The organism is Gordonia sp. OPL2 (genome assembly GCF_003797825.1).
Lineage (GTDB): Bacteria > Actinomycetota > Actinomycetes > Mycobacteriales > Mycobacteriaceae > Gordonia.
This window is the reverse complement of record NZ_RKME01000004.1, coordinates 1-55,821: the sequence shown is the minus strand read 5'-3', so window position 1 is coordinate 55,821 and position 55,821 is coordinate 1. Positions and strand designations below refer to the sequence as shown.

The window sequence follows — 55,821 nt, the reverse complement described above, 5'->3', positions numbered from 1 at the left end:
CCGATCCGCGACCGCCGTTCGGCACCGCGACGCAGGAGAACATCCTGCAGATCGAGGGGCAGCGGATGGCGCAGTTCATCGTCGTCCCGTTCGAGGTCGACGAGGACCTCACCAAAGCCGGGATGCTGACGATGGTGATCACCGGCCCGACGAACGTGCGTGTTGTCCTCGACCGCAGCGCCGCCGACGTGCCCGCGAACAAGGCGATGGTCGGCGGATACGTCGCGACGGCGTCGACCCCCGTGGAGTCGCTGCGGGCGGGTACGAAGCGCGCGCTCAACAACATGGTGGTCCGCTACCTCACGCCTGCCGACGCGACGGCCGCGGCCAAGCAGATGGCCGACGCGACCGCTGCCAACGCGAAAGGTCGGATCGGCACCCTGCCCGGACTGCCGGGGACCATCACCGTCGCCCACGACAGCACCGACGGCAAGGTGCTGATGGCGTTCACCCCGCGCGGCAACTACGTCCTCTATCAGTGGTATGAGACGACCCCGGCGCAGCAGGACCGGCTGGAACCGACGATCCGCACGGCCATCGAGAAACAGTCGGCGCTGATCGACAAGTTCCCGGCCACCCCGACGAAGGCCGAGGCAGCGGCACGCGGGATCACCGGGCCGACGAGGCCGCAGATGGATCAGAACCACGTGCTCATCTACGCGCTGCCCTACTCCGAGGAAGAACTGAAGAACTCGCAGAGCGGGATTCCGCGCGGCAGCATCCAGGCGGTGTACGGGCCGCGCGGGATGGCGCACCAGAGTTCGGACCCGGTGACCGACTTCAACGTGCTCACCGAGGTCGGTTCCACCGCCAACGCCGTCGACAAGTCGACCGTCTACCGGGCCTCGACGCCCGAGGGCGCGACGAAGATCGTCGACACCTTCCTCGCGTCCAACCGGAACGCCGGGTGGACCGACGCGGCGAGCCCACCCGGACTGCCGTCCGCGAAGTGCCAGACGAACTCCACGGTGTTCTTCTGCATCGTGCAGAAGGGCCGGTATGTCGGCTCGATCAGCTCGCGCGACAAGAAGGACGCGTTCCAGCAGATCTCGGCGCAGTACGTGATCTTCACCAAGGCGGATCAGAACGCGAACTGATGGTGCACGGTGTTCGACAGCCGAGTCACACCGACCCCACTAGATAACAACCGCATCACGAGTCACTGAGTGTCGGCGCGCGGCGTCGTCGAAGAGTTCGCGAACCGGACACGATGGCTCACCATGCGCCGAGTTCGTCCGAATGCCGTCCCTCGGCGGTCGATGGTGCTCGCGTCTGTCGCTGCTGCGATCGTCGCGAGTCCCTTCGCCGTCGTCATCGCCGGGTCCGATCCACGCCCGACCGACACGTCGCGGGAAGTCCCGCCGACCGCGGTCGAGCAGGTCGGACTCACCGAACTGGCGACCGCTGTCGTCGACGTCGCCGAGTCGGGTCTCGCCGCGGCGGGTGTCCGGCTTCCGGAGATCGACCCGTCTGCGTTCGGCGGTGCGGGGCGTCCTGTGTCCACGCCTTCAGCGCGTCCGACACCCGCCGGCACCCCTGACGCCGACGAGGCACCGCGCATGGCCGACGGTCGCCCGGTCGGCGCGGCGGTGCACCACATCGTCCGCGACACCCCGCTGAAGATGGTGGCGTTCACCTGGGACCGCGCGATCTCCCAGAAGTCCGACGACACCTCGATGCTCCTGCGCGCCAGAGAGAAGGACGGGTCGTGGGGAGACTGGATCACGCTTGATCGCGTCGATGCCCAGCACGCGCCGTCCCCGGAGCAGCCGATGGGCACCGAGCCGGTGTGGGTCGGCGACGCCAAGGAGGTCCAGGTCGCGATGACCGACGGCGGGCTGGCGATCCCCGCCGCCGAACCGCAGGGCGGCGGTCTCGCCGAGTTGGGCATCGGCACGGCGAGCACCGTCATCAAGACCTTGCTGACGACTGCGCTGTCGGCGGTCAAGGCCACGCTGATCAGCCCGGAAAGCCTGCTGTCCCTGGGTTCGTCGCTATTGACCCCGTTGCTCGGGGGGCCGTCGGTGGTGGCCCGTGCCCAGTGGGGCGCCGACGAGGGGATGCGATGTTCGCAACCGGCCTTCTCACCCGCCATGCGCGGGGCGATCATCCACCACACCGCGGGCAGCAACGACTACACGCCCCAGCAGTCCGCCGAGATCGTCCGCGGCATCTACGCCTACCACGCGCGCACGCTGAACTGGTGCGACATCGGCTACAACGTCCTGGTCGACAAGTACGGCCAGGTGTTCGAAGGGGCGTTCGGCGGCCTGGACCGCAACGTCGAGGGCACCCACACCGGCGGCTTCAACAAGTCGACCGTGGGCGTGTCGATGATCGGCAACCTGGATCAGGTGGCGCCCAGCACGGCGATGGTCTCGGCCGTCTCCCGCTTCCTCCGGTGGCGACTCGGCAAGGCCGGTGTGAATCCGGCCAGTACCGCACAGCTGACCGCAGAGTCGTTCTCCGACAGCAAGTTCCCCGCGGGTGCGCAGACCAACCTCCCGGTGATCAGCGGGCATCGCGACTACAACAACACGAGCTGTCCCGGCGAACTCGGCTACGCGGCGCTCGCTCCGATCCGGGCGATGGTCGGCGGCACAGCGCCACCGGCCGAGCCGGCACCACCCGCGTCGCCCACGCCGCCACCCGCGACACCCGGCCCGTCGGCGCCGGCGTCTCCTCCCCCACCGGCCTGAGCCGAGGTTGCAGCCGCCCTCGCCATGTGCTCTACTGCACCCGGTATTCATGATCGCGCATCCAGTGGGGGGAGCCACATGACCGAGCAGAACGACGAGCCGGTGGACCGGGACGAGAGTGCGGGGGAACCCATCGCCGTCGAGGTCGGCACGCGGGTGGTGGTGCCGACCCATGACGGGGCACACGGCGTCGTCGTCGACGACTTCGGCGAGCAGCCGTCGGACGTGACGACCGCGCGTCTCGGCGACGAGACCATCGCCGGACCGAAGCAGTTCGCCGTGGTGCTCGACGACGGGAATCTGATCTTCGCGGATGGCGAGGATGTCAGGCCGGCCTGATCGCATTCCTCGATCACCCACGTCCGCCCCTCGATCGCCGTCGCAGCGCAAGTTGTCGTCGTGTGAGGTTCTTACCCTGTTCCACCCGGGATCGTCGTCCTAGCGTCTGACGGGTCACCGCCGCCCACCATCGTGGGCGTCTCACCGACCCGCGAGGACCACCATGACCGACACACTCGAATCACCCTCCGTCGCAAGCATCTCCCGATTGACCGTGCCCGAGGTCGACACGCTCCCCCAGGCGCTGCAGGATCAGATCGCCTCGCTCGAGCGGCAACTCGGATACGTGCCGAACTGGATCCGGGCATTCGCGCTCGGTGGTGCGCACACCGCGAGGTTCAACACCTATCTACTCGCGCTGCTGGACCCGAACTCCGGGGTGCTGCCCTATGTCGACCGCGAGATCCTGGCAACGGTGAGCTCCGCCGAGAACGGATGCTCCTACTGCCGCCTCAATCATGCGGGCAGCCTCGGTGACGCCATCGGCGACAACAAGATCGGGACGCGCGTCGCCGTCGACTACCGCGAGGTGCGGGAACTATCGGCGCGGCATCGCACGCTGGCCGACTTCGCCGCGAAGCTGTCCGCCGAACCGGGCGAGGTCGACGACGCCGACATCGACACCCTGCGCGCCCTCGGCCTGAACGATGAGGAGATCTTCGAGGCAGTCCACGTCGTGTCGGCGTTCGCGGCGGCGAATCGGTTCAGCATCTTCCTGCAGGTCACCCCCGACGACCAGTTCTTCAACTGAGCTGCGGGACAAGGGACTCACCTCATGACCGACACCACGATCACACGACCGACCCCACGATCGACCACGGAACCGCTGCGCATCTCCCGACTGCGCGTACCCACCGACGACGAGCTCTCCCCGTCGGTGAGCCGCTTCTTCGAGGCCACCGAGAAGCAGACGGGATTCGTCCCGAACTGGTTGCGGGGCTTCGCTCTCGACGAGGGGCATTTCGAACGGCTCAACGCGTACCTGTTCCCGCTGCTGCAAGGCGCACCCGATGTCGACACGTCGATCACGCGACGCGAACGCGAGATCCTCGCCACCGTCGTCTCGGTTCGCAACGGCTGCTCCTACTGTCACGCGCTGCACGTCCACGAACTCGGGCAGTTCCTCGATGACGGTTGGCTCGCGCACCGCATAGCGCTCGACCATCGGGAGGTACCCGAGCTGTCCGAGCGTGAGCACGCACTCATCGAACTCGCCTTCGCACTCACCGATCTGACCGGTGAGATCAGCGATGCGACGATCGAGCAGCTGCGTGACCTGGGCCTGTCCGATGTCGACATCTACGAGGCCGTCCAGATCGTCGCGGCACTGAACGCGACCAATCGGATCTCCCTCGCGCTCGGGCTGTTGCCCGACCCCGAGATCTTCGACGGCGACCACACGGGATGACCGATGTCCTGACCACGCGGGTACCCTCCGTCGACGACATCGTCGCCACCGCTCGCACGGGTTTCGATGCGCTCCGCTCCGCCGATGCGGGTACCCGCGCGGGATGGTTGGAGGCGGTGGCTCGCGAGATCGACACCGCCGCCGACTCGATCGCCGCAGACATCCACGCCGACACCGGCAAGCCACCGAAGTGGGCGGCGATCGAGGTCGAGCGCGCCGCATCGATCGTACGGCTGGCCGCACGCGAGGCGGTGGCGCTACATCCAGAGGCTCAACGGCTCGACGCGCAGCCGTCCGGCGTCGGACGGCTCGCACTCACGGTCCGGGTTCCGCGTGGGCCCGTACTCGCCCTGGCGCCGTTCAACTTTCCGCTGCATCTCACCGTGCACAAGGTGGCGCCCGCCATCGCGGCGGGCGCCTCGGTGGTCGTGGTCCCGAGTCCTCGCACACCGCGCACCGCCGCCGCGTTCGCCGGGGTTCTCGAGCGGGCCGGCCTGCCCGACGGCGCCGTCCACGTGGCGCCTGCCTCCCCCGACCACACCCTGACCTGGGAGCTGATCCGGGATCCTCGGCTACCGGTGGTCAGTGTCACGGGGTCCGATCCGGTCGGCTGGCGGATCGTCGACGCCGTGCCGCGCAAACAGGTCGTCGCCGAACTCGGTGGAAACGCCGCCGCGGTCATCGCCCCCGATCTCGTCGGCCTCGACGATCTGCGCCACGCAGCAAGCCGGATCGCCACATTCGCGTTCTACAACGCGGGGCAGGCCTGTACCTCACCACAGCGCGTGTACGTCCCGCGAGACCGCCTCGGTGAGTTCACCGACCTGCTCGTCACGCAAGCGCGCGCACAAGATCTGCACGCCGATGTCGGGCCGGTCATCGATGACGCCGGGGCCGACCGCATCCGTCGTTGGATCACCGACGCAGTCGCCGGCGGCGCACGGGTGGCGACCGGTGACGATGGGACGTCACATCCCGACGGAGATGCCCGATTCATCCGTCCGACCGTTCTGATCGAACCGCCCGAGGACGCACGGGTTCTCACCGAGGAGGTGTTCGGGCCGGTGGTGTCGGTGCTCGCCTATGAGGACATCGACGACGCGCTCCGTGCCGTCGACGACTCGCGCTACGGGCTGAGCGTCGGCATCTTCACCCACGATGTCCGTCTGGCGTTTCGAGCGGGCGCCGAGTTGGAGGTCGGTCAGGTAGTGATCGGCGACGTACCGACCTTCCGATCCGACGTGACACCGTTCGGTGGAGTGAAGGGCTCGGGCCGCGGACGTGAAGGAGTGCGGGCGACGATCGAGGACTACACCGTCACGCGGACTGTCGTGTTCGCCGAGGCCGGATGGTGACCGCCGTGCGGATCGCTCGACGCCGATCGGCGTCGGAGCTCCCGGCCGAGACGTCGCACCCGGTCGGTGGGCGCGGCGTCGGCGGCGACGATGAGCGCCAACGTGATCGGCGCATCGACGCCGACGAACTCGCGCCACACCACCGGATCGCGCTCGGCCACACTGAATCCGGGCAGCAGGCAGACGCCCACCCCGGCGGCGACGAGACGCACCGCGTCGGGTGTGGACTCCACGTGGGAGACCACCCGCACGTCGGTGACGTCGAGCAGTCCGGTTGCCACCCGATGCATCATGTAGCCCGCACGGAAGTTGACGACACGTTCGCCGGTCAGGTCGATGACGCGCACCTCCGGTTGCGCCGCGAGCCGGTGACCGGCCGGCACCACGACCCCCATCGGCGACAACAACAGCGTGTGCATCCGGACGCCGTCTACGGGATGCGCGCCGTGCTCGAGGGTGATCAGCCCGAGGTCGGCGCGCCCGGAACGGATCTGGTCGATCACATCACCCGAGCCACCGATCCGGACCTGGACCTCGACGCCGGGGTCCACGACGAGGTCATTGAGGCAGCCGGGCAGCACGGTGTTGATCGCGGCGGTGACCGCGGCCACCCGGATGAGTTCCGTCCCTCCCGCGGCGTACGCGCGCACGGTGGTGCGAAGGTCCTCGTCGGCGGCGCAGATCGCGCGCATCGCACGCAGTGCAGCGGTACCGGCCGGACTGAGGTGGGTGCCGTCGTGCGAACGCGTCAACAACGTGACGCCGAGTTCGTCTTCGAGGCGGCGCACGGTCGCGCTGAGTGCCGACTGACTCATGCCGAGCCGGATCGCGGCGGCACGGAACGACGCCGTCTCGGCGATCGCCAGCACCGCGCGTACCTGTTCGGTTCTCACCACCCCCATCGTCCGCGTCGACCACGCCGCGGACCACGAAAGGAATCAGCATGACCAAAACCAGGACGGCACGCTCCGGTGTGCAGCAGTCGGACGAGTACCTTCTTCCCGAGGACACCCTCGAGCGGTTCCGCGAACGTGCGGCCGGATACGACCGCGACAACGCGTTCTTCGCCGAGGATCTCGCCGAACTCCGCGACCTCGGCTACCTGCGCGCCGCCATCCCCACCGAGCACGGCGGTCTCGGGCTGTCCCTGCATCAGCTCAACCGGGAGCAGCGGCGGCTGGCGTCGTTCGCGCCGGCCACCGCGCTGGGCGTGAACATGCACCTCTACTGGACGGGACCGCTCGCCGATCAACTGAACGCCGGCAACACCGACCTGGCGTGGCTGGCCGAGGAGATCGTCGCCGGCAAGGTCATCGCGGCCGGTCACGGCGAACCCGGCAATGATCTGGTCATCGACGACTCCACGACATCCGCGACCCCCGTCGACGGTGGCTACCGGATCAGCGGACACAAGATCTTCACGTCCCTGTCACCGGCGTGGGACTGGCTCGGCGTGCACGCGCGCGACAACTCCGACCCTGATCACCCGAAGATCGTGCACACCTTCATCCGTCGCGACGAGGCCGGCGTGTCCACGGTCGAGACCTGGGACACGCTGGGCGTGCGGGCCACGGCCAGCCACGACACCCACCTCGAGGACGTGTTCGTCCCGGCCGACCGCACCGTCGGGATCGTCGATCTGGGCACGCCGCCCACCGGATACGTGGCCGGGATCTTCCCCTGGGTGCTGCCGTTGCTCGGCAACATCTATCTCGGGATCGGTCGCCGGGCAGTGGATCTCGCCATCGCATCGGCACAGGCCCGCAGCTCGCTCAGTCTCGCGGGGGAATCGGTCGCGCACAAGCCGTTCACGCAGTACCACGTCGCCGAGGCCGAACTCGCCCTCGAGGGCACCCGCGGTCAACTCGACGATCTGACGACCTCTCTCACCGCCGGTGAGGATCTCGGCGAGCGGACCCTGCTGCGACTGTTCGCGGCGAAGGAGAACGGAACGCGCACAGCGCGACTGGTCACCGACCTCGCACTCGAGATCGCTGGCGCCGGCTCGCTGCACAAGCGCAACGAACTCGAGCGACTCTACCGGGATGTCCGGGCCGGCGCATTCCACCCGCCGAACTCCGACACCGTCCGCGCGTTCGTCGGTACGTTCGCGCTCGGATTGCAGTAGATGTCGTTCACCACCGACACGCTGGCGGGCCGGGTCGTCATCGTCTCGGGCGCGGCACGGGGGATGGGTGCCGAGCACGCGCGGGCGATCGTCGCGGCAGGAGGTCGTGTAGTACTCGGTGACATCGACGTCGACGGTGTGACCGCGGTTGCCGAATCCCTCGGCGCCGCGGCCGGCGCGACCTCTCTCGACGTCACCGAACCCGCCGACTGGCAACGGATCACCGACCTCGCGGCCGGACTCGGCCCGGTACGCGGCCTGGTCAACAATGCCGGGGTGTTCGGCAGTGGCTCGGTGACCGACACGTCGATCGACGAGTTCCGGACGGTGCAGGCGGTCAACGTCGAGGGCAGTCTGCTGGGTATCGCGGCGGTGGCGCCCGCCCTGCGGGACAGTGGGGGCGGCAGCATCGTCAACATCTCGTCGGTGGCCGGGCTGCTCGGAATCCACGATCACGTCGCCTACGTGACCTCGAAGTGGGCGGTGCGCGGCCTCACGCGCTCGGCCGCACTGGATCTGGGCCCCTGGGGAATTCGCGTCAACTCCGTGCATCCCGGCCGTGTCGTCACGCCCTTCATCGACGGCCTCGACAGCACAGTCCTGCCGAACCAGGTGATCCGGGAGGCAGGGCTGCCGGAAGACATCAGCTCGTTGGTCGTCTTCCTGCTCTCCGAGCATTCACGGTTCTCCACGGGGTCGGAGTTCATCGCCGACGGTGGCCGCTATCTCGGGGAGTTCCGTCGGTGAGCCGCCCCGGCCTCGAACTGAGTCCGATCGACCGAGCCGTCCGCGCAGAGGAACAGGGTCATCGAACGGTGGTGGTCGGCGCGGACGGGTCGTCGGCAGTCGACCCGTTCGTGCTCGCCTCTGCCGTTGCCAGCGCGACGTCGAGCATCCAAATACTCATACGCGTACCGACCGACCAGTGGCATCCGTACCTCGTCGCCCGCCGCCTGGCGGCGCTCGACAAGATCTCCGGCGGCCGGATCGACTGGTGGCCGGACGATCCGGTCGACACCCGGCGGGACGAGGCCGTCCACATCGTCGCGGCGCTGCTCACGTCGTGGGCACCGGATGCCGTCGTCAACGATCGTGCGGCGGGGCTTCACGTCGATACCGACCGCGTCATGCCGGTGCATGTGCACGGCACCTGGTTCGCGGTGGACTCGCCGCTCGATGTGTGTGCCGGTCCCCAGGGAGTCGTTCCCGTCGTCGATCCCGGAGGTGTTCGTTGAGTCCGATCCCGTTGCTCTTCGCGGAGTTCCACCACAGTGGTGATCACGAGGGTGCGTGGCGACTTCCCGGATCGGCCGTCGACCGGCTGGCTGACCCGTCCTACTATGTCGAGCGCACCCGGCTCGCCCGGGACGGCGGTTTCGACGCGGTGTTCTTCGCCGATTTCGTCGGCTACGACCCGATCGTGCGCGACGTCGTCCGCTGGCCGTTCGAACCCACGACGCTGGCCGCACATCTGTTTGCGTCCGTTCCCGACATCGGTGTCGTCGTCACCGGGTCGACCGTCTTCGCGACGGTCGACCAGCTCTACCGCAGCTTCTCGACACTGTATGACCTGTCCGGCGGCAGGATCGGCTGGAACATCGTGACCACCGGCGCCCCCGCGACGGCACACGCGTTCGGCGGGGGCGTCGTCGAACAGCACGACGCGCGGTACGAGACGGCCGACACGGTGGTGGACGAGTTGTCGCGGCGCTGGGCGGAGCAGGGACGACGACCTCTTTTCGCGCAGGCCGGCGCGTCCGAACGCGGACGTGAGTTCGCGGCTCGCCATGCCGAGGTGATCTTCACTGCGACACCGCACAAGCAGGCCGCGGCAGCCTACCGCGCCGACATCCGACAACGCGCCATGATGATCGGCCGCGACCCGGACGAGATCCGCGTCCTGCCGGGCGTTCTGATAACCGTCGGCGAGACCGACGACGACGCCGTCGCCCTGCGCGAACATCTGAACTCGCTGGTGACCGTCGGCGCCGCGCGACACATGTTGTCGGCGTACGGGGTCTCGCTGCCGGCGGCAGGACTGGACTCGCCGCTGGATGCAGTCGCCTTCGATCCCGCGCACAACGGGATTCGCAGTCGGGCCGCAGTCCTCGCCGAGCTCGCGGAGTCCCTGGGACCGTCGGCGACGTGGCGAGGCCTCGTCGACCGCATCGCCGGCAGCCGTGGTCATCTCGCCCTCACCGGAACCGCGGACAAGGTCGCCGCCGTCATGAACGAGTGGATCGACGACGAGGCCTGCGATGGATTCGTGGTGAAGTTCTCCCACAATCCGGGCGGCGCCGAGGATGTCGTCCGCGCGGTCGCGCCCCGTCTGACCGCACGAGGGGTCGGACGGGGCGCGGGATGGCCCGGTCAGGCCGTGCGGTCGGGGGAACTGCGGTCGGAGGTGCGGTCGAGTAGCTCGGCGACAGCCGAGGCGATCGCGTCGGGGGCGTCCTCCTGGACGTAATGTGAACCGGCCCCGCCGGACTGGACGGTCAGGTTCGCGATGTTCCGCCGCGCCCAGTCGACGATCTCCGGGGTGAGCAGGAAGCCGGGTTCGAATGTCAACAGGGTCTTCGGCACCTCGGACTCGGCGAGCCACGACTCGTTGGCGGCGAGGAAGTCCACCGTCGACTGCGGCCGGGCGTCGACCGGGAGCGCACGGGGGAACACCAGAATCGGCTTGCGACTGTTCGCCGTCGGGAACGGCGCCGCGTACACCTCCTGGACCTCCGGAGTCAGTCCACCCAGCACAGCGCTCGGCAGGAGTTCGGTGATGAATTGGTTCTCCTCGAGGACGATCTGTTCGCCCACAACGTCTTTGAGGACCTCTCCGCGGAGGGCGACGAATTGCTCCGGCAGATCGGCGGAGGCTATCGGACGGATCACCGGCTCGGCGAGCACGACGGCTTTCACTCGGTCGGGATGTCGGCGCGCCCAGGTCAATCCGAAGGCCGCGCCGTAGTCCTGCAGCACCAGCGTGACGTCGGTGAGGTCGAGCGCGTCGAACCAGGCGTCGACGTACCCCTGGTGGTCGTCGAGGGTGTAGTCGATGTCGGGCTTTCCGGAGTCACCGAACCCGATGAGGTCGAGCGCGAGGAGCCGCCCCCGTCCGCGGAGGCCGGTGAACACACCGCGCCACAGGAACGAGCTCGTCGGGTTGCCGTGGAGGAAGACGATCGGTGACCCGGTGCCGTGCTCGACCCAGTGCAGGCTGGAGTCGAGCACGTCGATCGAGTTGCTGGTCGCGTCGGGGCCGAACTCTGATCGTGCGGTGGAGGTTCGGATGGAGGTGTCTGCTGCTGTCATGCACGCACGGTAGAACCTCGGGCGCGCCGGCGACATGGATGCGCCCAGTGAGATCGAATGGCTCATTCGGCGGAATCAGGTGTGTTGCCTTCTCTTTCTGCTCGTTCGCGTCGTCTGCGGTTGCGTTCGCGCTCCTGTTCGCGGCGGGCGTGTTTGTCGGCCAGGCGGGTGCGGCGACGGGCCGGTGGCGGCTGATCATCGGGCGCCGAGCCGCCCGCACCAGCACCTCGCGGCGGCGCTTCCTGTGGAGCAAAGCGGATCCTCCGCAACCCGGGAAACAGCATCTCCACGTTCTCGGGATCACCGCTCAGCACCAAACCCTCCGGCGTGATGAACTCCTGCCGTAGCCGGCCCCGTCGGTCGCGGTATTGGTCATCGACCCAGGAGCCGAAGGTCTTGAGGATGTGGAAGAACCGATCCTTGACGTTGAGATTCTCCGGCAGCGTCTGACCACCGGCGGAAGGGTCGGCGTGGTTGTACTCCCATACATGATCGACATCGCCCGCGAACGCTGATGTGGCATTGCCGGGCACCACACTGTGCCCATCCCGCACGCGGATGTAGGTGTCCAACGCGGCCGACGGTCGATACGGATTCGACGGTTGATGCGCGGGCAGCGTCCAGGTGCCGTCGGTGTTCTGTGGGGTGCCCGGCGGCACGATCGGCTTGATGACCGCGTCCGGGCGGGCCGCGAGATCACGCACATGCTCCCCGGAGATGACACCGTGCCCCGCGACGAACCCGGCGTTGTCGGCCTGCCCCGCGATCGTCCTCTCGTCGGCCACCACATGGATCAGGATCTTCGACGCCGACGCGGCGACCCCCGGTTCGGGAATCTCGGCAGGACAGTCTTCCTGACCACACAGGCATGCAAAGCTGGTTTGCGACATCAGGGCGAACGCGGCATCCGAACGGCGCTGGGCGATCGTGCGAGGATCATCCGGGCACGTCGACCCAGCCAGGGCGCCGATGTTCTCCCTCGATATTCGGGCGTTCTCCGCGCTCATCGTGGCCGCCACCTTCGCCACACCGTCCGCTTTGGCCTCGACCCAACTGTCGCGTGCATCCAACGCCCGACGGCGACGTTCACGCACCGCATCCGGATCATGCCGGTAGACGATCCGATCAACCATGTCCCGCAGCCGTTCCGCCGACCACGCACCATCATGCAGATCCAACTCCGCAGCGATCTGCGCATCCACCTCGCCCGCGCAGTCCGCACCATCGATCAAATCCGTACGCGCGATCACCGCGATCACCCGCTCCGGCGAGATCCGACCCTCCCGCAACCGCTGCGACACCTGCGGCAGCCGATCACGCAGGGCGACCGCCTGGGCGAGGAGCTGTTCAGCGGCGTACTGAGTGATCGCTAACGCCACCGCAATCCGGGCGGCGCAATCCGCCAGGCCATCCACCACAAGGAAGTCGTGTTCGTCGCTGTCACCGACCAAGCGACGATGCAACTCTGCAGCCAGTTGATAGTTGTGCCATGCGAGGTACGAACGGGCACGCTGGGTGGAGGCCATCGACCCCAGCAACTCGTTGACATGGGTACCGATCAGATCAGTCACGTCATCGGCGTGCACATCACCGGTATACAACGCCGGCAGATCCGGCCACGGCGAGCGGGCACGCCACCACCGCGACATCTCCCACCCAGCGACAGCAGCCACGGCAACACCTTCCAGAGATACGGATACGACCGCAGCACCACCGGTCTCACATACCTCTGGAAAGAAGCCGCCACCCGCTCACGGGCGTCCGCCTCGACAATCATCATCTCGGTCCTGCAGAAACCAACCTACGACACCCCACCGACAAGAACGGATCAGTGGATGCGCTCGAGCAGCTCGACTACAGCCGAGGCGATCGCGCCCCACCGATCCGTGGCAAGAGTCCGCGCATACCGCGGGCTATTGCCCTGGATCGCCGATTCAGCCGCGCGACTACCCGAACCACCGCTCGAGCACCCGGGCGACTCCGTGCTCGTTGTTGCCGACCGTGATCTCGTCGGCAGCCGCCAGCGCAGCCGGGTGCCCGTGTGACATCGCGACGCCGTGGCCCGCCCAGGTCAGCATCTCGACGTCGTTGGGCATGTCACCGAAAGCGACTGTCGCCGTGTCGGTCAGGCCGGCGAGGCCGACGAGGGTCTGCAGTCCGGACGCCTTGTGCGTATCGGGGAGCGAGAGTTCGATGAGGCCGTTGTCGGTGGAGAAGGTGATCTGGGCGAGGTCGCCGACCGCGTCCTTCAGGCGTGCCGCCATCTCGTCGCTGCGCATGTCCGGTTGCCGGACAAGCAGTTTCACCGCAGGCTTGGCGTACACATCGTCGTCCCCCACTTCGATGTGATCGGGGTTCAACCATGCGTGCCGGTAGCCCGAGGTCGCGACGAACGGCGGTGTCGCGGCGTCGTAGGCGGATTCGCCGACACGCTCCGCGGCGATACCGCAGCCCGGGATTCGTGCGTATGCCCGCTCGACGAGCTTCTCGAGAACGTCCGGTGCAAGCGTCGCGGCCGACAGGACCCGGTCATGCTCGACGTCGTACAGGATGGCGCCGTTCGCGCACACCGCATACCGCACGTGCGCGGATGTGTCGTCGAACTGATCGCTGATCTCGGCGATCCATCGTGGCGGGCGTCCCGTCGCGAGGACGAACTCGGAGCCTGCCCCGATGGCCGCTCCGATGACGTCGATGGTGCGCCGCGACACGCGGTTCTGGTCGTCGATCAGGGTGCCGTCGACGTCGGATGCGATGAGGGTCGGCGGACCGAATTCCATTGCGGCCGAATCGGACAGGGGCTCAGCGGGGGTCACCGGCCGTCCTGCTCTCTGGCTGCTCTATCTCCGGCTGCCTTCTCCCTGGCTGCCCGGGCCGCCGCCTTGCGGGCCGCCTCATCGTCCTCGATCACGTGCGCCTCCTCGGGCGTCGGGGCCGACCCGCCGAGTCGGGACGGGACCCAGAACTCTCCGGCGGGATGCGGTCCGTACTCGTCCTGCACCGTGTGCAGCAGGGTGGTCATGCTCTCTCGCAGGCGGGCGGTCGCCGCCTCCGGTGGCTCGTCGGCAGCGACGGTCAGCGGCGAGCCGTACCGCACCGCCACCGGCAGTCGACTCCGACCGATGTTTCGGGAGCCGGTCTCGGTCTTGGTCCATTGCCGCTGGGCACCCCAGACGATCGACGGCACGATCGGCACCCCTGCCTCGGCGGCCATGCGGACCGCGCCCGACTTGAACTCCTTGAGCTCGAAGCTCCGGCTGATCGTCGACTCCGGATACACCGCGACGATCTCACCGTCGATCAGTTCCTCGACCGCGAGGCGGTACGCGTCCGCGCCGGCGGACCGGTTCACCGGAACCGTCTTGGTGTGGTTGACCAGGAAGCGCATGATCGCGACGTCCATCACCTCGGACTTGATCATGTACCGGGTCCGACGACCGGCCCGGTACATGCCGAGCGCCGCGGGCAGGAAGTCGACGTAGCTGGTGTGGTTCACCGTCAGCACGGCCCCGCCGGTGCGCGGGATGTTCTCCAGCCCGGAGAAGCGCAGGTCGAGACCCTGGGCACGCACGAGACCGTGCGCGATGATCTCGAGGGTCCGGTAGACCGGTTCCATGGTTGTCAGGGTAGCGGGGGCGCCGATCAGGACACGTCGCCGCCGGCCTCGCGCTCGGCTCGTCGAGCAGCACGTTCCGCCTGTTCCTCGGCGTCGAGCCGGTTGGCCTCCTCCAGGGTCGGAGCCGACCCGCCGAGACGTGCCGGCACCCAGTACTCACCCTTCGGGTGCTCGCCGTAGGCGTCTTGGAGTTCCAGCAGCTTCTCGCCCATGACCTTGTGCAGGCGTGCGGTGATCTCGTTGGGCTCACCGACCGGCTCGACCGGCTCGGCCACGCCGATCAGGATCTTGACGTTGCTCCGCCCGAGATTCTTCGGGTGGCCCTTCGTCCAGACACGCTGCGCACCCCAGATCACGGTCGGGATGATCGGTGCGCCGGACTCCACGGCCATGCGGGCCGCACCCGACTTGAACTCCTTCAGCTCGAAACTGCGGCTGATGGTGGCCTCCGGGTAGACGCCGACGAGCTCGCCGCGCTTGAGGTAGTCGACGGCTGCGCGGTAGCTGTCCGCGCCGCTGGACCGGTCGACCGGGATGTGCTTGAGCGCTCGCATGATGGGTCCGGAGATCTTGTTGTCGAAGACCTCCTTCTTCGCCATGAAGCGCACCTTGCGACGCCCCTGCAGGAACGCCGGGATGCCGGCATAGGTGAAGTCCATGTATCCCGTGTGGTTGATCGCGACCACACCGGGACCGTCCTTCGGCACGTTCTCGACGCCGGACACCTCGAACTTCAGGCCCTCGGCCAGCCACAACAGGCGGGCAGTCGTGATCACGGTGTCGTAGACGGGTTCCATGGGACGAGCTTAGCCAGGGCCGCAATCCCCACGGGACCGAGCATGACGCCCGTCACGTGGCGGACCCGACGGACCTACGGCCCACGACACGACCGCGGCCCGGTCGTTAGATTGGTAGATCGAGAGCGTCACCTGCGCAGCCCAGCGCACTGCCCACGAAAGGCCCATCCGTGCAGATCACCAGCGTCGGACACGCCGGCTTCCACATCCAGACGAGCGCCGGTTCCATCCTCTGCGATCCCTGGGTGAACCCTGCGTACTTCGCCTCCTGGGTGCCGTTCCCGGACAACTCGGAACTGGACTGGAAAGCCCTCGGCGACTGCGACTACCTGTATGTCTCCCATCTGCACCGCGATCACTTCGACGAGCAGAACCTCCGGGAGAACATCAACAAGGACGCGACCGTCCTGCTCCCCGACTACCCGGTGCCCGACCTCAGGCGCGAACTCGAGCGACTCGGCTTCCACACCTTCGTGGAGACCGAGGACTCGGTGAAGACGACGGTCTCCGGCCCCAAGGGTTCGCTCGACGTGATGATCATCGCGTTGCGTGCCCCCGCCGACGGGCCCATCGGCGACAGCGGCCTCATCGTCTCCGACGGTGAGACGACCGTGTTCAACATGAACGACGCCCGCCCCATCGATCTGGACGTCGTCGACGAGGCGTTCGGTCACGTCGACGTCCACCTGCTCCAGTACTCGGGCGCGATCTGGTACCCGATGGTCTACGACATCCCGCGCAAGTCGAAGGCGAACTTCGCGGCGCAGAAGCGTCAGCGCGGAATGGATCGCGCGCGGTCCTACATCGAGCAGGTCGGCGCGACGTGGGTGGTCCCCTCGGCGGGGCCGCCGATGTTCCTCGACGACGACCTGTTCGGGCTCAACGACTTCGGCTCCGCAGAGAGCGCCGACGTCACCTCGATCTTCCCGGATCAGGAGACGTTCCTGGAGCAGATGCGCATCCACGGCACCGACGACGGGGAGAAGCATCGCGGTCTGATGATGGTGTCCGGGTCGGTCGCCGACTTCACCGGCCCGACCCTCAACGAGGTGTCTCACCCGTTTGCGCCGCACGAGGTGTTCGGCGAGAACAAGCGCGCCTACCTCGAGCGGATGAAGGAGAAGTTCGCGCCGGTCATCGCCGCCGACAAGGCCACCTGGGCCGCCGACGACGGCGAACCACTGCTCGAGCCGCTCCGTCAGGTGTTCGAGCCGATCATGGCGCAGTCCGATCTCATCTGCGACGGCATCGGCTACCCGGTCGGCCTGGTGATGGGTGACCAGACCGTCGTGCTCGACTTCCCCAACCGGATCGTGCGCGAACCGAAGGAGCGGGAAGGCAAGTACCGCTATGGTTTCCGCATCGCACCGGAGTTGGTGCGCACGGTGTTGCGCGACAACGAGCCGGACTGGGTGAACACGATCTTCCTGTCCACCCGATTCACCACGTGGCGGATCGGCGGTTACAACGAGTACCTCTACACGTTCTTCAAGTGCCTCACCGACGAACGGATCGCCTACGCCGATGGCTGGTTCTCCGAGGCACACGACGACTCGGCGTCGATCACCAAGGACGGCTGGGAGATCCAGCGTCGCTGCCCGCACCTCAAGGCCGACCTGTCGAAGTTCGGCGTCATCGAGGGCGAGAAGCTGACGTGCAATCTGCATGGCTGGCAATGGGATCTGCCGACCGGACGCTGCCTCACCTCCAAGGGGCACGAGTTGCGGGCCGAGCGACTCGAGTCCTGAGCGACGGCTTCACCGCCACCGCAGAACCCACAAGACGCACACACCTCCTAGAGACGCGAGACGCACAGTGGCGCAACGCTCTTACCGCGGCCAGTCGGTGGCCGAACGCAGCGCCGAACGGCGTGAGCGATTCATGACGGCGGCGCTGGAGGTGTTCGGCACGCTCGGCTACGCCGGCGGCACCGTCTCCGCGATCTGCTCGGGCGCCGGACTGTCCCGGCGACAGTTCTACGAATTGTTCGAGACCCGCGAGGATCTGCTGATCGCGGTCTACGACATGATCCATGCCGAGGCGCGGGCCGCAGTGTTGGCGGCATTCGCGTCGGTCGATCGGCCGAATCCGCCGTTGGAGGAGCGCGTCCGTCCCGCGGTGGCGGCCTTCTTCGACTCGGTGGCGGCCGATCCGCGCCGGATGCGCATCGCGTTCATCGAGGTCGGCGGGGTCAGCACCCGCGTGGAGGCACACCGGTTCGAGGCGCGCCGCGAGTGGATGACGTTCTTCTCGGCTGCCGCGGCCGAGTTCGCCGACCTGTCGGACTCGGAGTTCGGTTTCGACTACGAGGCCATGATCTTCATCGGCGCGCTGACCGAGGCCGGTCACCTATGGGCCAAGAGCGATCCACGCCCGGACCGCGACACCGTGGTCTCCATGCTCGTGGGAGTGATCCTGGCGCTGGCCGCAGCGCGGGCACCCACCTCTCACGCCTGACCGCGACGCATTCCTCGCACACGTGACTTAACACACGTCTGACCAGCAGCGTGTGCGTTGCTCGTGGCGAACCGTCGTGCTACCTTCTCCGCAATGTGGAACGGATTGTTCTCACATACCGGTAGTTGGGGGTCACCGGAGCGGTGTCGGCGACTCCCGGCGTCGTTCCGGTGGCAAGCCGGCTCGCCTCAGCCCTGCGGCACCGCGGGTGAAGACGCCACGATCACCGCACCGGCGACGGCCGCGATGAAGGCGATCACCGCCACCGGCATCCACCCCGATCGCGTCGCATCGCCGAGCAGCGCGATGCCGACGGCGCCGGGCACGACCGTCTCGCCGACGACGAGTGCCGCGGCGGCACCGTTCACCGAGCCGGTCTGCAATGCGACCGTGAACAGATAGAAGCCACCGACACCGCAGACCACGACGGCGTATGCCGCCGGGTCGGTGAGCAGCTCACCCGGCGAGAACGGGTCGAGGCCGTGCACGATCCGCACCGCCACCGCCATCACCCCGAACACGATGCCCGCCAGCAGACCCGCGACCACCGCCACCCGTGCACCGGGCAGCTGCAGCATGGCCAGTCCACCGCCGATCAGTGCGGCGCCGAGCACCAGCACCGTCCAGTGCAACCACGTGCCGTCGTGACCGTGCCCCTCGTCGGCCGACACCAACCCCAGCACCACCAGCGCGACGACGACCACCCCGATCGCGATCCGGTCGACCGTCCGCAGGCGGACGTGCAGGAAGAGCGCGGCCAGCACCGCGGTCACCACGAGGTTCGCGCTGACGATCGGTTGGGCGAGGAACAGGGGCAGCTCGCGCGCGGCGATCAGGTTTCCGACGAACCCGAAACCGTCGAGCGCCATGCCCGCCAGGAACGAGACCGTCAGCATCGCGGTGATGGTCGACCGCAGGGTCGGCGCGTGCGAGGCGCCCGGCCCGTCGTCCCCGGTGGTCGGCTCGGCGACGCTCTGGGCACCGTGCGCCTGCAGCACGGACGCGGTCCCGTAGGCCAGTGCCGCGACGACGGCCGCGATGATCCCGATGAGCATCGGTTCAGTATCGCGTGCCCGCTACGATTCGGGGCATGAAACCCACCGGCGGTGACGTCGACGCCCACCTCGCCGAGGTGTCGCCGGCCAAGCGGCAGCGCGATGCGGAGACACTGGTCGAGATACTGCGCGAGGTCTCCGGTCACGAGCCACAGCTCTGGGGCACGATCGTCGGCTTCGGTGCCTGCCACTACCGGTATCCGACCGGCACCGACGGGGATTCACCGATCATCGGGTTCGCCGCCCGCAAGTCGGCGACGACGGTCTACCTTCTCGACGGGATCGACGCCCACCTCGAGTCACTCGAGGTCCTCGGCCCGCACACCACCGGTCGCGGTTGCCTCTACCTGAAGGACGTCGAGGCGGTCGACCGAGAAGTGTTGCGCGACATCCTCGCCGCGTCGTACCGCCACGTCGTCGACGACGACATCGACGGTGCCGACATCACCGTGACCGGGTGACGTCCCGCGGCGGATGCCCGTAGCCGCGGGGCAGATTCGTGGCGTCGGCCGTCTCGACGGCGGTCACGGCTCCGGACGATGCCAGCGCCACCCCTCCGAGCACCGCCGCGACGAACGCGACGATGGCGACCGGACCCCACCCCGCCCGCGTCACGTCGCCGAGGAAGATGATGCCGACCGCACCGGGCAGCACCGTCTGCCCGACGACCAGTGCTGCGGCGGCACCGTTGACCGACCCGGTCTGCAACGCGACGGTGAAGAGATAGAAGCCGCCGATCCCGCTGATCAGCAACGCGTACAGGGCGGGGTCGGTGAACAGCGCGCCGGCGTCGAACGGGTCGAGCCCGTCGAGGATGCGGGAGGCGACCGCCATGACGCCGAACACCGCGCCGGCGATCAGCCCGGTGGCGGCGGCGAGATGCTTGTGGACGGTGCGCATCACGATCACGCCGACCCCGATGAGCGCCGGACCCGCGATGAGCACGGCCCACGCCATCCACGGGTCGTTCTCGACGCCCTCTCGTCCCGCCGACACCGCGAGCAGTACGAGCGAGGCCACCACGACTGTCCCCGCGATCCAGTCCCGCGGCTTCAGCGAGACGTGGAGGACCACCATCGCCAGCAGCGCGGTCGCGACCAGACGGGCCGAGATGATGGTCTGCGACAAGAACAACGGGATCAGCCGCGCCGACAGGATCGTCGACACGAATCCGACGATGTCGAAGACGAACCCGACCAGGAACGGCACGGTCAGCATGGTCGCGAGGGTCGACCGCAGCGACGGATGGGCTTTCGACGACCGGCGCCGCTCTTCGCGGACCGCCGCACGCTGTGCGACCTGATCGGCCCCGAGTGCCTGGAGTACTGCGGCGGCGGCGAACGCGAACGAGCCGATCACCGCGATGACGATTCCCGCGGTCATGGTCGGTGCGGGGTCACTTCGGCGTGAGGTGGTCGGTCCCCACGAACCGCGCGAGCTCGGGCGGCAGGATCACCGAACCGTCGGGCTGCTGATGGTTCTCGAGGATGGCGACGATCCACCGCGTCGTCGCGAGCGTCCCGTTCAGGGTCGCCGCGACCTGCGGTTTGCCCTGCTCGTCGCGATACCGGATGGACAGGCGCCGGGCCTGGAAGGTCGTGCAGTTCGACGTCGACGTCAGCTCCCGATAGGTGTTCTGCGTCGGGACCCAGGCCTCGCAGTCGTACTTGCGGGCCGCCGACGACCCGAGGTCGCCGCCCGCGACGTCGATGACCCGGTACGGCACGTCGATCGCGGCGAGCATCTCTCTCTCCCAGGCCAGCAGCTTCTGGTGTTCGTCGGCGGCGTCCTCGGGCTTGCAGTAGATGAAGCCCTCGACCTTGTCGAACTGGTGCACCCGGATAATGCCGCGCGTGTCCTTGCCGTAGCTGCCCGCCTCGCGCCGGAAGCAGCTCGACCAGCCGGCATAGCGTTTGGGTCCGTCGGCGAGATCGATGATCTCGTCGGAGTGATAGCCCGCGAGCGGCACCTCGGAGGTGCCGACGAGGTAGAGGTCGTCGTCGGCGAGGTGATAGATCTCGTCGGCGTGCGCGCCGAGGAATCCGGTGCCGCCCATGATCTCCGGGCGCACGAGCACCGGCGGGATCATCAGTGTGAAGCCGTTGGCGACCGCCTTCTGGGCCGCCATGTTCAGCAGACCGAGCTGCAGCAGCGCGCCCTGCCCGGTCAGGAAGTAGAAGCGCGAGCCGGACACCTTGGCGCCGCGCTCCATGTCGAGCAGACCCAGCGACTCGCCGAGTTCGAGATGGTCCTTGGGATCGGTGATCTCGCGCGGCGTGCCCACGTGCTCGAGCACGACGTAATCGTCCTCGCCGCCGGCCGGCGCACCGTCCTGCACCAGGTTCGAGATGGCCCGATGGGCGGCCGTGGCCGCCTCGTCGGCGGCGGATTGCCGTGCGACGGCCGCCTTCACCTGTTCGGCGAGTTCCTTGCCCTGCGCGAGGAGCGCGGTCTTCTCCTCGCCCTGCGCCTTGCCGACCTGCTTGCCGAGCGCTTTCTGCTCGGACCGGAGTGCATCGGCCTCGACGATGGCCGCCCGCCGGGCGGAGTCGGCATCGAGGAGGGCATCGACCAGCCCGGGATCCTCTCCCCGGGTCCGCTGCGATGTACGCACGAGGTCTGGGTTCTCACGCAGAATCTTGAGGTCGATCACGTCTGAAACCCTACTGGAGGTCGGGTTGCCAGAACCGCACGTAGTCGGCGCGACCGAACATCTGCGCCGCATCGTGCGCCGTCGGGGTGCCGGCATACGGGTCGGCCCCGCCATGCACGAGCGTCTCGACGACGTCGTCGAAGCCCTTGAACACCGCACCCGCCAACGGTGTCTGACCCTTGTCGTTGGCGAGGTCGACGTCGGCGCCGGCCTCGAGGAGCATCGCCACCGTCGGCGCGGAACCGTGATACGCGGCGAGCATCAGCAAGGTGTCGCCGGACTGATTGCGCAGGTCGGCGGGGACACCCGCGCCGAGGTAGGCGCGCAACGTCTCGACGTCGCCGGCACGGGCCATGTCGAACAGCCGGCCGGCGAGTTCGGCGATGTCGTCGGGGACGTCGGGCGATGGCGGTCCGTCGGTCACCGCCGCCAGTCTAGGCGGGCGGTTCTGCTGCCACGTCGGAGCAGGCATGATGGATCCCGATGAACGCCGACGACACTCCACACGGCAGGGCCGATCGCGGCGCGGACGGCCGTGACGACGACGACTGGGTGAGTCTGCCCGCCGACGACCCGATCGCAGATGACCCCAGCGCCCACGACACGGATCGCGACGTCGCAGCCGACGCGCAGGGCGGGAAGTCGCGGTGGCAGGGCTCACTGCTGGCCAACCCGGTCCGTCTGGTGCTCGCCGCCGTCGTCATCGGCGCGATCGTCGCGGGCGGTATCGCCCTCGCCCTGGGTGTGTTCAACGACAGCGGCAGCGTCGGCGGCACCGACATCGGCGAGAACGAGCGCCTCGCCCAGAACGACTTCACCCGGTCCGTTCGCGGCGACTGCCTCGACTGGCCCGCGGGCAACCCGGGCGAACCGGCCAAGGTGGCCTGCGACCAGAAGCATCGGTTCGAGGTCGCCGGCCCGCTGGACACCGCGCTGCTGCCGGGTTCGGAGTTCGGCGAGAGCGCGACATGGCCCGGCGTCGAGCGCTTCGCCGCGATCCGCGACGAACAGTGCCCGGTGATCGTCGACGCCTACCTCGACGGACGACTCGATCCGCAGGGCCGGTTCTCGGTCGGGATGATGTACCCCTCGCAAGTGCAGTGGGACAAGGGTGCCCGTGAACTCCGCTGCGGCCTGCAGCAGACCGGCAAGGACGGCACCGCCGACCAGTTCGTCGGCCGGGTGGCGGACCAGGATCAGTCCTTCCAGTGGCCCGCCGGCACCTGCATCGGGATCGACCCGGCCACCCGTAAACCGACCGGCTCGACCGTGAACTGCACCGAGGCACATGCCTTCCAGACGACCGGGACCGTCGTCCTCGCCCCGCGCTTCGGTGACCGGCTCTCGGGCAAGCCGTGGCCGGGCGTCGAGGCACAGAACGACTACCTGAAGTCGATCTGTCCGGTGCAGGCGACCCGATTCCTCGGCGGCAAGAACAAGCTCGACGCGACGACTCTGAACGTGCAGTGGTCGGTGTTGTCGGAGCCGAGTTGGCTGGCCGGCAGTCGCACCGCGGTCTGCTACCTCGGACTCCCGGACCGCGGCGGGTTCGCGACACTGGTCGGCGACGCGCGCTCGACGCTGCTGATCAACGGCAAACTCCCTGTCCCGCCGCCCGCGGCGCCGCCGGGCCGTGCGCTCCCGACTCCGGTGCCGCTGCCACCGGGGGTCGCGCCGAACCCCGAAGAAGTGCCGGCCCCGGCCGGGTGATGTGATGGCCGTCCGCATGTCCGACGACGAGTTCGACGGGCTGGTGTCCGACGCTCTCGACACCATCCCGTCGGATCTGACCGACAACATGTCCAATGTGGTGATCCTGGTGGAGCCGTATCACCCGGAGGAACCGTCCATCCTCGGGCTCTATCACGGTGTCGCGCTGACCATGCGCGACCATGAGTACGGCGGCTTCCTGCCCGACACCATCACGATCTACCGCGACCCGATCCTGGCGATGTGCCACGACAGGGCGGAGGTGGTGCACGAGGTCGCCGTCACCGTGATCCACGAGATCGCCCACCACTTCGGGATCGACGACGACTGGCTGCACGCCAACGGGTGGGGGTGAGGGGACTCGAATCCCTCAGACCGCTAGCCCATCGGGTCGGTGACGAGCGGCTCGTCGACCTCGGTACCGAACGGTCCGGTCACCGCTCCCCAGCGGTGCAGTCGCCACAGTCCGTCGACGAACTCCAGTTCGATCGAGCCGGTGTTCTGCAGGTGAGTGCTCGCCGCGAAGGTCGGGTCGACGCCGGCGAGTCGGGCCGCGATCAACCGGATCGCCGCGCCGTGGCTGACGACGTAGACGTCGCGACCGCCGCCCGGACCGGTCAGGTAACGCCCGGTGAGGTCCTCGACGACGGGCAGATACCGGTCGTAGACCATCGCCAGCGATTCGCCGCCGGGCAGTCGGGCATCGAGATCGCCGCGATGCCAGCGGTCGACGATGTCCTTGAACACGCCGTGCGCGTCGTCGTCGGAGCGGTCCTCGAGTTCCCCGACCTGGACCTCGTGGATGCCGTCGGCGACCTCGAGACCCACATCCCACACCGAGCCGATGAGCTCGGCGGTCTGTTGCGCGCGACGTGCCTGCGAGCTGACCAGGACCACCTCGTCCTGCTGCGGGTTGTCGAGCGCGAACCGGACACCTTGTCGCACACCGAAATCCGTGAGTGCCGCACCCGGCAGGGCGGTGTCGAGCCGCCGCATCACGTTCGACGTGGTCTCGCCGTGGCGGACCAGATGAAGCCGCGCCACTACTGCGCCTCCCCGATGCGGATGCCGTCGAACCAGGCGATGCTGTCGGAGGTGTCCGGTGGCGGCGCGCCCGTCGTGCGGTCGACCGGCCACGAACCGAGGAACACCACCCGCTCACACCGCCGGTACAGCGCACGCAGCGCCTCACCGACCGCGTCGTCGTCGATGTGGCCGACGGCATCGAGGTAGAAGCGGTGCGACCCGGGCACCTCGCGACGCGGCCTCGACTCGATGCGCGTCAGATCGATTCCCCGCGATGCGTACTCGTTCATCGCCGCCATCAGGCTGCCGGGCACGTTCGGGAGGTCGAGGATGACCGAGGTGCGGTCGGCACCAGTTCTCTCCGGCGTCGGGCCCGGCGGACCGATGAGCAGGAACCGGGTGTGGGCGTCGTCGGCGTCGGCGACACCGTCGGCCAGGACCGTCAGCCCGGCGATCTCCGCGGCCAGTGAGGTGGTGACGGCGACATCGGCGCGTCCGGCCGCGACGTCGGCGGCGGCGCCCGCGTTCGACGAGGCGTTGACGAATCCCGCCTGCGGATACAGCTTCTCGACCGACTCCCGGACCTGTGCGGCCGCCACGGGGTAGGCAGCGACGCTGCGGACCTCGCTCGCCGACATCGGTTCGCGAGCGGCGATGGTGAAGGCGACGTCGAGGATCACCTCGGCGAAGGCCTGCACGCGCCCCGCGGTCCCCGGACCGGGCGGTACCAGCGCGTCGGCGGTCGCCGGGACGGCACCCTCGACGGAACTCTCGATCGGCACGCACCCGAAGTCGGCGACGCCGCCGCGCACCATCTCGATGGTCGCCGCCGGGCTGTTCGCGGCGATCTTCTGGTTGTCGCCGGTCACGCGCGGCGTGGTCTGACGGGGCAGACGCTCGGACAGCAGTTTGTCGAGCGCGATCTCGGTGAAGGTCCCGGACGGGCCGAAGTAGGCGAACACGGACACGACAAGAGCCTAGTCGAGTGGGGCGCTCGTCCGACCCGGGTTTCCACGCGGCCCGGATTCAACGATTGACGAACAGCGACGACACACTTAGGTTAGGGTTACCTTCTTCGCCGTGGTGAGCATCGCCGTGGTGGAGCCGAGGGCCACGACAAGCCGAAAGCGAGGGAGCGCATGACCCACGCCGTCACCGACCGCCCGTCGGACGCCGAACTGATCCAGACCGCGTGCCGTCGGGTGTCCGCAGCGACCCTGGCCATCGAAGGCGCCGAGCCGACCCCGGTCAACGTCGTCCATCTCTTCGAGTCGCAGGCCTTCGTGCTGGTTCCCACCGACGGTGACGCCATGCTGCTGGCCGGCGAATCCGCCGACGGCGTGACCGCGATGGTCGAGATCACCGACTGCGCCCCGATCGACCTGCGCGAACGAGTCCGGTCGCTGATCTGGCTGAACGGCCACCTGCATCCGGTGCCCGCGAACCTCGAACGCGACCTCGCCCTCGAGATCGTGTCCGAGCACCCCGACGACGGCCTCCTCGACATCGGGCACGGCTACTCGATGCTGCGGCTGCAGATCGACAGCGCCGTGATCGCCACCGCGTCCGGCGCCGCATCCGTCCCCGCACCCGAACTCGCCGGGGCGCTTCCGGATCCGTTCTGGGAGTACGAGAGCGACTGGATCGCCCACCTCGACGCCGACCACGCCGACGTCATCGGCCAACTCGCCCGCAAGCTGCCGCGGCAACTGCGCAACGGACGCGTCCGTCCCCTCGGACTCGACCGGTTCGGCATCCGCTTCCGCATCGAGGGCCCGGGCGGGGATTCCGACGTCCGGCTGCCGTTCCCGCGTCCGGTCAATGACGTGTACGAGCTGTCCCAGGCGCTGCGTTCCCTCGCCGGATGTCCGTTCATCAACAGCCTGCCCGACTGATCTGTTTGCGCCCGTAGGCTGGGCGCCATGGGTGCCACGGACCGATCGGTGCTGACACAGGTGCTGCGTCCGTCGCGGCCCGCCGCGATCCCCGTCGTCACCGATCGCACCGAACGTCGCGCGATCGTCGTCGAACTGCTGATCGTCGGCGTTCTCACCTTCCTCTTCTCCGCCCTCGCTGCCGCCCTGTCGCTGATCGAGGCGCAGCTCTCCGGCGGGATCGGCAACACCACCGTGGCGCTCAATCCGGCCCGCTCCGATCTGGGCTGGATCGACTTCGCCCGCCAGCTGATGAGTGCGCTGCGGCTGTTCGCGATCGGCGGCCTCGGCATCTACCTGCTGTGGCGGAGTGGGATCGGACTGCAGCGCGTCGGCCTCGGCCGCTGGGCACCGAGCCGTGACGTCCCGGCGGGCCTGGGCCTCGCCGCCCTCATCGGGCTGCCGGGTCTGGCACTCGTCGCGATCGCCCGCGCACTCGGCATGAACGCACACCTCATTCCCAGCGAGGCCGACGGCGTGTGGTGGCGCTGGCCCATCCTGATCCTCATCGCGATCGGCAACGCCGCAGCCGAGGAGATCATCGTCGTCGCCTATTTCATCACCCGGCTGCGCCAGCTCGGGGCCGGCGAGAACACCTCACTCGCTGCGAGTTCCGTTCTCCGCGGCGGCTATCACCTGTATCAGGGGGTGGGGGCCGGCCTGGGGAACATCGTGATGGGGCTGGTCTTCGGACGGTTCTTCCAGATCACATCGCGGGTGTGGCCGTTGGTCATCGCCCACGCGGTGATCGACATCGTGGCCTTCGTCGGCTACGCGCTCCTGAAGGATCACCTGGGCTGGGTGGGGTAGCGCTCAGCGCTCCTCGACGAGTGCGAACTCCGCCGCCGCTCAGCGCTCAGACCGCCAGGTCCTCCAGCGGATAGGGCGGCTCACCGACGCCGACGACCCGTACCGCGCCCGACGGCGTGACCTCCGCGAGACGTGCGTCGACGGCGTCGTGACCGGAGACCGAGACCGACACCGTCGTGGCGCGGTCGTCCTTCCACCGGCGGACCTCATCGCCGAATGCCGTACCCGCCCAGTGGTATCTGCCGTCGAGGGGGTCGAGGGCGCCGGCGATCCGTATCCGCGCGACGATCTCGTCGTCGTCGGTCCGCAGCACGGCCTCACCGTCGAAGACGTCGTCGTCGATCGCGGGCACACCGATCCACGTGTAGTCGTCGGGCCGGAAGTGCCGCAGACGCTTCCGCCGCAGACGCCCGGAACCGACACTCCGCCATTCGTTCTCGAGAGGTGGGCGCACTCTCACCGACGTCGCCCCCGACGTCGCGAAGTGCTCGACCAGCGCGACAACGTAGTCGAGCGCCGCCTCGTCGTCGAGGAACACCTCGCCAGGACGGTCGGCTGTCGCGACACCGAGGTAGCTGCCGGACGGGGCGGACCCCTCGTGCACGGTGACGTCACCAGGCGACGGCTTGTCCACGACCTCGATGGGCAACGGCGAGAGCATGATCCGATTCCTCAGTCGGCGGGCCAGCGGTCCCGTGCCGAGCACCGCGACCGCCGCCGCGTCGGTCATCACAGGAATCCGCCGCGGCGCCATCCGTATCGCGACAGCCGGCTCATCAGGCCGGCTTCGGTGAGAAAGGCGGCGAGCGAGGCGAACCCACGGATCTGCGCATCGTGGAAGTGTGGGTTGGCCCGTGCTGCACGCGCGGCAGCGCGGCCGTCGAGTCCGGCCCGTCGGTACATCGCCGGATTCGTGAACAGATTGCGGAACAGTACGCCCGCGACGGCGTGCCCGTTGGCGGCGACGAAGGTCTCCCATCGGCCGCGGATCGGCTTGCGCCGCATGATGCCGTCCCGGGCGAAACCGATGTGGCGGGCCTCCTCCGCCACGTGCACCTGCATGAGGCGGGCCACCAGCGGCTGCAGTTGCGGATCGTCGAGCATCTCGCGTTGCAGCGCGTCGAAGATCTCCTCGCCGACGAGCGCGGCCACCCAGAGCAGGCTGCCACGCAGGGCCTGCGGCAACATCGCCATCGTCATCCGCTCCCACCGGCGCATCTGGAACGGGCGCGCTCCCGCCCACTCGATCGCCCGGCCGAACATCACCATGTGGCGACATTCGTCACCCATCTCGGTCAGCGCGTAGTGGGTGGTCGCCGACGCCGGGTCGGCGGTCATGAGCCGGGCGAGCAGCGTCCGGTTGAGCAGGTTCTCGAACCAGATCCCGACCGACAGGATGTTGGCCATCTCCTGCCGGGACAGCTCGATCCGTTGCTCCTCGTCCATCTGCTCCCAGAGGTCGGTGCCGACCAGCGACAGCACCGACGGCGGTAGGAAGTATCGATCGGGTTCCGGCTCCCGCTCCCATTCGAGGTCGACGACGGGGGCATACGAGCGTTTGACCGATCCCTTGATCAGCCGACGGGCGATCGCCTCACGGCCACCGCCACCTGTTCTCACCTGCGTCGTCACACTCATCGCGCATCTCCTCGCATCGGCGGCCTGTGACCCCTGACACTAGGAGCGACCTCGATATGTGTCAATACTCACTGTCACAATCATCAGTGGTCATTTTCTCGACCGGCCGTCGGACCAGCACCGTTGCGTACATTGGTTGGGATGAACGAGTCCGAGCCGCCGATGATGCGTCGGCGCGACGTCCCCCCGGGACCCGCGCCCCGCGCCGGCGACCCCACTCGCCGCGCGGTCCCACCGCCTCCCCGGCCCGGTGGTCCGCAACCACCCCGACAGCCCGCTCCACCTCCTCGCCAGGCCGGCCCACCGCGACACATGCCGCCCGCGCAGGCCGATCCCGGGGCCGCCGGTCGCGTGCCGCCACGACGCAATCCCGCCCCGCCGCCACCTCCCCCGACCCGCCGGCCACCGAGTGCGCCGGATCAGTACCGGCCCCCGCTGGCGTGGTCGGACTCGGCGACGGCACGGCCCCGGCCGGATGAACCCCGACACGATGGTCCCCGGCGCGATGGACGCGGCGGTGTCGGTTACGCACCCACCCAGAAGCCCGAGCCGGTGCCCGGTGACCGTCGGCGTGACCCGAATACCGACGGACCTCCGCCGCGCCGTCCCTCGTCGCGCGGATCGGCGGGAGCACCACCGAAGAAGCCGCGGTCCCGATCGTCGGCGCCCGCGGGGACGAAGCCGCCCCGCCGACGACGCCGCATGCGGGTCGGACGGATTCTCCTGGTCGTCCTGCTGCTGCTGGTCGTCGGATCCGTCGGACTGGTCTTCTATTACGACGGCAAGCTGCATCGCACCGACGCGCTGACGGCCTATGCGGGCCGGCCCGCGAACACGCCCGGCACGAACTGGCTGATCGTCGGCACCGACTCTCGCGCCGAACTGTCCGAACAGCAGCGCTCCCAGTTGTCGACGGGCGACAGCGACGGCTCGCGGACCGACACGATCATGATGGTGCACAAGCCGCCGAGTGGCCGGGCGATGATCATCAGCATCCCGCGCGACCTCTATGTCCCCATCCCCGGACAGGGTTCGCACAAGATCAACGCCGCCTTCAACTTCGGTGGACCCCAACTCCTCGTGCAGACCGTCGAGGGTCTCACCGGCGCCCGGATCGATCACTACGCCGAGATCGGTTTCGGCGGCTTCGATCACGTCGTCGACGCGGTGGGCGGGGTGACCATCTGCCTCGACCAACCACTCAACGACCCGAAGGCCGGTCTGCGGCTGCCGCGCGGCTGCCAGCAGCTCAACGGACGCGAGGCACTCGGACTCGTTCGGACCCGGGCGTTCCCGAACGCCGACCTCGAGCGTGTGGTCAATCAGCGCAAGTTCCTCAACGCGCTCATGGCGAAGGCGACCAGTCCATCGGTGTTGGCAAATCCGTTCCGTCTCATCCCCTTTGTCAACGGCGCCGTCAACGCGGTCACCGTCGACGACGGTGACCACATCTGGAATCTGCTCGGTCTGGCGTTCGCCCTGCGCGGCGACCCGATCACCACGACGACACCGACGGGCGGCAGCGAGTACACCGACGACGGTGATGCACTCGCCGTCGGCGACAACACCGAACAGTTCTTCACCTACATCCGCAAGGGCGCAGCGGTTCCCGAGGATCTGATCTCGGGACCGGGCGGGGTCATCGGCGGCTGATCGTCCCGTTCGGCGTGACGTGCGCCTCACCCCGGAGCCGAAATACGGTGAGGCTCAACTCAGTAAGGACCAACTCAGTAAGGTTCAACTGAGTGAATTCGCCGTTTTCCGCGTCCTTACGATGGGCCGCATGACAGCAATCAGTGACCACACGACCGACCATTCCGTCTTCCACAAGTTGCTGCTGGACCAGATCGGCAACGAGTTCGCCGCCTCGCAGCAGTACATCGCCGTGGCCTTCTACTACGACAGCCACGACATGCCTCAGCTCGCCAAGCACTTCTATGCGCAGGCGGTCGAGGAACGCAACCACGCGATGATGATCGTGCAGTACTTCCTCGATCGCGACATCGAGGTCGAGATCCCCGGCGTCGCGGCTCCCCGGACCGAGTTCGAGGACTATCGGGCGCCGATCGAGCTCGCCCTCGCGCAGGAGAAGACCGTCACCGAGCAGATCGTCGACCTGGCCCGCGCCGCCCGCGACGGCGGCGACTACCTCGGCGAGCAGTTCATGCAGTGGTTCCTGGCCGAGCAGGTCGAGGAAGTCGCGACGATGACCACCCTGCAGACGATCGCCGAGCGCGCACAGGGCAACCTGTTCGATCTGGAGAACTTCGTCGAGCGCGAGGTCAATGTGTCGAAGGCGGCAGCCGCGACGCCGCCGGCCGCCGCGGGTGGCAACCTGTAGCAGCGCGCCGGCTCGCCGACGGCGTCAGCGCAGGGTGACCTGCCTGCCGCGGATGCCGTCGCGCGAGCGACGTTCGCTGCTGGTCAGGTCGGCGGTCACCGACAGCGCCTCGGTGAGCCACTCGTCGAACTGATCGAGCCCGGGATACCACTCCTCGTGGTGCAACTCGTTGTCGAGATCGAACACCGGGACCAGCAGCCCGTGGGTACGGAACGACCCGGCGAATCGTGAACCCTCGCCGAGCGTCAGCCGTCCCGCGGCGTGCAGGCGGGCCAGGGCGGTCATCAGGCCGTCCTCGGATTCCGGTCGTACCCAACGCAAGTGGGCCCGCTCGCCCGCGTCGACCCACCAGGGGGCGCCCGTTCCGCTCTTCGGGGTCAGGCGTGCCGTCGGCATGATCGAGTCGTTCGCACGCGCCAGCATGTCCGCGATCTCCGGCGGCACATCGGATCCCGGCGGGAACCACCAGGCGAAGTCGTCGTGGACGACGAGGTCGAGATCGGCATCGGCGACGAGCACGTCGGTCAGTACCACCTCGGTGTCACCGGGCTCGTACTCGTCGCCGGACGCGGCGTGGGAGGCCCACCTGAGCGCGTCGGCGATCTCGCCGGCCGCATCGTCGGGGTCCGGATCCGTCTGCACCGCGACGACGCCCTCGGGGCCGTTCGCCGCATCTCGCACGATCGCGCGCACCGCACCCGGCAGGATCGTCGCGAGCACGATGTCATTGCGCGTTCCGTCCGCGCGTGCGGCCGCAGGCGCCGGTGTGTCACCGGGTACCGCGGAGGTGAGAGTCGGCTCGGCAGCGCCGGGCTCGATGAGAGCGGGTGTGGCCGTGGCCGACGCGACGAAGGCGCGCAACGCGACCAGATCGCATTCCGCGGCGAGGCCGGCGAACGGGCGAGGCGGCGGCGCCATTGCGGCGAGCTGACGCTCCTTGCGTGCCGCCACCCGCTCGGCCCGGTTGCTCCCCGGCCGCGGACCACTGCCTCGTTTGCTCTTCTTCGCCATGGGTCCACCCTCTCACGACGGTCTGTGCCGTCGGCCAGAGGTCGGGGCCGCAAGCGGGGCGGCAGCGAGAGGTCAGTCGACGGTGACGAGCCAATCCCGCACCTTGGCGGGACGGTTCGTCGCCAGCCATCGCACGCCCAGGTCGGCGCACAGCTGCACGTCCACGAGTTCGTCGACCGTCCAGCAGTAGGTCACCCGCCCCGCTGCGGCGGCCCGATCGACGAGGTCCGGGTAATGGCGGAGGGTGTCGATGGACGGACCGATACCGGTGGCCCCGACGGCGGTGGCAGCACTGCCGCCCAGGACACGTGCGGTGTCGCCCAGAAGGATCGTGGGCAGCATCGGCGCATGCCGCCGGATCCGCCACACTCCGGCCGACGAGAACGAGATCACCACGGCGCGACTGTGATCCGCCGACGGCGGGCTCGCGACACCGAACTCCTGCAACAGACCGAGGAGCTTCTGCTCCACCAGACTGCCGTAGCGCACAGGATGTTTCGTCTCGACGAAGAGCCGCACCGGGCGCCGCCAGTCGAGGGTCAGGGTCAGCAATTCGCGCAGCGTCAGCACTGATGCCGGTTTCCCGGACGGATGCCAGCTGCCGAAGTCCAGGTCGCGCAGCTCCGCCAACGACATCTCGCTGACGATCCCGGTGCCGTCGGAGGTCCGGTCGATGGTGCGGTCGTGGATGCAGACGAGTTCGTGATCGCTCGTCAGGCGCACATCGCATTCGAGCCCGTCGGCCCCGCCGGCCAACGCCAGCTCGTAGGCGCCGAGTGTGTGTTCCGGCATCTCCTCGGAGGCGCCGCGGTGGGCGACCACCGCCGGTTTGCCCGAGCGCGAGACGTCCTCGATCCCCGTCATGCCCCAGATCCCGTCATGCGACCGCCACCCATCGCCGTGACGGTACTGGCTCCTCGACGGCAGCACCGAAGGCTGCCGTGAGCCGTCCGGCCAGCCAGTACGCGAACACAGCGGAACACGCAGAGCTGATCACGACGGCCGCCAGCCCGTTGGCGCCGGTCTGGATGGAACCGGACATCGTGGCGACCAGTCGGGTCACCAGCGCGAGCACCGCGAGCACGTTGACGATCGCCCACGCCACCCACATCCGGGTGAGCCGACGACGCGTCCGAACCGGATCGAGGTCGTCGCGCTGCACCGCCGCCTCGTGCAGCAGGAGGGCGGCACCGACGACGTTGACCAACGGTGTCGCGGCCAGCAACGCGATCTGCCAGCGCGGCCGCGGATCCCGCAGGTGGTGACGCCCATAAGCGTCGGCGCGGGTGACGATGGTCCATCGCGTGACGATCACCGTCGTGTACACATAGGCACCGAGCGAGAGGAGCCCGGCGAACACGACCAGCACCCAGGTGAATCCGTCGAGCCATCCGGGCACGGGCGTCGATCGGTTCACCACCAGCAGGATGTAGCGCGCCAGGTGCGCAACCGCCGCGAATCCCAGCGCGCCGGCCAACAGATGCAGCGCCTGCGTCACGGCCGCCGCCAGGATCTCGCCGCGAGTGCGCTGGTCACCATCCGCCTCGACGGGGGCATCGCGCAGACCCCACTGCGGGATGTAGACGTATCGCGGGATCGGACGCGGTCCGCCGACGACGAACGGCCGACGGGCCGGGATGGCCTCGGGCGGACGGCGCGCGATCCAGCGGACGTGCCGGCTCCGATACAGCCGGGCGCTGCGCGGTCCACCGACCGGCGGTGTCGAGGGCCGTGCTTGCGTCGGACCCGGTTGCGTCGGCGTGGAGTGGGTGCGCGCGGGTCCAGAGGCGTGCGGATCCGCGGCGACCGACGGCCGGTCGGGCACGGTCGCCGGGTCCTGGCCCAACAGGTCGGAGTCCAGCACCCGCAGCGGTCCACCGCATCGCGGACACTGCTCGCGTCCTGCGCGATGTGGCGCCTGGATTCGACACCTCGGACAGAGGTCGATCATCAGGAGCCGGTACTCCCGGTCTCGACCGGCTTGCCCTGTTCGAGCCAGGCGAGCATCCCGCCGCGCACACAGCTGCCCTCGTAGCCGAGCTGATCGAGGTATTGCAGGACCCGCATCGAGCGTCCGCTCGAATGACAGACGACCAGGAGCTCGGCATCGAGGTCGAGCTCCTCGATCCGTGCCGGCACGTCCCCCAGCGGGATGTGCAGCGCTCCCCGCACGTGTCCGTTGGCCCACTCATCGTCCTCGCGGACGTCGAGCAGGACCCGACCCGTCTCCTCGGTGAAGTCGTCCGGAAGTTCCGTCACCGGTACCTGCCGAATGTCGCCCATGCTCACGAATCCATGGTGGCACAGGCCGGTGGGCGACGGCGCGCGCTGTGTACAACCCGCATGAGCAGAACTCGGGCCGCCGCCGAATTGACACCGCATCCGGACCCGATCGAGCACTATGACGACCTGCATATAACTATCCACATGGCGATTTGCCAACCGGACACCGGGTGTGCATTCTCCACCTCAAGCTGTGGATGAGACTGTGGATAATGTGGACAACTCCGCACGTCGCGGTATGTTTCCTGTGATGGCCCTCACAGGGCCTGTGACCAGCGTCACCGATCTGGTTGACCAGCGGCGCAGAGAATTCAGAACAGTGCAGATGCACCTCACAGACAAAGGATTTTCTCGATCCTCACAACGCCTGTGGAGAACTTGGGGAGAACTGTGCACACCTGCGTGCCGAGGCGACTGTCACCCGGTCGGATGACGTGTCACCGCAGGTGCGTGACCACTCCGCGATCGAGTGCGGAGACGACGCCACTCACCACACGCTCGACGATCCCCTCGATGCCGACCTGGGCGGTGGTGTGCGCACCCAGCGGACCACCGACGAGACGTGCGAGAAGCGGCTTCGGTGTGTCGATCATCGTGATCTCGGCGTCGGGATAGCGTTCGGCGACGACCGACCGCATGACCCCGATCGCGTCGACCAGGCCGACCTCGAGTGCTCGGTTCCCGACCCAGACGTCTCCGCTGAAGAGCTCGTCGTCGGGGGCGTTCAACTTCTTCCCGCGACGTTGGCGGACCCAGCCGATGAAGGCCTCGTGCAGATGCGACTGCAGCGTCTGCAGCCACTCGACATCCTCGGGCCGCTCGGGGGAGAACGTGTCGAGGCGGGCCTTGTTCGAGCCCGAGGTGTACAGGCGCCGTTCGACGCCGAACCGGGTCAGGACATCCGACAGGCCGAACCCCGACGACACCACCCCGATGGACCCGATCATCGAGGTGTGCGCGGCGAAGATCTCGTCCGCGGCACAGGCGATCCAGTAACCGCCCGACGCGGCGACGTCCTCGCAGAACGCGAGCACCGGGACACCCTTCTCGGCCGACAGCTGACGGATCCGCTCGGCGATGTACTCCGACTGCGCCGGCGAACCACCCGGTGAGTTGATGACGACGACCACGGCTTTCACGTGCTCGGTACCGAAGGCCCGTTTCAGGACGGGCTCCACGGAGTCGGTGGTGATACCCGGACGACCCATGCCGCTCATCCCGATCGGACCGTCGAGGCGGACCACGGCCACCCGATCCGCCCGCGACCGAGACACCCGCTCGGTCACCTTTGTCCACGGTCCACTTGTCATGGGACGAGTCTAGTGGCCGCATTCGCGACGCCCGGGACTCTAGACTTTGCGCGTGCGGATCCGATGGCTCACGGCGTTCCTGGATTTTCCCTCCGCCCAGTTTGGCGCCGAGGTGACGTTCTGGCGCGCGATCGCCGGCAGCACGGTCTCACCACCTCGCGGCGACCACCGTGAATTCGCTTCACTGGAGCCGTTCAACGGGGATCCGCATCTTCGGGTGCAACGCATCGAGGACGGCCCGGGTGGCATCCACATCGACCTCCACGTCGACGACCCGGGCGTCGCGGCGCGGGAGGCGATCTCGCTGGGCGCGAGGGTGGTCCGTGATGCCGCCGGGCCCGCCTACCTGACGCTGGAGTCGCCGTCGGGCTTCGTGTTCTGTCTCGTGGCCTGGGAAGGGGAATCGGAACGGTCGCGTCCGATCCGGTGGCCCGGTGACACGATCAGCATCATCGATCAGGTGTGCATCGATGTCCCGCACTCCCAGTTCGACCGCGAGGTCGCGTTCTGGACCCGGCTCACGGGGCGCCCGACCGAGGCGACCAGCCGGCCGGAGTTGCTGCGCATCGCCCGCGATCCGGCGCTCGCCATCGGAATCCTGCTGCAGCGCAACGACGAATCCGACCCGTCACCGGTCGCGCGCGGCCACCTGGATCTGGCGGCGACGGCCGTCGAGGACGAGGTCGTCCGGCACGAGGACTGGGGCGCGCGGGTCGTCGAGCGCCTGCCGAACTGGACCGTGATGGCCGACCCGGTGGGTCGCCGGTACTGCATCACCGACCGCAATCCCCGGACCGGCGGGTGACCGGCCCTCGGGGATCACTGTGCGGTGTCGCAGAAGGCTTGTAGCCGTTCGACTTCGGCCGCCAGTTCGGATCGTTGTCGACGTGGCGGGTCGATCATCAGGTCGGTGACCACCCGGCCGTCGTCGAGCCGCCAGCTCCCGGCGAGGCGGCCGTCGAGCAGCACGAAGCCCGGCGAGCGGCCGTTCGGTGTGGCCAGGCTCCGGTAGCGGTCGTCGTCGGCGATGCGACGTCGGTCGGCCTGTGCGACAAGCACGTTGTCGAACGGTGCGAGCAGCCGGACCGGTGCCGGGGTGTCCTCGTCGATGATGTCGAGGCCCTCGAGGTCGAAGAGCCGCTCACCGTCGGGTCCGGCGAGTTCGGCGAGCTCCCAGTCCGCTTCCATCTCCGCCACCAGCGACCCGAGCCGGGTGAGTCCGGCCCAACTCTGGATGCCTTTCACCGTGGCCGGCCCGAAACCCCTGAGGTAGAGGCGGATCAGCTCCTTGCGCGCCTCGTCGCCGACGACGGCCGGCTCACCTGGACCCACCCAGTCGTCGAAGAGCTGATAGGTCGGCGCGGCCGACCCCTGCCAGAGCCCCCGGGGTGGGATCTGGACGAGCGGCAGGCCGCACCGCGCGACGGAAACCATCGTCGACGGGTTGTCGTCGGGGTGGCGGGCCGCGAGCGCACGACCGAGATCTGCGCCGGACATCGCTGTGCCCGAGAGTAATTCGGCCGCATCGGCGAGAATGTCGGTGGCCGCGGTGCGCGTGAGTCGTCGTTCGTGGATGGCAACCTCGGTGTCCAGCAGGGGCTGGGCGATCGGTCGTATCCACCGTGCGTCCTCCGCGTCGATCAGGAAGATGGTCGAACGCAGCAGCGCCACCCGGACGACCTCGCGATCGATGAGCAGCGCGTCGAGCTCACCCGGGTCGAAATCGGCCACGCGCGAGGCCAGCCCGAAGAACGGGGCCTTCGGCTCCTGTGCCTGTAGTCCCACACAGCGATCGAGGACGTCGATGGCGTCCTCGTCGGCTCGTTCGAGCAGATGCTGGCGGTGCAGGAGGGTCCGGTTCCACTGGCCGGTGGTGAGCTGACGGCGGCTGGTCGGGGCGGCCACCGCTCAGGCGGCCGGATAGTGCAGACCGGTGGACGCGTGGCAGCGATAACCGTTCGGATTCTTGGCCAAGTACTGCTGGTGATAGTCCTCGGCATAGTAGAAACGACCCGCGCCAGCGTCGGCGAGCGGCGCGATCTCGGTGGTGATCGGTCCGAGCCCGGCGTCGGCGACCACACCACCGAACGTCTCCGCCGTTGCCCGCGCGCGGTCGGCATCGTCGGCGGTCAGCGTGTAGATCGCCGAGCGGTACTGCGTCCCCACGTCGTTGCCCTGACGCATCTCCTGCGTCGGATCGTGCGACTCCCAGAAGATCGTGAGGATGCCCTCGAGATCGATGACCGCCGGGTCGAAAACGACCAGCACGGACTCGGTGTGCCCGGTCCGTGCGGTGCAGACCTCCTCGTAGGACGGGTTCGGCGTGTGGCCGCCTGCGTAGCCGACCGCCGTCGTGTAGACGCCGGGCACCTGCCAGAAGATCTCCTCGACACCCCAGAAGCACCCGCCCGCCAGGACGACAGCCGACAGGTTCCCGTCGAACTCACCGATGCCGGTACCCGCCGGGTCGTCGGTCCAGGTCATCGGGTGATGCAGCAGAAGGTGTTCGGCCGCCACCGGCACGGCGGCATCGCGACCGGGGAGCGCCTGATCCGCGTCGACGAGTCGACGCTTGTGGGATTGCCCGGAAAGAAGCTGGTCAAGCCATGACATGGCACCGATCGTACGCTCGCTCCCCGACCTCCCCGGGGTTGATGGATCTCCGGGAGTCTGCCTATCATGTCCCCCACGTCGAGGTTGTGACGGTTGTCACTCACGAGAATCGTCACGACGCGGCACAGCCGGTCCAGCAGTCCAGCCCGCGGTCGTCACGACCGCACTCAGCGACGACGAAGGGTGTCCATGGCAACGCATGCGAGTTCCGATCTCCGTCGGACCCTCGGGCCTCGACCGAGTACGCCGCGTGCGACCTACGACGTCCGATCCGCCTGCCTCGGCACGGCCGCCAGCATCGTCGGCCTGATCGTTCTCCTCATCGTCCTGATGGTGATCTGACCAGCCGTTCCGGCGATCCCCGCAGCGGTCAATACTTCAACCGCACTTGAAGTGGATTGTGCCGCAGTGTTTGCAATCCCCCATGAGGTGGGTAAGGGTGGAAGTACTCGCGTGACCGGCGTCGGAACGCCGCGGTTGTGCGCGCAGAGTGAGTAACGAGTTACACCTCAGAGAGGAATATCGTGGCTGAATACACCTTGCCGGATCTCCCGTACGACTACGCGGCGCTCGAGCCGCACATCTCCGGCAGGATCATGGAGCTCCATCACGACAAGCACCACGCGACCTACGTCAAGGGCGCCAACGACACCCTCGAGAAGCTGGCTGCGGCCCGTGACGACGAGAGCATCGCGGGCAAGGTCTACGGACTGTCGGCGACCCTGTCGTTCCACCTCGGTGGCCACACCAACCACTCGATCTTCTGGAAGAACCTGTCGCCCAACGGTGGTGACAAGCCCGAAGGTGACCTCGCGGCCGCCCTCGACGATCAGTTCGGCAGCTTCGACAAGTTCAAGGCACACTTCACCGCGGCGGCGACCACGCTGCAGGGCAGTGGCTGGGCGATCCTGGGTTACGACACCATCGGTGGAAACCTGGTCATCCTGCAGCTGACCGACCAGAGCGGGAACATCCCCGCCGCGATCATCCCGGTCGTCATGCTCGACATGTGGGAGCACGCCTTCTACCTCGACTACCAGAACGTCAAGCCGGATTACGTCAAGGCTTGGTGGAACGTGGTCAACTGGGCGGACGCGGCCGAGCGCTTCGCGACCGCCAAGAGCCAGGGCGCCGGACTCGTCGTCCCCGCCTGACGCCACTTCGCGTACGGCCTGCCCCCGTCTCTCCCGCACTCCGGGAGAAACGGGGGCAGAACTGTTTTCGCGGACGCCATCGGTTGTCGCGACCCACGTGTTGCGAGGTCAGAGCACAAGGGTCAGCGTTATCGCTGCGGCGCAGGCGATCCCGATGACGATCAGCGCCACCGCATCCATCCGCCCCGGCCGTGACGGGTAGGCGGTCAGCCGCCCGGTGCCGCCGCGTGCCGTGATCGCCTCGGCCATCTCGGAACTGCGGCGCAACGCGCTCGACATCGCCGCGGTGATCATGTCGACGACCCCCATCTCCGCGGCCGGGTGTCCGCTGCGCGCCGGAGCCGACGGCCGCAGCCGGTGGGCGGCCCGCAGCAGTCGCATCTCCTCGATCAGCAGTGGCAGACCCCGCAGGCACAGTGCGATCGCGACCGCCCACTCGTCGACGGGCAGCCGGAAGATCCGCAGCGGTCGCATCAAAGTGGCGATCGCCGGGGCGATCTCGGCCATCGGGGTCGTCCAGATCACCAGGATCGAACTGGCGACGAGCACCAGGCCCAGCGTGACCGCCCGCAGGTAGACGATGAGGGCCGCCGGCCCGAAGACGACGTTGAGAACACCGCCGGCGATGATCAGCCCCCAGAACCACCAGGGCGGGCGCGGGATGGCACCGAGCGGGATTCCCGCGACGACTGCCGTCAGCAGGACGATCGCCGCGACGAGTCCCAGCGCGGGCCACGACGGCAGAACCCACGTCATCACGCCGAGGGCCAGCACGATGATCAGTTTGGTCCCGGCCCACAGCCGGTGGACGAACGAGTTGCCGGGCACCTGCCGCAGCGGGACGGACTGCATGCTCATTCCCCTGCCTCCGGCGAGATGATCGGTCGAAACTGGTGCACGTCAACAACTCTCGTCTCGTCGATCGGTGGCGGCGGTGGATTCTGTGCCGTCGCCTCCCGCGGTGGCGCGTCGTGCGGCGGGGCCACCGTCGTGAGGGTGCCGTCGACCAACTGGACGCGACGGTCGACGACGGCGTCGAGGTCGCCGAGATCGTGCGAGATGATGACGATCGTCAGGCCGTCGGCGCGCAATCGTGCCAGCAGTTCGATGATCTCGGCACGGGCATACGGGTCGACCCCGGCGAGCGGTTCGTCGAGGATGAGGACCGTGGGTCGCCGCGCCACCAGTCCGGCGAGAACCACCCGTCGCATCTGCCCGCCGCTGAGCGAGTCGATCTGACGTGCCGCCATGTCGCGCCCAAGCCCCACCGCCTCGAGGGCGCGGGCCACCTCGGCGGTGCCGACACCGAGTCCTCCGGCAGACATGATCTCGTCGCCGACGGTCTGCTTCTGCAGTTGCAGACGCGCGTGCTGGAACGCGAGGGCCACGTCGCCGACCTGGTCGGACACCGGTGAGCCGCTGAGGTTCGCCGTTCCCGCGCTCGGCGAGATGAGGCCGGCCATGATCCACGCGAGCGTGGTCTTGCCCGATCCGTTCCCGCCGACGATGAGGATGCCGTCGCCGCGATGCACCGTCATCGAGATGTCGCGCACGGCGTCGACGGCCCACGGGGAACCGGGCAAATACGTGTGCCCGACGTCGTCGAGGACGAGAAGTGGTTCGCCCGATCGTCGGGCGGGTGCATGGCCGGCCGGGAGATGCGGTGCGGGCTCGGCCACCGAACCCGGGCGGGGAATCCACTGCGGCGGATGTGCGATGACGCGACCGTGGTCGAGGTGGATGATGCGATCGGCGGCGGCCGCCTCCGCGCCGCGGTGGGTGATCAGGACGACGGTCATGTTCCGGCGCGCGGGCAGTGCGGCGAGCAGGGTGAGCAATTCGTCGCGTCCGGCCGGGTCGACCATCGAGGTGACCTCGTCGGCGATGAGCAGCGCGGGTTCGCGCGCCAGCGCGGCAGCAATGGCGAGGCGCTGCTGCTGCCCGCCGGAGAGGTCCGACGTCTCGCGGCCGCCGAGCCCGGCGAGACCGACTTCGGCGAGCAGGCGCTCGACGTCGACCTCGACGTGCGGCGGCAGACCCCAGACGACGTCGTCGGCGACCCGTGAACCCAACATCTGGGTCTCCGGTCGCTGCAGCACCATCGCCGTACCGCCGTGCCGCCCGAGCCCGGCGGCACCCGGACGGTGCACGGTGCCGGCGGTCGGCACCCGCCCGGCGAGGATCTTCGCCAGCGTCGACTTGCCGGACCCGTTCGCGCCGACGACGGCCACGAACTCACCGGCCGCCAACGACACGCTCACGTCGTCGAGGACGAGCGGGCCACCGTCGCGATAGCGGAATCCGATACCGGAGAGAGTGAGCGGCAGGGGGCCGACAGGCGTGTCGTCGGCGGTCAGATCGCCGGCGTCGAGGGTGTCCTCGCTCGGGACGTCGGCGAGCCGGGCGATGACCCCGCCGAGCAGCCACCACGCCACCGCCAGCGACACCGCGGTGCCCAGCGCACCCGACACCCACATCCAGATCCACCACTGGTCGACCATGCTGTTGCCGAGCGTCTCGACCGAGTCGGCCACGCCCGACAGTGCAGGAACGCTGTCGAGGATCTTCACCAGTCCGCCGACGGTGTTGCCGAGTGCCTCCAGGGCCAGGGTGCGCAACGGCACCAGGATCAGCAGCACGAGAACCGACAATCCGCCGATGATCGGTGCGGCGATGATGCCGGCGACGGTGATCGTCCCGATGCCTCGACCACGACGCTTCGTGTCGCCGACGATCCCTCCGACCAGCGCGGATCCCAGAACGGTCGCGGCGGCACCGGTGCCGGCCATCGCAAAGCTGACACCGGTGGCGGCAACGGAGGCGGCGATGAGCGCACGCGGCCGGGTCCGGGCGGCGATCAATGCGAGCGGGACCGGGGCCAGCAGCCCGACGGCGGTGGCCAGGGGGATGACCGAGGCCACCACGATGGCCGCGACGGTCAGTCCGCCGAAGATCGCGATCGACGCCATCTCCATCGGACGCAGGGGTGCAGAACTTCTCACCTGATCCAGTGTGCCTGGTGGTGGCGGCGTGCTCGTGTCCCCCGGATGGGCCACTCCGTGTAAAAGAACCGTCACAAGACCCGTGTTCGAGTTGTCTGCGAGGCCGGTGGGGTGGATTCTTCTCAGACGGGGTGTCGTACACCACGACATCTCCAACTCCGGCGAAAGCCCTGCCGCAGAGGGGGACCAGCGATGACGACCTCCATACCGATCGGCCTCACGCCGTTCCATTTCGACGGGCATCTCAACGGCATCCTCATCTCCGGCCGCTGGCCGGAGTCCACCCTCGAGTGGACGCAGACCCTGGTCGCGTCGGTCCGCATCGCGTGCCGACCGGGCTTCCTGCCGACGACGACGATCTTCGGGGTGGTCGAGGAACGACCCGACGACGCCGAGGCCGACGCCGTGGGCATGATGGTCGCCGTCGGCAACGTCGTCGACGACAGTTTCGTCGAGGCCGGGCGATTCCTCAGCAACCCGCCGGCGCTGGTGATGCTGCATCCGCCGTCGCAGACCCGGCCATCGCTGCCGGAATGCTCACAGGTCGCCTCGGGCTGTGTGCTGCTGCCGGGACTGCCCGAACTCGGGCTCGAGCACCGAGCCGGATGGGCCGAGGCGGAGGCGGATGGGACCGTCGTCACATTGCGTAACCAAGTCGGTATAGATCCCAACGCCGACCCGGATACCGCCGTCCTCGCGATGCTGCTGGCCGCCTGACCTGCGACAGGAGATTCAGGGTCCCCTAACTTTTAGTTTTGTGCCTCCTACCTGCGGAAATACGGGCATGCAATCTGTTGCACAGCCATCTGCGGGCACCCTAACCTGGCTTTCGTGATTGCTGCCCTGCTCCTGAGCTTCGGCGTGATCTTCGTCGCCGAACTCGGCGACAAGTCGCAGCTGATGGCCATGACCTACGCCCTCCGGTACCGGTGGTGGGTCGTCCTGCTCGCGATCACCGTGGCCACCACCGCCGTACACGCGGTGTCGGTGTTCTTCGGTCACTTCCTCGGACTCTCCATCCCCGCCGACCTCATGTCGATCCTCGCCGGGATCGCGATGCTGATCTTCGGCCTGTGGACCCTGCGCGGCGATCATCTCGACGACGACGAGTCGAGCAAGGCCGAACGGGTCGGCGCATCCGTCTTCTTCGCGGTGATGTCGTCGTTCTTCCTCGCCGAACTGGGCGACAAGACAATGCTCGCGACCATCACGCTGTCCACCAACAACGACTGGCTCGGCGTGTGGATCGGGTCGACCGTGGGCATGGTCGCCGCCGACGCGCTCGCCATCGCGGTCGGCGCACTGTTGGGCAAGCATTTGCCCGAGCGGATGATCGCCCGGGGCGCCGCGATCCTGTTCTTCGGCTTCGCCGCATGGCTGCTGTGGGAGGGTCTGGCCGACGCCGGAACCGTCACGGTGATCGCCACCCTCAGCGCTGTCGTCGTCCTGCTCGGCATCGGCGCGGTCTACCTCCGCCACCTGCGGCGCACCGCCCTGACCTCGGCCGACGACGACTCCGACGAGGAGTCCCGAACGATCGCTCGGTGATTTCGGGGGTTGCGGTCGGCCGCCAACCGCGTCCTGTTTAGGGTGATTCGGTGACACCGATCGCGGCCGCCCCTCCCCGGCGGCCGGTGTACCCCGAAAGGACTCCCCCATGGACGTTTCCGGCTCATCCGTACTGGTCACCGGCGCAGCATCCGGCCTCGGCGCAGCAACGGCAGCGCGCTTCGCCGCCGCCGGCGCCCAGGTGTTCGGGCTCGACCTGCAGCCGTCCATCGACAAGGCGACCCCGACCGGCGGGGTGACCCTCCTGCCGGCCGATGTCACCAACGAGGTCGAGGTGAAGGCCGCGATCGACACCATCAGCGACGGCGGCGCACCCCTGCGGGCCGCGGTGAACTGCGCCGGCGTCGGATGGGCCGCACGCATCCTGGGCAAAGACGGGCCGCACGACCTGTCGCTGTTCCAGAAGATCATCAACATCAATCTCGTCGGCACGTTCAACGTAATGCGCCTGGCCGCCGCGCAGATGGCCACCGAGTCGACGGTTGACGACGACGGACAGCGCGGCGTCGTCATCAACACCGCGTCGGTCGCGGCCTTCGAGGGTCAGATCGGTCAGATCGCCTACGCCGCGTCGAAGGGCGGTGTGCACGCGATGACGATCTCGGCGGCGCGCGACCTCGCCCGCGTCGGCGTGCGCGTGTGCACCATCGCACCGGGCACCATCAAGACGCCCATGCTCGCAGGCGTGACGCCCGAGTTCCAGCAGACGCTGGCCGAGGCGATCCCGTTCCCGCAGCGACTCGGTGAGCCGGAGGAGTACGCCCAGCTGGCCGAGTTCATCGTCACGCACAACTACCTCAACGGCGAGACGATCCGCATGGACGGCGCCATCCGCATGGCGCCGCGCTGATCAGGAACTGCTCTCCGACAACGACTGCCGGGCGACGGCCGCCGACAGACGCAGCAGCGGTGCCGCGTCCTCCTCGAGTTGCCGACCGCCCGGCAGTACCTCGCGCACCGCGCCGCGGGCCTGCCCGGCGAGGGCGTGGTCCTCGGCTGCGGCCCAGAGCATGTCGGCACGGGCGTCGTCGTCGACGATCTCGAAATCCTCGGTGAGATAGGGACTCAGCTGAGTCAGGGCGTCCCGGATCTCGACGACCCGCCGATGCAGGAGCAGCGACGGTGCGGACGTCCTGGACGCACCGGCGGGCACCTCGTCTGTGGTGGACTCCCCCAGGGGCAGAACCACTTCCGGCACCGCGCCCGTCACGAGCGCCCACAGTGGCACCAGTGCCTCGGCATCGCGCCGGTGTCGTCGGCCGGAGGTGATGGTGTGCCATCGCGCATGCAGCATCGGGTAACTGATCCCGAGCAGAAAGCCGACGACACCGATGATCGAACACACCCGCGCCGCACCCAGCAACCACGGCAAGCTGATCACCTCGGCCGCGGAGCCGATCACGAACAGGATCTGCAGCACCGAGCTGAGCGCGAGAAACGCCAGTCCGCCCAACAACATCCCGAGCGAGGTCCGCAGATAGCCGTCGGCCATGGCGAGGAACCGTCGGATGCTGCGCACACAGGCGACGAATCCATAGGTGAGGTAGCCGGAGGCGATGAGCACGAAGATCGCGTACGCGACATTGCGAGCGGTCCACTCCGAGAGGTTCTCGGTGCGCAGGTCGATCGGGATGACGAGCATCGACACCTGTAGACCGATCAGCGCGACGATCAGCGGAACGGCCTCGATGCCCGCACGCCGCTCCCGGGAGGTCGAGCGGCCGGGGAAGAAGAAGACCACGATCAGACCCGCTACACCGACGGCCAGCAGCGCGTAGAAGAGGACACGTGCGGCGCCGGTGAACGCGACCTCGTCGAGCGCATCGGTCACGTCGTGGCCGGAGACGACGAACGCGAGGGTGAGCGCGGCGATCGCCACCGTCATCGCCACCGCCTGGAGTCCGCCGCCCTCGCGGCGGATCTGTTCGAGGCGCCAGCACAGCGCGGCGGCGAAGACGACCGCCGCGATTGCGTTGACCACACCGATCGCGATCACGTCAGAGCCATCCCTTGTGACCGCCGAGGACGCGCTGGATGCCGCGCAGGTCGGCGTTCTCGGGTGTGGAGCCGACGGTGTCGCGGGCCTCGGCGGCCCAGCTGAGGATCATCGACGCGAGCATCTCCGCCTCCCACTCCCGCTCGTCGGAGTAGCAGGTCCGCTTCAGTGCGGCATCGGAGTCGTCGTCGGACGGCGCCGACAACGCCGAGGCCGACACCTCACCGAGCATCTGGTGCCCGGCGATGAGATGGCCGAACTCGTGGATGACGATCTGGTCCTGGTGCAGCTTCGACGTGTTCGCCTGGTAGAAGAAGTAATCCGCATCCTCGGCCGCCAGCCACACACCGTTCGGCATCCCGGCCGGCAACGGATGGGCGATCAGACGGATGGGACGTCCACGGCGTTCGCCGTAGCGCCCGCAGAGTTGTGACACGTCGAGCGGCAGATCGAGGTCGAGGCCCCGGAGGGTGTCACGACACAGTGCCCGGAGCGCCCGTTGACGTCGCATGGATGACAGGGAGCTCCGGACCGGAAGTCAGTCGTTGACGATCGGTCCGCCGACGACCCGCAGGCGCGCATCCTCGGAGATCCCCGCCGCGATGATGTCCGGCGGATCCTTCGGGAGGCCCTGCTGCTCGCGCAGCACCTTGATGAGCTCGTTCACGACGGTGACCGAGTCGCTGGACAGTCCGGCGAGCCGGAAGGCGGCGAGCTGCACGTTGGTGTCGGCCTGCAGACGCATCAGGTCGATCTCGTCACGCGTGCGCTGCGCGGCACGATCTTCCAGGAAGTAGTGGACGTCCACACCGAACGCCGCGGCGATCCCCTCCACGGTGCGGAACGACGGCGACTTCGCCTTGCCGGATCGCAGCTGACTCAGATACGACTCGCCGAGCCGGAATCCCCGCTCGGTGGACCTGGCCGCGATGGCCTTGGCGCTGTATGCCCGACCGTTGGGTCCCGGCACCGTCCGGAACAGTTCCTCCAGGCGTCGAGCAAAGAGGCCTGGGTCCACTGTTTCGTGTTGCATGGCATCGACCGACCTCGTGTCGGTTCGACGCCCGCCGTCAACAGCAGGCATTTCCGTACCTTGTGAAGTCATTATTCTCCCCGGCAAATCCAAAGCTTGAACTTGCAAACATTAAAGACCTGCGTGCATCGTCGTTGCAACGCTCGGTACGATCAGAACGTACCTGACGGCCACCGCCCATGCGTATCACCTGTGCCAATGATGTAACGATTACCCATTGTGGCATTGTTCACACTCGATCGTAAATATCCTGCAGCGGCGCAAATCCGAGTTTACCTGAGCGTGAACAGTGGGCGACGATGCACCACGACCGTTCTCCTGCCTGTAACCCGAACGAGGTCCGATGACACACCGCACCCCCGAGCAGCCGCCGTCGCGCCGCCGCATGGGTGCGCTCGCCGCGCTGATCGCTGTGCTCGCGGTCGCGATTCTCGGTATCGGCGCAGGTGTGGCACTGTCCGCCCCGGATTCCTCCGACTCGTCGGGCAGCGGTGCGCACTCGGAGAGTTCGGGTTCCGGGAGCGACTCCGACTCCTCCGAGGGCGACTCCCACGAGCACTCCGGCAGTTGGGGACATCACGGGCACGGCGGCGGATGGCACGGGTCACCCGGCGGCTCCGGCGACGATGATGATGACGACGGCACCGGAGCAGCGGGCGGACCGTCGGGGACCGAGCCTTCCGGGACGACCGAGCCTTCCGGGACCACCGAGCCGTCGGGAACCACGGGACCATCGGGAACCACCGAGCCCTCCGGGACGACGGAACCGTCGGGCAGCACCGGGCCGTCGGAACCGTCCGGCAGCACGGAGCCGACGGAGAGCACACCGACCACCGAGACGACCGACACCACGGACACGTCGGTGACGGTGCCTCCGGCCGCTGGTGGCGGCGGCTCCGGCGGCGGCGTGGCATTTCCGCCGCGACCGCCGGGATTCACCTCGACCCCGCAGACTGGTGGCGCGATGCCCGGTAGCAGCGGCGACAACCCCTCGGTCGGCGGTCCGTCCGGTGGTGCGGCGACTCCGAACGCCCCGGTGCCCACCGTGCCGACCGCGGCCGCACCCGGGACCGGTGGCGGTCCGGCGGACGGGTCGTCGGCGACCGGGCCGGCAGGCAACGGCCAGGCAGGCGGGCAGTCCGGCGGTGGCGGCGCGTCGACCGGCGGCGGCGAGTCGAACCGTGCCGAGTCCACCGGTGCCGAGTCGAACAGTGCCGAGTCGAACAGTGCTCGCGTGGCGCAGGCCGCACAATCCGCACCGGCGGCCGCCCCCGTCGCCGACGACACGAGCCTGGTCTCCTCCACCCGTCGCATCCTCGTCGGGCTGGCCCCGGGAGGACTGCTGCTCCTCGGCGCGGTCGCCCTGCTGGGCAGCGGATCGTTCCTCGAAGCACTGCGTTCGTCGCGGCCCTGATCGGGGACGGGATCGAGCGGGCGCGCACCGATGGGGTGCGGGTGAAACCAGGTTGCGATCAACCGGGGTTGCGAAACTCCAGCACCTGATCTTTATGCGGGACATCATGTTTCGCCGACCCGTCGATCCATTCGCGGAGGACCTTGGTCGCGCGCACGTCGTCCTCGTTGTACTCCAGCAGGCGTCGGCGCTGTGACAGGTCCATCGGGGTGTCCCCCAGGCCGACGGCCTCGCGGTACCAATCCATGGAGGCCTCGCCGCTCGCCTCGGCGTCGCGCCAGCTGAACCCGGCCACCGGGGCGACCCGCTTGAGGCCTTTCCCGTTCGGGCACACGAAGTTCCGGCCGACGGCCTCGTAGATGTCCACCCACTCGTCGGACGCAATGAAGGCCTCGACCGAGGCGAGCGACGGGACACCTGCGATCCCCGCGAACCGTTTCGCCGATCCCAGCAGCCACCGATTCTCCGCCTGCTGCGAATAGCAATATGCGGCAAAGCTTTTCCCGGCCTCACGAGCGGCTTCGCGCTCGGCGCTCAGCCACGTCCAGAACTCACCGAACGACCGTCCCTCGTCCCGGGTCGGGAGCGGCTCCCACGTCACGAACGCGCGGTAGACGACGGGGCGTGAGGGGTCGGTGTTGTCGGTGAGCAACGTCCCCCACATATAGGCGCCGTGCTCGCCGTAGCTCTCCATGTCCACGTCGACCTCGACGTCGGCCCGGGTCACCGTCGGTTGCTCGAGCCGACGGATGAGCGGGGTGTCGGTCAGCCAGGCGATGGCGGTCAGCACCGCGTCGTCGAACGGCGCATTTCCCGGCCAGTCCGCCGGAGGATCACCGCGGTAGTGGGCCAACTGGTCGATGGTGGTGATCCCGGCGTCGTCGAGCACCACGCTCTGATTGCCCCCGACGACCAGGCTGACGTCGCGGCGCTCCTCGAGCTCCGGCCCACAGCGCACCCACCAGGGGCAGCTGCGGCACTCGCCGATCCGGCGTGGAGTGGTGGCGACACGTTGTTCGGCGATCGCGGTCCGCCGTTCGAAGATCTCCGCGTAGTCGTCGAGCAGCGGGGCCATCTCGTACACCACGATGCAGTCCGCATCGAGTCCGATGACACCGCCGCGCAGGGCCTGCGGATCGTCGGAGGCAGCCAGCCCGAGGTCGCGCAGCATCGCCGTGAGCTGCGCCAGCCGTAGCTGGTCCCGACGCTGGTTGCGGCCGTTACGCGACGGGTCGGGCTGCGGCGCCCAGGTCCAGACAGGACTCGTGAGCGTCGACGACCCGTTGCCGAGCGAGCCGTTGGGCGCTCGGACGGGTTTCGCCGGGTAGCTCACCCGGTGGTTGACGACGATGACCGGGACGTAGCCGTCGCCGTCACGGATGAGGAGTTCCGCGTGTCCTCTACGTCCGTGTTCGCGGTCGGTCGGCAGCGTCGCGTTCCAGATCCAGGCCGCACCCTCACGGCACGCGGCGAGCGTCGCCGCGACCCGCGTGGCGTGATCGGTGTCCGGCTCGACCAGCACGACCGTGCCGGTCGGCTGATCGCTATGTAGCCCCCGGATCATCTCCCGCACGCGGGCGCGGTGATCGGCGGCCGCGTCCTTGCGACGCTGCGCCTCAGGTGTGTCGGGTCGATTGCGCGCCTGGTCGGGATGCGAGTGATCGAGGGACAGCCGATGTTCGCAGCCCGCGAGGTCTCGCGGGTGCAACACGACTCTCGACACTCGCCATCCTTTCGCCAGACGCTGATCGACGTGCTTCGCCGTCGGCACGACAGCGACCGGTCAGCGCGGACCGCCCCTGTCGAGCCTATGTAATGCTTGTACCGATGCACTCACCGGTCGCACGGCGTTTCACGTCCGTGACCGGACATGCCCGAGACACCGCACAGGAGGTAGGTCCTCAGATGGGATTGTTCTCGTCGAACGGCAAGACCCGCGCTCAGCGCCGGGCCGAGGCCAAGGCGTTGAAGACCAAGGCCAAGTTGGAGGCCAAGCTCGAGGCGAAGACCGCGCGGAAGGACGAGAAGTCGCGTCGCCGTGACGAGCGCAAGTACCGCAAGAAGGAACTCAAGCAGGAACGCAAGACGCTGAAGGTCGCCGGCAAGGCGCAGGCGAAGGCGTCGAAGGCGGAGGCCAAGGCGATCGAGGCTCAGGCCAAGGCCGATGCCGACGCCAAACGGTTCAGCCCGGCCAGTGTGCGTCGCTATCTGATGGTCGCACGCCTGCTGTCGCCGGTGGTGGTACCGATCGCCTATCGCGCGGCCGTCGCCGCCCGCGGTCAGGTGACCGCCTTCCAGGCCAACCGGGCCGGCGTCGCCCCCGATGTGCTGCGGCAGTACTCCGGCCACGGCGCCACGTTGTCGGCGCGTATCAGCACCACCCGTGCGGCGCTGCAGAAAGTCGCCACCAAGGACACGACCGACGAGGGGTCCGCCTTCGTGACCGCGATGACGACCCGACTCGACAACCTCGCCATCGCCGTCGACACCGCCGAGGCCATGCCTCCCGGCCAGCGCAAGACGGCGCACCAGGCGGTCGAATCCGAACTCGCCGCGATCGACGCGGACATCCTCGCCCGTCTGGGTGTGCAGGCGGGACACTGAGATGAACCGGACACCGCGCACCGATTCATCGCGCAAGGGAGCGTGACGAGATGACCGGACCCGATCCGAGCGACGTCCCGTCCGGTACGGGCGTACCAGAACCCGAGAAGTCCGACGCCGCAACGCCGGTGGAGCCGCCTGCGGCGGACGAGCCCGCAGCAGACGAGCCCGCCAAGAAGGCCACTGCGAAAAAGGCTCCCGCGAAGAAGACCCAGGCGAAGAAAGCCCCGGCAAAGAAGGCTCCGGCGAAGAAGGCCGCTGCGAAGAAGGCCGCTGCGCCAAAGGCACCCGCGAAGAAGGCCGCTGCGAAGAAGGCACCTGCCACGACGGCGGCCGAAGAGAAAGCCCCGGCGACGGAAGCTCCGGTCGCGAAGCCCGCGCCCGAGAAAGCAACTCGGGCACAACCCGATCCCCCGGTGTCGACTCCTGAGGCATCGCAACCGGTGTCACCGGAGTCGTCGGCGTCCACGCCGTCCGCGCCCAAACCTCCTGCGCCGAAACCTCCTGCGCCCAAACCTCCTGCGCCGAAACCTTCTGCGCCGAAACCTGCCGCATCCACACCCTCCGCGCCCCGGTCGGCATCCTCGAAGCCTCCGGTGAAGAAGAAGGCGTCGACCGGGCCCTCCGGCCCGGCGTCGACCGCGCCGAGCGCGCCGCCGTCGCGTCCGTCCCCGGCCATCGTCGACGTGGTTGCCGAATCAGACGCTCAGCGAGCGACGTTCGCGCAATTACGGGCGGGCGCACCAACCGAGCTGCCGACGGCGAACCGCACGCTACCGCTCGCGGCCGCGGGTGCACTCGGAATCCTGGTGCTGCTCATCGCGATCCTGCGTCGTCGGCGACGCTGATCGGGCCGGCCTCACCGCTCAGGCGTTGACCCGGTCCAGGATCGCCGACGCGACGTCGGCGGGACGGCTCTCCGGCAACCAGTGGTCGGCGTCGCGGAGGATGCGGAACTCGTAGGGCGCGTCGACGTATCGCGACGTCATCTTCGCCGCCGCCCGGCCGAGCGCGAAATCGCCGTCGCTCCACACGTATGTGGTGGGCACGGTAATGTGTCCGACCTGATCGTCCCGGGTCCAGAACGGCATCCCGCGATACCAGTTCAACGCCCCCGGCAACGCACCGGAGGCGACGATGTCGTCGTGCAGGCGGCCGGCGAACGGTTCGGGCAGGCCCATCCGCTCGCCGCCCGTGGACGTCCGAAAGAACCTGGACAGGAACAACTCCGGGAGCTTGGGCAGATTGAAGACGAACATGTACCAGGACCGCAGGACCTGACCGCGCGGCATGGCCTTGATGAACGCGGCCGGGTGCGGCACCGAGAATGTGGTCAGCGTGCGGACCCGATCGGGATGCTTCGCGGCGACGGCCCACGCCGCGATGCCACCCCAGTCGTGACCCACGAGGTCGACCGAGTCCACGCCGAGCTCGTCGATCAGGGCGACCACGTCGTCGGCGATCAGACCGATCCGGTAGTCCCGTCGCGCTGCGGGACGGGCACGCGGCGAGTACCCGCGCATGTCGGGTGCGAGTGTGCGGCGGCCGTTCTCGTGCAACAGCGGTGTCACGAGGTCCCACGCCGTCGCACGTTGCGGGAAGCCGTGGAGGAGGATCGTCGGCGGGCCGTCGAGCGGGCCGCCGTCGACGACGTCGAAGACAAGCGGTCCATGACTGAATTCGGAGATGCGTCCGGTCATGAGGGGAATCTTGTCAGAGATCGGAAACAACCCGCGATTCCACGGGGTCGCGGCGATAGGATTCCCCGCATGACCGGTGAACGACTCCGCCTGACCGTGGTTCTGGAGAAGCGCGGCCCGGCGGCGGCCATCGTGCTGACCGATGATCAGGTCGCGGCCCTCGGCGCTCCGACCAAGACACCCCCGGTCCGCTTCACGATCGGCTCTCAGACCGTTGCGGGCCGGATCGGACGTATGGGTGGCGAGAACCTCCTGGGACTGAACAAGAGCGTTCGCGGGCAACTCGGCGTCGAGGCCGGCGATACCGTCGACGTCATCATCGAAGCCGATCTTGCACCGCGGGAGGTCACGCTGCCACCCGAGCTCGCACGCGTTCTCGACGCTGATCCGAGCCTGCGTGCCGCGTTCGACGCCCTGGCCCCGTCCCGCCGTAAGGAGCACGCGCGCTCGGTCGCCGATGCCAAGCAGGAGAAGACGCGCGAACGACGGGTCGCCTCGATTGTCGATTCACTGAAGGCCGGCTGATCGCCGAATTCTGCGCGACCCATCGATCGCGTCGAGAGGCACCCGACGACGAGAGCCGTCCGCCCCGATGGGGTGGACGGCTCTCGCGGTCGGCGCCACGTGTCAGCTCAGCTTGTAGACCGTGGTCCCCCCGACGGTGGTTGGGGTGTAGTTCTGCGCGACCCAGGTGGCGATCTCGGAGTTGCCGCCGGGACCTCCCTGGCCGCCGCCGATGTAGTAGGCGATCTTGCCTGCCTTCACGTAGTCGATGAACTGCTGCAGCGTCGGGGCGGGGTCGCCGCTCCAACCGCCGATGGCCATCACCGCGGTGCCGGTGGCGATCTCGATCCCGGCCGCCGACTGCGACCCGTTGGTGGCCGCCGACCACGTGGTCGTCGTCGACGACAGCAGGTTCACCAGTTCGGTGTTCGACGAGATGTCACCCATGCCGCCCGGACCTCCGCCACCGCGTCGGCCGTCCTGCTGGGTCTGGCCCTGCGGGGTCTGGCCTTGCTGCGTCTGGCCCTGGCTCGTCGTCGACGATGACCCCGAACCTGCCGAACCGGTCGTGTTTCCACCGGGTCCACCTGTGCCGCCGGGCATTCCACCGCCGGGACCACCCATACCGCCACTCTCCATGGAGGTCTGGACCGCGGTCGGGATGGACCCGCTGTGCGGTGTCGCGGCCGTGGCGATGGCGAACCCGACGCTGCCTCCGGCGCCGGCGAGCGCGCCGATGATGACCGCACCGGCCACCGCCTTACGCCACGCCATCACGCTGCCGACCAGCAGGACCAGTACGCTCACCACCGTCGCCGCACCGATGAGCCAGCGGCACCACTGCGGACCGAAGTCGTTGCGGCTCAGGAGCACCACGGACCACCATCCGGCGAGTGCGATCATCCCCGACAAGGCGAGCCGCCCGTCCCAGTGATCGCGACGTCGCCATGCGAACACTCCGCCCATGCCGACCAGTGCGCCGATCGCCGGCGCCAGCGCGACCGTGTAGTACGGGTGGATGGTGCCGCTCATGTAGCTGAAGATCAGTCCGGTGACGACCAGCCAACCACCCCATGCGACGACTGCACCGCCCTCGACGCGGGAGAGTCCGTTGCTGAAGCGGAAGATCGGGAAACTGCGCAGTCCGAGGTAGACGGCGAAGACCAGCGCGAGGAGCGCGACGGGGAGGAGCCACGAGATCCCGTTGCCCATCTCCGAGCCGAACAGACGGTTGAGTCCGGTCGAGCCGCCGAACGATCCGCCGGCCTGACCACCACCCGGGCCGCCTCCGCCGCCGGATCCGTTGCCACCGCTGATGCGTCCGACACCGTTGTATCCCCACACGAGATCCATGAAGGTGTTGTTCGTCGATCCACCGATGTAGGGACGCGCGGACGCCGGGGTCAGGATGGTCGCGACGACGAACCAGCCGGCCGAGACGATCAACGCGACCGTCGCACCGATGAGGTGGCCGATGCGCTTGAGCCAGCCGTTGTCGGCGAAGAGCAGGTAGGCCAGGCCGAATGCCGGCAGCACCAGCAGACCCTGCAGCATCTTGGTGAGGAATGCGAATCCGAGTGCGACGCCGACGAGGGCTAGCCACCGTCCGGAGTTCGTCCCGATCGCGCGGATCAGCGCATAACCGGCCGCGACCATCAACAGCACCAGCAGCGCGTCCGGGTTGTTGAACCGGAACATCAGCGCGGCGGCCGGGGTGAACGCGAGGACGGCGCCCGCGATCAGACCGGCGGCGGTGCCGTGCCGCGGGTCGGCGAAGGTGCGGCGCATCGCGCAGTACAGCAGGGCCACCGCCGCGACGCCCATCAGCGCCTGCGGAACGAGGACCGCCCAGCTGTTCATGCCGAACAGACGCACCGACAGGCCGGTCACCCACAGCGACGCCGGCGGCTTGTCGACGGTGATGAAGTTCGACGAGTCGAGCGCACCGAAGAACCAGGCCTTCCAACTCTGCGACCCGGCCTGCGCTGCCGCGGCGTAGAAGGTGTTCGCGTACCCGCTCGACGACAGATTCCACAGATAGAGCACCGCCGTCGTCGCGAGCAGGCCCGCGAGGGCGAACGGACTCCACCGCGCGGATCGGTGGGGGGTCGGTCGGTCGGCACCGCGCCGGCCACGGCGACCGGTCGGTGGCGGCGGCTCGCCGGGCACGTGTGCGTCCCGGTGGTCCAGCACTGCGGTCATGGGTCCTCCTGTATCGGATGTGATGACCCCACAGTGCTGTGGTGGGCTCCTGCGCGGCTGGACACCGGCTGGGAGAACCCTGTGAGCGGTGGCGCGCGGCGCCTATCCGGGGATCACACCAGGGCCAGCACCCGCGCGGGCCCGCCCGTCC

At 68.4% G+C, this 55,821-nt stretch carries 60 protein-coding genes (1 of these 60 only partly in view); 29 read left to right on the top strand and 31 right to left on the bottom strand.

From position 1 onward, the window contains the following. From EEB19_RS06015 to EEB19_RS05990, 6 genes are all read left to right on the top strand, one after another. Window positions 1-1,097: the 3' portion of a hypothetical protein gene (locus tag EEB19_RS06015; protein ID WP_262365471.1), read on the top strand. It extends 148 nt beyond the left edge of the window; only the last 1,097 of its 1,245 coding nucleotides appear in the window; the start codon falls outside the window, past its left edge; it ends in the stop codon at window positions 1,095-1,097. 123 nt (window positions 1,098-1,220) lie between these two features. Continuing rightward, window positions 1,221-2,699: a peptidoglycan recognition protein gene (locus tag EEB19_RS06010; RefSeq protein ID WP_187584170.1), complete on the top strand. Its 1,479-nt coding sequence runs from the start codon at window positions 1,221-1,223 to the stop codon at window positions 2,697-2,699. 78 nt (window positions 2,700-2,777) lie between these two features. Then, window positions 2,778-3,038, top strand: a complete 261-nt coding sequence (locus EEB19_RS06005) for a hypothetical protein (protein ID WP_187584168.1) — start codon at window positions 2,778-2,780, stop codon at window positions 3,036-3,038. A gap of 163 nt (window positions 3,039-3,201) precedes the next feature. Next, window positions 3,202-3,789, top strand: a complete 588-nt coding sequence (locus EEB19_RS06000) for a peroxidase-related enzyme (protein WP_187584166.1) — start codon at window positions 3,202-3,204, stop codon at window positions 3,787-3,789. 24 nt (window positions 3,790-3,813) lie between these two features. Continuing rightward, window positions 3,814-4,446, top strand: coding sequence for a peroxidase-related enzyme (locus EEB19_RS05995; protein ID WP_187584164.1), 633 nt, complete (start codon window positions 3,814-3,816; stop codon window positions 4,444-4,446). After that, on the top strand, window positions 4,443-5,801 hold the full coding sequence (locus EEB19_RS05990) for an aldehyde dehydrogenase family protein (RefSeq protein WP_187584162.1): 1,359 nt from the start codon (window positions 4,443-4,445) through the stop codon (window positions 5,799-5,801). The genes EEB19_RS05995 and EEB19_RS05990 overlap by 4 nt, the downstream gene beginning before the upstream one ends. On the opposite strand, the gene EEB19_RS05985 is transcribed toward EEB19_RS05990, so the two are convergent. Continuing rightward, on the bottom strand, window positions 5,756-6,694 hold the full coding sequence (locus tag EEB19_RS05985; RefSeq protein ID WP_187584160.1) for a LysR family transcriptional regulator: 939 nt from the start codon (window positions 6,692-6,694) through the stop codon (window positions 5,756-5,758). The two genes, EEB19_RS05990 and EEB19_RS05985, sit on opposite strands and share 46 nt — an antisense overlap. A 50-nt stretch (window positions 6,695-6,744) precedes the next feature. Here EEB19_RS05985 and EEB19_RS05980 point away from each other — a divergent pair, with 50 nt between their 5' ends. Genes EEB19_RS05980 through EEB19_RS05965 form a run of 4 tightly spaced genes read left to right on the top strand, consistent with a single transcriptional unit; the run spans window position 6,745 to window position 10,396 of the window. Next, window positions 6,745-7,929, top strand: a complete 1,185-nt coding sequence (locus tag EEB19_RS05980; RefSeq protein WP_187584158.1) for an acyl-CoA dehydrogenase family protein — start codon at window positions 6,745-6,747, stop codon at window positions 7,927-7,929. Continuing rightward, window positions 7,930-8,676, top strand: a complete 747-nt coding sequence (locus EEB19_RS05975; RefSeq protein WP_187584156.1) for an SDR family oxidoreductase — start codon at window positions 7,930-7,932, stop codon at window positions 8,674-8,676. It abuts the gene before it with no gap. Next, window positions 8,673-9,164 (top strand): LLM class flavin-dependent oxidoreductase, encoded by a 492-nt coding sequence (locus EEB19_RS05970; RefSeq protein WP_187584154.1) that lies wholly within the window; start codon window positions 8,673-8,675, stop codon window positions 9,162-9,164. Before EEB19_RS05975 ends, EEB19_RS05970 begins: the two co-directional genes overlap by 4 nt. Then, window positions 9,161-10,396: an LLM class flavin-dependent oxidoreductase gene (locus tag EEB19_RS05965; protein WP_187584152.1), complete on the top strand. Its 1,236-nt coding sequence runs from the start codon at window positions 9,161-9,163 to the stop codon at window positions 10,394-10,396. Before EEB19_RS05970 ends, EEB19_RS05965 begins: the two co-directional genes overlap by 4 nt. Here EEB19_RS05965 and EEB19_RS05960 read toward each other — a convergent pair. From EEB19_RS05960 to EEB19_RS05940, 5 genes are all read right to left on the bottom strand, one after another. Continuing rightward, on the bottom strand, window positions 10,300-11,238 hold the full coding sequence (locus tag EEB19_RS05960; protein WP_187584150.1) for a haloalkane dehalogenase: 939 nt from the start codon (window positions 11,236-11,238) through the stop codon (window positions 10,300-10,302). The two genes, EEB19_RS05965 and EEB19_RS05960, sit on opposite strands and share 97 nt — an antisense overlap. 62 nt (window positions 11,239-11,300) lie before the next feature. Continuing rightward, window positions 11,301-12,911, bottom strand: coding sequence for a 13E12 repeat family protein (locus EEB19_RS05955; protein WP_262365470.1), 1,611 nt, complete (start codon window positions 12,909-12,911; stop codon window positions 11,301-11,303). A gap of 273 nt (window positions 12,912-13,184) precedes the next feature. After that, the gene (locus EEB19_RS05950; protein WP_187584510.1) at window positions 13,185-14,018 is read right to left on the bottom strand and encodes an HAD family hydrolase; all 834 of its coding nucleotides are present in this window, start codon (window positions 14,016-14,018) and stop codon (window positions 13,185-13,187) included. 32 nt (window positions 14,019-14,050) lie between these two features. Continuing rightward, complete coding sequence (locus EEB19_RS05945; RefSeq protein ID WP_187584148.1) at window positions 14,051-14,854, bottom strand: 1-acyl-sn-glycerol-3-phosphate acyltransferase; 804 nt, start codon at window positions 14,852-14,854, stop codon at window positions 14,051-14,053. A gap of 26 nt (window positions 14,855-14,880) precedes the next feature. After that, a complete protein-coding gene (locus EEB19_RS05940) occupies window positions 14,881-15,651 on the bottom strand; it encodes a 1-acyl-sn-glycerol-3-phosphate acyltransferase (RefSeq protein WP_187584146.1) in 771 nt (256 codons plus the stop codon). A 170-nt stretch (window positions 15,652-15,821) separates the two neighbouring features. Between EEB19_RS05940 and EEB19_RS05935 the strand changes: the two genes are divergently transcribed. Beyond that, the gene (locus EEB19_RS05935; RefSeq protein WP_187584144.1) at window positions 15,822-17,399 is read left to right on the top strand and encodes a Rieske 2Fe-2S domain-containing protein; all 1,578 of its coding nucleotides are present in this window, start codon (window positions 15,822-15,824) and stop codon (window positions 17,397-17,399) included. Window positions 17,400-17,466: 67 nt separating this feature from the next. Beyond that, window positions 17,467-18,108 (top strand): TetR/AcrR family transcriptional regulator, encoded by a 642-nt coding sequence (locus tag EEB19_RS05930; RefSeq protein ID WP_262365469.1) that lies wholly within the window; start codon window positions 17,467-17,469, stop codon window positions 18,106-18,108. A 188-nt stretch (window positions 18,109-18,296) separates the two neighbouring features. Here EEB19_RS05930 and EEB19_RS05925 read toward each other — a convergent pair whose 3' ends face one another. After that, the gene (locus EEB19_RS05925; RefSeq protein WP_187584141.1) at window positions 18,297-19,163 is read right to left on the bottom strand and encodes a hypothetical protein; all 867 of its coding nucleotides are present in this window, start codon (window positions 19,161-19,163) and stop codon (window positions 18,297-18,299) included. A 35-nt stretch (window positions 19,164-19,198) separates the two neighbouring features. On the opposite strand from EEB19_RS05925, the gene EEB19_RS05920 reads away from it, so the two are divergent. After that, on the top strand, window positions 19,199-19,624 hold the full coding sequence (locus EEB19_RS05920; protein WP_187584139.1) for a DUF1801 domain-containing protein: 426 nt from the start codon (window positions 19,199-19,201) through the stop codon (window positions 19,622-19,624). On the opposite strand, the gene EEB19_RS05915 is transcribed toward EEB19_RS05920, so the two are convergent. The 3 genes from EEB19_RS05915 to EEB19_RS05905 are packed head-to-tail and all read right to left on the bottom strand — an operon-like array spanning window position 19,608 to window position 22,171. Next, window positions 19,608-20,546 carry an EamA/RhaT family transporter gene (locus EEB19_RS05915; RefSeq protein WP_187584137.1) on the bottom strand — a complete coding sequence of 313 codons (939 nt, stop codon included), beginning with the start codon at window positions 20,544-20,546 and terminating at the stop codon, window positions 19,608-19,610. The two genes, EEB19_RS05920 and EEB19_RS05915, sit on opposite strands and share 17 nt — an antisense overlap. 13 nt (window positions 20,547-20,559) lie before the next feature. Then, window positions 20,560-21,816, bottom strand: a complete 1,257-nt coding sequence (gene serS, locus EEB19_RS05910; protein WP_187584135.1) for a serine--tRNA ligase — start codon at window positions 21,814-21,816, stop codon at window positions 20,560-20,562. 10 nt (window positions 21,817-21,826) lie between these two features. Continuing rightward, window positions 21,827-22,171, bottom strand: coding sequence for an ankyrin repeat domain-containing protein (locus EEB19_RS05905; protein WP_262365490.1), 345 nt, complete (start codon window positions 22,169-22,171; stop codon window positions 21,827-21,829). A 128-nt stretch (window positions 22,172-22,299) separates the two neighbouring features. Between EEB19_RS05905 and EEB19_RS05900 the strand changes: the two genes are divergently transcribed. Both EEB19_RS05900 and EEB19_RS05895 read left to right on the top strand, forming a co-directional pair. After that, a complete protein-coding gene (locus tag EEB19_RS05900; protein ID WP_262365468.1) occupies window positions 22,300-23,526 on the top strand; it encodes a septum formation family protein in 1,227 nt (408 codons plus the stop codon). A 4-nt stretch (window positions 23,527-23,530) separates the two neighbouring features. Further along, window positions 23,531-23,881 (top strand): metallopeptidase family protein, encoded by a 351-nt coding sequence (locus EEB19_RS05895; RefSeq protein ID WP_187584131.1) that lies wholly within the window; start codon window positions 23,531-23,533, stop codon window positions 23,879-23,881. Window positions 23,882-23,904: 23 nt separating this feature from the next. On the opposite strand, the gene EEB19_RS05890 is transcribed toward EEB19_RS05895, so the two are convergent. Next, entirely contained in the window at window positions 23,905-24,570 is a 666-nt protein-coding gene (locus EEB19_RS05890; RefSeq protein WP_187584129.1) for a histidine phosphatase family protein, read from the bottom strand. Beyond that, a complete protein-coding gene (gene pheA / locus EEB19_RS05885; protein ID WP_187584127.1) occupies window positions 24,570-25,520 on the bottom strand; it encodes a prephenate dehydratase in 951 nt (316 codons plus the stop codon). Before pheA ends, EEB19_RS05890 begins: the two co-directional genes overlap by 1 nt. Before the next feature lie 171 nt (window positions 25,521-25,691). On the opposite strand from pheA, the gene EEB19_RS05880 reads away from it, so the two are divergent. Together EEB19_RS05880 and EEB19_RS05875 are read left to right on the top strand one after the other, a co-directional pair. After that, window positions 25,692-26,447 (top strand): DUF2470 domain-containing protein, encoded by a 756-nt coding sequence (locus EEB19_RS05880; protein WP_187584125.1) that lies wholly within the window; start codon window positions 25,692-25,694, stop codon window positions 26,445-26,447. A 27-nt stretch (window positions 26,448-26,474) separates the two neighbouring features. Then, window positions 26,475-27,296 (top strand): CPBP family intramembrane glutamic endopeptidase, encoded by an 822-nt coding sequence (locus tag EEB19_RS05875; RefSeq protein ID WP_187584123.1) that lies wholly within the window; start codon window positions 26,475-26,477, stop codon window positions 27,294-27,296. Between the two features lie 46 nt (window positions 27,297-27,342). On the opposite strand, the gene EEB19_RS05870 is transcribed toward EEB19_RS05875, so the two are convergent. From EEB19_RS05870 to EEB19_RS26835, 3 genes are all read right to left on the bottom strand, one after another. Further along, entirely contained in the window at window positions 27,343-28,026 is a 684-nt protein-coding gene (locus tag EEB19_RS05870) for a DUF4873 domain-containing protein (RefSeq protein ID WP_187584121.1), read from the bottom strand. Then, complete coding sequence (locus EEB19_RS05865; protein WP_187584119.1) at window positions 28,026-28,934, bottom strand: diiron oxygenase; 909 nt, start codon at window positions 28,932-28,934, stop codon at window positions 28,026-28,028. Before EEB19_RS05865 ends, EEB19_RS05870 begins: the two co-directional genes overlap by 1 nt. A 524-nt stretch (window positions 28,935-29,458) precedes the next feature. Further along, window positions 29,459-29,638 (bottom strand): hypothetical protein, encoded by a 180-nt coding sequence (locus tag EEB19_RS26835; RefSeq protein WP_262365467.1) that lies wholly within the window; start codon window positions 29,636-29,638, stop codon window positions 29,459-29,461. On the opposite strand from EEB19_RS26835, the gene EEB19_RS05860 reads away from it, so the two are divergent. Further along, on the top strand, window positions 29,637-30,587 hold the full coding sequence (locus EEB19_RS05860) for an LCP family protein (protein WP_262365466.1): 951 nt from the start codon (window positions 29,637-29,639) through the stop codon (window positions 30,585-30,587). The two genes, EEB19_RS26835 and EEB19_RS05860, sit on opposite strands and share 2 nt — an antisense overlap. Window positions 30,588-30,717: 130 nt before the next feature. Beyond that, entirely contained in the window at window positions 30,718-31,275 is a 558-nt protein-coding gene (locus tag EEB19_RS05855; RefSeq protein ID WP_316245462.1) for a ferritin, read from the top strand. Between the two features lie 24 nt (window positions 31,276-31,299). Here the strand turns inward: EEB19_RS05855 and EEB19_RS05850 are convergent, their stop codons facing one another. From EEB19_RS05850 to EEB19_RS05830, 5 genes are all read right to left on the bottom strand, one after another. Continuing rightward, entirely contained in the window at window positions 31,300-32,286 is a 987-nt protein-coding gene (locus EEB19_RS05850) for a DUF5926 family protein (protein ID WP_187584117.1), read from the bottom strand. A 72-nt stretch (window positions 32,287-32,358) separates the two neighbouring features. Next, entirely contained in the window at window positions 32,359-33,150 is a 792-nt protein-coding gene (locus EEB19_RS05845; protein WP_187584115.1) for a glycerophosphodiester phosphodiesterase family protein, read from the bottom strand. Window positions 33,151-33,163: 13 nt separating this feature from the next. Further along, complete coding sequence (locus tag EEB19_RS05840) at window positions 33,164-34,150, bottom strand: DUF4328 domain-containing protein (protein WP_316245461.1); 987 nt, start codon at window positions 34,148-34,150, stop codon at window positions 33,164-33,166. Window positions 34,151-34,236: 86 nt separating this feature from the next. Next, window positions 34,237-34,569: a rhodanese-like domain-containing protein gene (locus EEB19_RS05835; protein ID WP_187584502.1), complete on the bottom strand. Its 333-nt coding sequence runs from the start codon at window positions 34,567-34,569 to the stop codon at window positions 34,237-34,239. Window positions 34,570-35,006: 437 nt separating this feature from the next. After that, the gene (locus EEB19_RS05830) at window positions 35,007-35,879 is read right to left on the bottom strand and encodes a S49 family peptidase (protein WP_187584111.1); all 873 of its coding nucleotides are present in this window, start codon (window positions 35,877-35,879) and stop codon (window positions 35,007-35,009) included. Window positions 35,880-35,931: 52 nt separating this feature from the next. On the opposite strand from EEB19_RS05830, the gene EEB19_RS05825 reads away from it, so the two are divergent. Then, window positions 35,932-36,684: a VOC family protein gene (locus EEB19_RS05825; RefSeq protein WP_187584109.1), complete on the top strand. Its 753-nt coding sequence runs from the start codon at window positions 35,932-35,934 to the stop codon at window positions 36,682-36,684. Between the two features lie 14 nt (window positions 36,685-36,698). Here the strand turns inward: EEB19_RS05825 and EEB19_RS05820 are convergent, their stop codons facing one another. Beyond that, window positions 36,699-37,784, bottom strand: a complete 1,086-nt coding sequence (locus tag EEB19_RS05820; protein ID WP_187584107.1) for a winged helix DNA-binding domain-containing protein — start codon at window positions 37,782-37,784, stop codon at window positions 36,699-36,701. Window positions 37,785-37,787: 3 nt separating this feature from the next. Beyond that, window positions 37,788-38,492: a peptide-methionine (S)-S-oxide reductase MsrA gene (msrA, locus tag EEB19_RS05815; protein WP_187584105.1), complete on the bottom strand. Its 705-nt coding sequence runs from the start codon at window positions 38,490-38,492 to the stop codon at window positions 37,788-37,790. Window positions 38,493-38,681: 189 nt separating this feature from the next. Here msrA and EEB19_RS05810 point away from each other — a divergent pair, with 189 nt between their 5' ends. Both EEB19_RS05810 and EEB19_RS05805 read left to right on the top strand, forming a co-directional pair. Further along, on the top strand, window positions 38,682-38,834 hold the full coding sequence (locus EEB19_RS05810) for a hypothetical protein (protein ID WP_187584103.1): 153 nt from the start codon (window positions 38,682-38,684) through the stop codon (window positions 38,832-38,834). A 182-nt stretch (window positions 38,835-39,016) separates the two neighbouring features. Beyond that, entirely contained in the window at window positions 39,017-39,646 is a 630-nt protein-coding gene (locus EEB19_RS05805; protein ID WP_187584101.1) for a superoxide dismutase, read from the top strand. 108 nt (window positions 39,647-39,754) lie between these two features. On the opposite strand, the gene EEB19_RS05800 is transcribed toward EEB19_RS05805, so the two are convergent. Then, the gene (locus EEB19_RS05800; RefSeq protein WP_187584099.1) at window positions 39,755-40,504 is read right to left on the bottom strand and encodes an energy-coupling factor transporter transmembrane protein EcfT; all 750 of its coding nucleotides are present in this window, start codon (window positions 40,502-40,504) and stop codon (window positions 39,755-39,757) included. Next, window positions 40,501-42,621: an ABC transporter ATP-binding protein gene (locus EEB19_RS05795; RefSeq protein ID WP_187584499.1), complete on the bottom strand. Its 2,121-nt coding sequence runs from the start codon at window positions 42,619-42,621 to the stop codon at window positions 40,501-40,503. The genes EEB19_RS05800 and EEB19_RS05795 overlap by 4 nt, the downstream gene beginning before the upstream one ends. A 219-nt stretch (window positions 42,622-42,840) precedes the next feature. Here EEB19_RS05795 and EEB19_RS05790 point away from each other — a divergent pair, with 219 nt between their 5' ends. The 3 genes from EEB19_RS05790 (at window position 42,841) to EEB19_RS05780 (ending at window position 45,067) form a co-directional block, all read left to right on the top strand. Then, window positions 42,841-43,365 (top strand): peptidase, encoded by a 525-nt coding sequence (locus EEB19_RS05790; protein ID WP_187584097.1) that lies wholly within the window; start codon window positions 42,841-42,843, stop codon window positions 43,363-43,365. A 114-nt stretch (window positions 43,366-43,479) separates the two neighbouring features. Further along, complete coding sequence (locus EEB19_RS05785; protein ID WP_187584095.1) at window positions 43,480-44,196, top strand: TMEM165/GDT1 family protein; 717 nt, start codon at window positions 43,480-43,482, stop codon at window positions 44,194-44,196. 109 nt (window positions 44,197-44,305) lie between these two features. Continuing rightward, a complete protein-coding gene (locus tag EEB19_RS05780) occupies window positions 44,306-45,067 on the top strand; it encodes an SDR family NAD(P)-dependent oxidoreductase (RefSeq protein WP_187584093.1) in 762 nt (253 codons plus the stop codon). Here EEB19_RS05780 and EEB19_RS05775 read toward each other — a convergent pair whose 3' ends face one another. From EEB19_RS05775 to EEB19_RS05765, 3 genes are read right to left on the bottom strand one after another with little or no spacing between them, the layout of a single operon-like run. Continuing rightward, window positions 45,068-46,213 (bottom strand): MAB_1171c family putative transporter, encoded by a 1,146-nt coding sequence (locus tag EEB19_RS05775; protein WP_187584091.1) that lies wholly within the window; start codon window positions 46,211-46,213, stop codon window positions 45,068-45,070. A 1-nt stretch (window position 46,214) separates the two neighbouring features. Further along, window positions 46,215-46,724, bottom strand: a complete 510-nt coding sequence (locus EEB19_RS05770; protein ID WP_187584089.1) for a hypothetical protein — start codon at window positions 46,722-46,724, stop codon at window positions 46,215-46,217. Between the two features lie 27 nt (window positions 46,725-46,751). Continuing rightward, the gene (locus tag EEB19_RS05765; protein ID WP_187584087.1) at window positions 46,752-47,318 is read right to left on the bottom strand and encodes a helix-turn-helix transcriptional regulator; all 567 of its coding nucleotides are present in this window, start codon (window positions 47,316-47,318) and stop codon (window positions 46,752-46,754) included. A gap of 271 nt (window positions 47,319-47,589) precedes the next feature. Between EEB19_RS05765 and EEB19_RS05760 the strand changes: the two genes are divergently transcribed. Then, entirely contained in the window at window positions 47,590-48,660 is a 1,071-nt protein-coding gene (locus tag EEB19_RS05760; protein WP_187584085.1) for a hypothetical protein, read from the top strand. Window positions 48,661-48,718: 58 nt separating this feature from the next. Here EEB19_RS05760 and EEB19_RS05755 read toward each other — a convergent pair whose 3' ends face one another. Then, window positions 48,719-50,383: a TM0106 family RecB-like putative nuclease gene (locus EEB19_RS05755; RefSeq protein ID WP_187584083.1), complete on the bottom strand. Its 1,665-nt coding sequence runs from the start codon at window positions 50,381-50,383 to the stop codon at window positions 48,719-48,721. 182 nt (window positions 50,384-50,565) lie between these two features. On the opposite strand from EEB19_RS05755, the gene EEB19_RS05750 reads away from it, so the two are divergent. After that, window positions 50,566-51,264 (top strand): DUF6474 family protein, encoded by a 699-nt coding sequence (locus EEB19_RS05750; RefSeq protein WP_187584081.1) that lies wholly within the window; start codon window positions 50,566-50,568, stop codon window positions 51,262-51,264. Between the two features lie 25 nt (window positions 51,265-51,289). On the opposite strand, the gene EEB19_RS26830 is transcribed toward EEB19_RS05750, so the two are convergent. After that, window positions 51,290-51,943: a hypothetical protein gene (locus EEB19_RS26830; protein ID WP_262365465.1), complete on the bottom strand. Its 654-nt coding sequence runs from the start codon at window positions 51,941-51,943 to the stop codon at window positions 51,290-51,292. A 7-nt stretch (window positions 51,944-51,950) separates the two neighbouring features. On the opposite strand from EEB19_RS26830, the gene EEB19_RS26825 reads away from it, so the two are divergent. Then, window positions 51,951-52,112 carry a hypothetical protein gene (locus EEB19_RS26825; protein WP_262365464.1) on the top strand — a complete coding sequence of 54 codons (162 nt, stop codon included), beginning with the start codon at window positions 51,951-51,953 and terminating at the stop codon, window positions 52,110-52,112. A gap of 18 nt (window positions 52,113-52,130) precedes the next feature. Here EEB19_RS26825 and EEB19_RS05740 read toward each other — a convergent pair whose 3' ends face one another. Next, the gene (locus EEB19_RS05740) at window positions 52,131-52,964 is read right to left on the bottom strand and encodes an alpha/beta fold hydrolase (protein ID WP_187584077.1); all 834 of its coding nucleotides are present in this window, start codon (window positions 52,962-52,964) and stop codon (window positions 52,131-52,133) included. A 69-nt stretch (window positions 52,965-53,033) separates the two neighbouring features. On the opposite strand from EEB19_RS05740, the gene EEB19_RS05735 reads away from it, so the two are divergent. After that, window positions 53,034-53,489 (top strand): YdeI/OmpD-associated family protein, encoded by a 456-nt coding sequence (locus EEB19_RS05735; protein ID WP_187584075.1) that lies wholly within the window; start codon window positions 53,034-53,036, stop codon window positions 53,487-53,489. A gap of 102 nt (window positions 53,490-53,591) precedes the next feature. Here the strand turns inward: EEB19_RS05735 and EEB19_RS05730 are convergent, their stop codons facing one another. After that, a complete protein-coding gene (locus tag EEB19_RS05730; protein ID WP_187584073.1) occupies window positions 53,592-55,670 on the bottom strand; it encodes a glycosyltransferase family 39 protein in 2,079 nt (692 codons plus the stop codon). Between the last annotated feature and the right edge of the window lie 151 nt (window positions 55,671-55,821).

Coding starts and splice junctions, on each gene's coding strand:
- EEB19_RS05940 (WP_187584146.1), bottom strand. CDS start 15,651: ATGGAACCCGTCTACGACACCGTGATCACGACTGCCCGCCTGTTGTGG.
- msrA (WP_187584105.1), bottom strand. CDS start 38,492: ATGTCATGGCTTGACCAGCTTCTTTCCGGGCAATCCCACAAGCGTCGA.
- EEB19_RS26830 (WP_262365465.1), bottom strand. CDS start 51,943: ATGGCCGGGGACGGACGCGACGGCGGCGCGCTCGGCGCGGTCGACGCC.
- EEB19_RS05735 (WP_187584075.1), top strand. CDS start 53,034: ATGACCGGTGAACGACTCCGCCTGACCGTGGTTCTGGAGAAGCGCGGC.
- EEB19_RS26835 (WP_262365467.1), bottom strand. CDS start 29,638: ATGCGGCGTCGTCGGCGGGGCGGCTTCGTCCCCGCGGGCGCCGACGAT.
- EEB19_RS05920 (WP_187584139.1), top strand. CDS start 19,199: ATGAAACCCACCGGCGGTGACGTCGACGCCCACCTCGCCGAGGTGTCG.
- EEB19_RS05740 (WP_187584077.1), bottom strand. CDS start 52,964: ATGACCGGACGCATCTCCGAATTCAGTCATGGACCGCTTGTCTTCGAC.
- EEB19_RS05730 (WP_187584073.1), bottom strand. CDS start 55,670: ATGACCGCAGTGCTGGACCACCGGGACGCACACGTGCCCGGCGAGCCG.
- EEB19_RS05990 (WP_187584162.1), top strand. CDS start 4,443: ATGACCGATGTCCTGACCACGCGGGTACCCTCCGTCGACGACATCGTC.
- EEB19_RS05960 (WP_187584150.1), bottom strand. CDS start 11,238: ATGACAGCAGCAGACACCTCCATCCGAACCTCCACCGCACGATCAGAG.
- EEB19_RS05895 (WP_187584131.1), top strand. CDS start 23,531: ATGGCCGTCCGCATGTCCGACGACGAGTTCGACGGGCTGGTGTCCGAC.
- EEB19_RS05945 (WP_187584148.1), bottom strand. CDS start 14,854: ATGGAACCGGTCTACCGGACCCTCGAGATCATCGCGCACGGTCTCGTG.
- EEB19_RS05995 (WP_187584164.1), top strand. CDS start 3,814: ATGACCGACACCACGATCACACGACCGACCCCACGATCGACCACGGAA.
- EEB19_RS05860 (WP_262365466.1), top strand. CDS start 29,637: ATGCGGGTCGGACGGATTCTCCTGGTCGTCCTGCTGCTGCTGGTCGTC.
- EEB19_RS05750 (WP_187584081.1), top strand. CDS start 50,566: ATGGGATTGTTCTCGTCGAACGGCAAGACCCGCGCTCAGCGCCGGGCC.
- EEB19_RS05795 (WP_187584499.1), bottom strand. CDS start 42,621: ATGGAGATGGCGTCGATCGCGATCTTCGGCGGACTGACCGTCGCGGCC.
- EEB19_RS05975 (WP_187584156.1), top strand. CDS start 7,930: ATGTCGTTCACCACCGACACGCTGGCGGGCCGGGTCGTCATCGTCTCG.
- EEB19_RS05800 (WP_187584099.1), bottom strand. CDS start 40,504: ATGAGCATGCAGTCCGTCCCGCTGCGGCAGGTGCCCGGCAACTCGTTC.
- EEB19_RS05845 (WP_187584115.1), bottom strand. CDS start 33,150: ATGACGGGGATCGAGGACGTCTCGCGCTCGGGCAAACCGGCGGTGGTC.
- EEB19_RS05900 (WP_262365468.1), top strand. CDS start 22,300: ATGAACGCCGACGACACTCCACACGGCAGGGCCGATCGCGGCGCGGAC.
- EEB19_RS05770 (WP_187584089.1), bottom strand. CDS start 46,724: ATGCGACGTCAACGGGCGCTCCGGGCACTGTGTCGTGACACCCTCCGG.
- EEB19_RS05835 (WP_187584502.1), bottom strand. CDS start 34,569: ATGGGCGACATTCGGCAGGTACCGGTGACGGAACTTCCGGACGACTTC.
- EEB19_RS05905 (WP_262365490.1), bottom strand. CDS start 22,171: ATGGCCCGTGCCGGCGACGTCGAGACGTTGCGCGCCTACCTCGGCGCG.
- EEB19_RS05810 (WP_187584103.1), top strand. CDS start 38,682: ATGGCAACGCATGCGAGTTCCGATCTCCGTCGGACCCTCGGGCCTCGA.
- EEB19_RS05865 (WP_187584119.1), bottom strand. CDS start 28,934: ATGAGTGTGACGACGCAGGTGAGAACAGGTGGCGGTGGCCGTGAGGCG.
- EEB19_RS05780 (WP_187584093.1), top strand. CDS start 44,306: ATGGACGTTTCCGGCTCATCCGTACTGGTCACCGGCGCAGCATCCGGC.
- EEB19_RS05760 (WP_187584085.1), top strand. CDS start 47,590: ATGACACACCGCACCCCCGAGCAGCCGCCGTCGCGCCGCCGCATGGGT.
- EEB19_RS06005 (WP_187584168.1), top strand. CDS start 2,778: ATGACCGAGCAGAACGACGAGCCGGTGGACCGGGACGAGAGTGCGGGG.
- EEB19_RS06000 (WP_187584166.1), top strand. CDS start 3,202: ATGACCGACACACTCGAATCACCCTCCGTCGCAAGCATCTCCCGATTG.
- EEB19_RS05875 (WP_187584123.1), top strand. CDS start 26,475: ATGGGTGCCACGGACCGATCGGTGCTGACACAGGTGCTGCGTCCGTCG.
- EEB19_RS05870 (WP_187584121.1), bottom strand. CDS start 28,026: ATGACCGACGCGGCGGCGGTCGCGGTGCTCGGCACGGGACCGCTGGCC.
- EEB19_RS05980 (WP_187584158.1), top strand. CDS start 6,745: ATGACCAAAACCAGGACGGCACGCTCCGGTGTGCAGCAGTCGGACGAG.
- EEB19_RS05830 (WP_187584111.1), bottom strand. CDS start 35,879: ATGACAAGTGGACCGTGGACAAAGGTGACCGAGCGGGTGTCTCGGTCG.
- EEB19_RS05915 (WP_187584137.1), bottom strand. CDS start 20,546: ATGACCGCGGGAATCGTCATCGCGGTGATCGGCTCGTTCGCGTTCGCC.
- EEB19_RS05765 (WP_187584087.1), bottom strand. CDS start 47,318: ATGACTTCACAAGGTACGGAAATGCCTGCTGTTGACGGCGGGCGTCGA.
- EEB19_RS05925 (WP_187584141.1), bottom strand. CDS start 19,163: ATGCTCATCGGGATCATCGCGGCCGTCGTCGCGGCACTGGCCTACGGG.
- EEB19_RS05855 (WP_316245462.1), top strand. CDS start 30,718: ATGACAGCAATCAGTGACCACACGACCGACCATTCCGTCTTCCACAAG.
- EEB19_RS05950 (WP_187584510.1), bottom strand. CDS start 14,018: ATGGAATTCGGTCCGCCGACCCTCATCGCATCCGACGTCGACGGCACC.
- EEB19_RS05850 (WP_187584117.1), bottom strand. CDS start 32,286: ATGGCGAAGAAGAGCAAACGAGGCAGTGGTCCGCGGCCGGGGAGCAAC.
- EEB19_RS06010 (WP_187584170.1), top strand. CDS start 1,221: ATGCGCCGAGTTCGTCCGAATGCCGTCCCTCGGCGGTCGATGGTGCTC.
- EEB19_RS05880 (WP_187584125.1), top strand. CDS start 25,692: ATGACCCACGCCGTCACCGACCGCCCGTCGGACGCCGAACTGATCCAG.
- EEB19_RS05790 (WP_187584097.1), top strand. CDS start 42,841: ATGACGACCTCCATACCGATCGGCCTCACGCCGTTCCATTTCGACGGG.